The 57671-nt window shown below is 60.3% G+C and carries 48 protein-coding genes, 1 tRNA gene and 1 riboswitch (2 of these 50 cut by a window edge); of the genes, 28 read left to right on the plus strand and 21 right to left on the minus strand.

The genetic code is table 11. The features are described from left to right. On the minus strand, positions 1-320 hold the 5' portion of the coding sequence (locus tag ACZCWR_RS33870) for a hypothetical protein (RefSeq protein WP_487306445.1). It extends 106 nt beyond the left edge of the window; only the first 320 of its 426 coding nucleotides appear in the window; it begins with the start codon at positions 318-320; its stop codon lies off the left edge, out of view. Between ACZCWR_RS33870 and ACZCWR_RS33875 the strand changes: the two genes are divergently transcribed. The 5 genes from ACZCWR_RS33875 (at position 307) to ACZCWR_RS33895 (ending at position 8303) form a co-directional block, all read left to right on the plus strand. Beyond that, a complete protein-coding gene (locus ACZCWR_RS33875; protein ID WP_487306446.1) occupies positions 307-1278 on the plus strand; it encodes a glycosyl hydrolase in 972 nt (323 codons plus the stop codon). The genes ACZCWR_RS33870 and ACZCWR_RS33875 overlap by 14 nt on opposite strands. 620 nt (positions 1279-1898) lie before the next feature. Then, the gene (locus ACZCWR_RS33880) at positions 1899-2999 is read left to right on the plus strand and encodes a lipopolysaccharide biosynthesis protein (RefSeq protein WP_487306447.1); all 1101 of its coding nucleotides are present in this window, start codon (positions 1899-1901) and stop codon (positions 2997-2999) included. A gap of 394 nt (positions 3000-3393) precedes the next feature. Next, complete coding sequence (locus ACZCWR_RS33885; RefSeq protein WP_487306448.1) at positions 3394-4692, plus strand: MFS transporter; 1299 nt, start codon at positions 3394-3396, stop codon at positions 4690-4692. Between the two features lie 19 nt (positions 4693-4711). Next, positions 4712-7123, plus strand: coding sequence for a TIM-barrel domain-containing protein (locus tag ACZCWR_RS33890; RefSeq protein ID WP_487306449.1), 2412 nt, complete (start codon positions 4712-4714; stop codon positions 7121-7123). Between the two features lie 25 nt (positions 7124-7148). Then, on the plus strand, positions 7149-8303 hold the full coding sequence (locus ACZCWR_RS33895) for a porin (RefSeq protein WP_487306450.1): 1155 nt from the start codon (positions 7149-7151) through the stop codon (positions 8301-8303). An 8-nt stretch (positions 8304-8311) separates the two neighbouring features. Here ACZCWR_RS33895 and ACZCWR_RS33900 read toward each other — a convergent pair whose 3' ends face one another. Both ACZCWR_RS33900 and glpK read right to left on the minus strand, forming a co-directional pair. After that, positions 8312-9868: a glycerol-3-phosphate dehydrogenase/oxidase gene (locus ACZCWR_RS33900; protein ID WP_487306451.1), complete on the minus strand. Its 1557-nt coding sequence runs from the start codon at positions 9866-9868 to the stop codon at positions 8312-8314. A 7-nt stretch (positions 9869-9875) separates the two neighbouring features. After that, positions 9876-11378: a glycerol kinase GlpK gene (gene glpK, locus ACZCWR_RS33905; RefSeq protein ID WP_487306452.1), complete on the minus strand. Its 1503-nt coding sequence runs from the start codon at positions 11376-11378 to the stop codon at positions 9876-9878. Positions 11379-11582: 204 nt separating this feature from the next. Here glpK and ACZCWR_RS33910 point away from each other — a divergent pair, with 204 nt between their 5' ends. Next, positions 11583-12362, plus strand: coding sequence for a DeoR/GlpR family DNA-binding transcription regulator (locus ACZCWR_RS33910; protein ID WP_487306453.1), 780 nt, complete (start codon positions 11583-11585; stop codon positions 12360-12362). Between the two features lie 13 nt (positions 12363-12375). Here ACZCWR_RS33910 and ACZCWR_RS33915 read toward each other — a convergent pair whose 3' ends face one another. Further along, complete coding sequence (locus tag ACZCWR_RS33915; RefSeq protein WP_487306454.1) at positions 12376-13869, minus strand: replication initiation protein; 1494 nt, start codon at positions 13867-13869, stop codon at positions 12376-12378. A 933-nt stretch (positions 13870-14802) separates the two neighbouring features. Between ACZCWR_RS33915 and ACZCWR_RS33920 the strand changes: the two genes are divergently transcribed. Next, on the plus strand, positions 14803-16023 hold the full coding sequence (locus tag ACZCWR_RS33920; RefSeq protein ID WP_487306455.1) for a ParA family protein: 1221 nt from the start codon (positions 14803-14805) through the stop codon (positions 16021-16023). Next, positions 16020-16997: a ParB/RepB/Spo0J family partition protein gene (locus ACZCWR_RS33925; RefSeq protein WP_487306456.1), complete on the plus strand. Its 978-nt coding sequence runs from the start codon at positions 16020-16022 to the stop codon at positions 16995-16997. The genes ACZCWR_RS33920 and ACZCWR_RS33925 overlap by 4 nt, the downstream gene beginning before the upstream one ends. A gap of 1000 nt (positions 16998-17997) precedes the next feature. Here ACZCWR_RS33925 and ACZCWR_RS33930 read toward each other — a convergent pair. From ACZCWR_RS33930 to ACZCWR_RS33940, 3 genes are all read right to left on the minus strand, one after another. Further along, positions 17998-18462 carry a hypothetical protein gene (locus ACZCWR_RS33930; RefSeq protein ID WP_487306457.1) on the minus strand — a complete coding sequence of 155 codons (465 nt, stop codon included), beginning with the start codon at positions 18460-18462 and terminating at the stop codon, positions 17998-18000. 745 nt (positions 18463-19207) lie between these two features. Continuing rightward, on the minus strand, positions 19208-19390 hold the full coding sequence (locus ACZCWR_RS33935) for a CsbD family protein (RefSeq protein WP_487306458.1): 183 nt from the start codon (positions 19388-19390) through the stop codon (positions 19208-19210). Between the two features lie 312 nt (positions 19391-19702). After that, the gene (locus tag ACZCWR_RS33940; protein WP_487306459.1) at positions 19703-22075 is read right to left on the minus strand and encodes a penicillin-binding protein 1A; all 2373 of its coding nucleotides are present in this window, start codon (positions 22073-22075) and stop codon (positions 19703-19705) included. Positions 22076-22332: 257 nt separating this feature from the next. Here ACZCWR_RS33940 and ACZCWR_RS33945 point away from each other — a divergent pair, with 257 nt between their 5' ends. The 3 genes from ACZCWR_RS33945 to ACZCWR_RS33955 all read left to right on the plus strand — a co-directional run bounded on the left by ACZCWR_RS33945 (position 22333) and on the right by ACZCWR_RS33955 (position 25051). Continuing rightward, the gene (locus ACZCWR_RS33945) at positions 22333-22929 is read left to right on the plus strand and encodes a TetR/AcrR family transcriptional regulator (RefSeq protein ID WP_487306460.1); all 597 of its coding nucleotides are present in this window, start codon (positions 22333-22335) and stop codon (positions 22927-22929) included. A gap of 98 nt (positions 22930-23027) precedes the next feature. Further along, a complete protein-coding gene (locus ACZCWR_RS33950; protein WP_487306461.1) occupies positions 23028-24200 on the plus strand; it encodes an NYN domain-containing protein in 1173 nt (390 codons plus the stop codon). After that, positions 24197-25051, plus strand: coding sequence for a class I SAM-dependent methyltransferase (locus tag ACZCWR_RS33955; protein WP_487306462.1), 855 nt, complete (start codon positions 24197-24199; stop codon positions 25049-25051). The genes ACZCWR_RS33950 and ACZCWR_RS33955 overlap by 4 nt, the downstream gene beginning before the upstream one ends. Position 25052: 1 nt before the next feature. Here the strand turns inward: ACZCWR_RS33955 and ACZCWR_RS33960 are convergent, their stop codons facing one another. From ACZCWR_RS33960 to ACZCWR_RS33980, 5 genes are read right to left on the minus strand one after another with little or no spacing between them, the layout of a single operon-like run. Then, positions 25053-26363, minus strand: coding sequence for a 2-hydroxycarboxylate transporter family protein (locus tag ACZCWR_RS33960; RefSeq protein WP_487306463.1), 1311 nt, complete (start codon positions 26361-26363; stop codon positions 25053-25055). Next, positions 26360-27715 (minus strand): short-chain fatty acid transporter, encoded by a 1356-nt coding sequence (locus ACZCWR_RS33965; protein ID WP_487306464.1) that lies wholly within the window; start codon positions 27713-27715, stop codon positions 26360-26362. Before ACZCWR_RS33965 ends, ACZCWR_RS33960 begins: the two co-directional genes overlap by 4 nt. A 27-nt stretch (positions 27716-27742) precedes the next feature. Continuing rightward, positions 27743-28543 (minus strand): amidohydrolase family protein, encoded by an 801-nt coding sequence (locus ACZCWR_RS33970; RefSeq protein ID WP_487306465.1) that lies wholly within the window; start codon positions 28541-28543, stop codon positions 27743-27745. 27 nt (positions 28544-28570) lie between these two features. Next, positions 28571-29761, minus strand: a complete 1191-nt coding sequence (locus ACZCWR_RS33975; RefSeq protein ID WP_487306466.1) for a CaiB/BaiF CoA transferase family protein — start codon at positions 29759-29761, stop codon at positions 28571-28573. 13 nt (positions 29762-29774) lie between these two features. After that, positions 29775-30668: an HpcH/HpaI aldolase/citrate lyase family protein gene (locus tag ACZCWR_RS33980; protein WP_487306467.1), complete on the minus strand. Its 894-nt coding sequence runs from the start codon at positions 30666-30668 to the stop codon at positions 29775-29777. 105 nt (positions 30669-30773) lie between these two features. Here ACZCWR_RS33980 and ACZCWR_RS33985 point away from each other — a divergent pair, with 105 nt between their 5' ends. The 4 genes from ACZCWR_RS33985 to ACZCWR_RS34000 all read left to right on the plus strand — a co-directional run bounded on the left by ACZCWR_RS33985 (position 30774) and on the right by ACZCWR_RS34000 (position 33822). Then, positions 30774-31697 carry a LysR family transcriptional regulator gene (locus tag ACZCWR_RS33985; protein WP_487306468.1) on the plus strand — a complete coding sequence of 308 codons (924 nt, stop codon included), beginning with the start codon at positions 30774-30776 and terminating at the stop codon, positions 31695-31697. A 21-nt stretch (positions 31698-31718) separates the two neighbouring features. Then, positions 31719-31803, plus strand: a tRNA-Leu gene (locus tag ACZCWR_RS33990). 197 nt (positions 31804-32000) lie between these two features. Beyond that, positions 32001-33335, plus strand: a complete 1335-nt coding sequence (argG, locus tag ACZCWR_RS33995; protein ID WP_487306469.1) for an argininosuccinate synthase — start codon at positions 32001-32003, stop codon at positions 33333-33335. A gap of 136 nt (positions 33336-33471) precedes the next feature. Then, positions 33472-33822 carry a hypothetical protein gene (locus ACZCWR_RS34000; RefSeq protein WP_487306470.1) on the plus strand — a complete coding sequence of 117 codons (351 nt, stop codon included), beginning with the start codon at positions 33472-33474 and terminating at the stop codon, positions 33820-33822. Positions 33823-33859: 37 nt separating this feature from the next. On the opposite strand, the gene ACZCWR_RS34005 is transcribed toward ACZCWR_RS34000, so the two are convergent. The 6 genes from ACZCWR_RS34005 to ACZCWR_RS34030 form a co-directional block, all read right to left on the minus strand. Then, positions 33860-34357: a 6,7-dimethyl-8-ribityllumazine synthase gene (locus ACZCWR_RS34005; protein ID WP_487306471.1), complete on the minus strand. Its 498-nt coding sequence runs from the start codon at positions 34355-34357 to the stop codon at positions 33860-33862. A 105-nt stretch (positions 34358-34462) separates the two neighbouring features. Continuing rightward, positions 34463-34626: riboswitch (FMN riboswitch) on the minus strand. Positions 34627-34735: 109 nt separating this feature from the next. Next, complete coding sequence (locus ACZCWR_RS34010) at positions 34736-35512, minus strand: hypothetical protein (RefSeq protein ID WP_487306472.1); 777 nt, start codon at positions 35510-35512, stop codon at positions 34736-34738. Positions 35513-35600: 88 nt separating this feature from the next. Then, positions 35601-36344: a FadR/GntR family transcriptional regulator gene (locus ACZCWR_RS34015; RefSeq protein WP_487306473.1), complete on the minus strand. Its 744-nt coding sequence runs from the start codon at positions 36342-36344 to the stop codon at positions 35601-35603. A gap of 43 nt (positions 36345-36387) precedes the next feature. Then, positions 36388-37194, minus strand: coding sequence for an ATP-binding cassette domain-containing protein (locus ACZCWR_RS34020; protein WP_487306474.1), 807 nt, complete (start codon positions 37192-37194; stop codon positions 36388-36390). Further along, positions 37191-38201, minus strand: a complete 1011-nt coding sequence (locus ACZCWR_RS34025; protein WP_487306475.1) for an ABC transporter permease — start codon at positions 38199-38201, stop codon at positions 37191-37193. The genes ACZCWR_RS34020 and ACZCWR_RS34025 overlap by 4 nt, the downstream gene beginning before the upstream one ends. A gap of 7 nt (positions 38202-38208) precedes the next feature. After that, positions 38209-39321, minus strand: coding sequence for a substrate-binding domain-containing protein (locus ACZCWR_RS34030; RefSeq protein ID WP_487306476.1), 1113 nt, complete (start codon positions 39319-39321; stop codon positions 38209-38211). A gap of 311 nt (positions 39322-39632) precedes the next feature. On the opposite strand from ACZCWR_RS34030, the gene ACZCWR_RS34035 reads away from it, so the two are divergent. Then, positions 39633-41375, plus strand: coding sequence for an IlvD/Edd family dehydratase (locus ACZCWR_RS34035; protein ID WP_487306477.1), 1743 nt, complete (start codon positions 39633-39635; stop codon positions 41373-41375). A gap of 15 nt (positions 41376-41390) precedes the next feature. On the opposite strand, the gene ACZCWR_RS34040 is transcribed toward ACZCWR_RS34035, so the two are convergent. Then, positions 41391-41882: an Lrp/AsnC family transcriptional regulator gene (locus ACZCWR_RS34040; RefSeq protein WP_487306478.1), complete on the minus strand. Its 492-nt coding sequence runs from the start codon at positions 41880-41882 to the stop codon at positions 41391-41393. A gap of 165 nt (positions 41883-42047) precedes the next feature. Between ACZCWR_RS34040 and ACZCWR_RS34045 the strand changes: the two genes are divergently transcribed. The 6 genes from ACZCWR_RS34045 (at position 42048) to ACZCWR_RS34070 (ending at position 48136) form a co-directional block, all read left to right on the plus strand. Beyond that, on the plus strand, positions 42048-43064 hold the full coding sequence (locus ACZCWR_RS34045) for a 1-aminocyclopropane-1-carboxylate deaminase (protein ID WP_487306479.1): 1017 nt from the start codon (positions 42048-42050) through the stop codon (positions 43062-43064). A 250-nt stretch (positions 43065-43314) separates the two neighbouring features. After that, entirely contained in the window at positions 43315-44064 is a 750-nt protein-coding gene (locus ACZCWR_RS34050; protein ID WP_487306480.1) for a hypothetical protein, read from the plus strand. Next, positions 43955-45529, plus strand: a complete 1575-nt coding sequence (locus tag ACZCWR_RS34055; protein WP_487306818.1) for a PAS domain-containing sensor histidine kinase — start codon at positions 43955-43957, stop codon at positions 45527-45529. Before ACZCWR_RS34050 ends, ACZCWR_RS34055 begins: the two co-directional genes overlap by 110 nt. Before the next feature lie 72 nt (positions 45530-45601). After that, positions 45602-46891, plus strand: coding sequence for a chloride channel protein (locus ACZCWR_RS34060; RefSeq protein ID WP_487306481.1), 1290 nt, complete (start codon positions 45602-45604; stop codon positions 46889-46891). 181 nt (positions 46892-47072) lie between these two features. Further along, entirely contained in the window at positions 47073-47408 is a 336-nt protein-coding gene (locus tag ACZCWR_RS34065) for a DUF4148 domain-containing protein (protein WP_487306482.1), read from the plus strand. A 95-nt stretch (positions 47409-47503) separates the two neighbouring features. Next, positions 47504-48136: a LysE family translocator gene (locus ACZCWR_RS34070; RefSeq protein WP_487306483.1), complete on the plus strand. Its 633-nt coding sequence runs from the start codon at positions 47504-47506 to the stop codon at positions 48134-48136. A gap of 6 nt (positions 48137-48142) precedes the next feature. On the opposite strand, the gene ACZCWR_RS34075 is transcribed toward ACZCWR_RS34070, so the two are convergent. Beyond that, the gene (locus tag ACZCWR_RS34075) at positions 48143-49036 is read right to left on the minus strand and encodes an NAD-dependent epimerase/dehydratase family protein (RefSeq protein WP_487306484.1); all 894 of its coding nucleotides are present in this window, start codon (positions 49034-49036) and stop codon (positions 48143-48145) included. Positions 49037-49289: 253 nt separating this feature from the next. On the opposite strand from ACZCWR_RS34075, the gene ACZCWR_RS34080 reads away from it, so the two are divergent. Genes ACZCWR_RS34080 through ACZCWR_RS34090 form a run of 3 tightly spaced genes read left to right on the plus strand, consistent with a single transcriptional unit; the run spans position 49290 to position 52724 of the window. Next, positions 49290-50240: an ABC transporter permease gene (locus ACZCWR_RS34080; RefSeq protein WP_487306485.1), complete on the plus strand. Its 951-nt coding sequence runs from the start codon at positions 49290-49292 to the stop codon at positions 50238-50240. A gap of 40 nt (positions 50241-50280) precedes the next feature. After that, positions 50281-51204, plus strand: a complete 924-nt coding sequence (locus ACZCWR_RS34085) for a sugar-binding protein (protein WP_487306819.1) — start codon at positions 50281-50283, stop codon at positions 51202-51204. Next, positions 51201-52724, plus strand: coding sequence for a sugar ABC transporter ATP-binding protein (locus ACZCWR_RS34090; RefSeq protein WP_487306486.1), 1524 nt, complete (start codon positions 51201-51203; stop codon positions 52722-52724). The genes ACZCWR_RS34085 and ACZCWR_RS34090 overlap by 4 nt, the downstream gene beginning before the upstream one ends. Positions 52725-53543: 819 nt before the next feature. Here the strand turns inward: ACZCWR_RS34090 and ACZCWR_RS34095 are convergent. After that, on the minus strand, positions 53544-54257 hold the full coding sequence (locus ACZCWR_RS34095; RefSeq protein ID WP_487306487.1) for a Crp/Fnr family transcriptional regulator: 714 nt from the start codon (positions 54255-54257) through the stop codon (positions 53544-53546). A gap of 327 nt (positions 54258-54584) precedes the next feature. On the opposite strand from ACZCWR_RS34095, the gene ACZCWR_RS34100 reads away from it, so the two are divergent. The 3 genes in view from ACZCWR_RS34100 to mtnA are tightly spaced (at most 31 nt apart) and all read left to right on the plus strand, a layout consistent with a single transcriptional unit that may run on beyond the window. Then, positions 54585-55304 carry a GntR family transcriptional regulator gene (locus ACZCWR_RS34100; RefSeq protein WP_487306488.1) on the plus strand — a complete coding sequence of 240 codons (720 nt, stop codon included), beginning with the start codon at positions 54585-54587 and terminating at the stop codon, positions 55302-55304. A gap of 31 nt (positions 55305-55335) precedes the next feature. After that, positions 55336-56604 carry an S-methyl-5-thioribose kinase gene (gene mtnK / locus ACZCWR_RS34105; RefSeq protein WP_487306489.1) on the plus strand — a complete coding sequence of 423 codons (1269 nt, stop codon included), beginning with the start codon at positions 55336-55338 and terminating at the stop codon, positions 56602-56604. Then, on the plus strand, positions 56601-57671 hold the 5' portion of the coding sequence (gene mtnA, locus ACZCWR_RS34110; RefSeq protein WP_487306490.1) for an S-methyl-5-thioribose-1-phosphate isomerase. 9 nt of this gene lie beyond the right edge of the window; the window shows 1071 of its 1080 coding nt (coding positions 1-1071); the start codon lies at positions 56601-56603; the stop codon falls past the right edge of the window. Before mtnK ends, mtnA begins: the two co-directional genes overlap by 4 nt.

Here is a 57671-nt window from a genome sequence, read left to right on the forward strand (position 1 = left end):
ATCTTTTCCGATGTCCGATGCCACGCGCGCCGGACTGCTTGCGCGCTCGCGATGGGCGTGTTGCTTGCCGCGTGCGGGGGCGGCGGTGGCGGCGGCAGCGGCTCGACCGCCGACGCGAACACGGCGCGCGCGGGCACGGCGGCCACCACCACGAGCAGCAGCGCAAGCGATGCGAGCGCAGCAAGTGCGGCAAGCGCAGCGAGTGCGGCAGGCGCGGCGGCTGCGCCGACCAGTTCCGATTTGTCGAGCCCGAGTGCGAATCTCGGCACGACATCGACCGGTTCGACGACGAGCGGCAGCACGAATGTGTCATCGGGCACGGGCTCGTCCGTGAGCGGCGGCGCGCCGGCATCGACGGCCAAGTTTTTCTACGGCGCGAACGGGCACAACAACGAAGGCGGCGCCTACGACATCTCGAGCCCGGCTCTGCAGCTTCAGCAATTGCAGGATCTTGGCATCAAGGTGTATCGCAACGAGGTCTATAACCTGGCGAGCGCGAACAAACTCGCTGGTATCGCACGGACGATGGCCGCAGGCGGCGTGACGATCTATCCGGTCATGCTCAAGGGCATCAGCGACATCAACACGGAAACGGATGGCTATAACGCAGGCTTCACGCTCGGCCAGCAAACCGCGACCGCCTACCGCTATGCCTATTACGAGGTGTCGAACGAACTGGCGGGCTCGGTCATCAACACTAATGTCGATGGCGTTTCTCCGCAGCAATACGACAACGCCAAATTCCAGCTCGCACGCGGTGTGATTCGCGGCATGATCGCGGGCGTGAAATCGGTGGACTCGAACGCGACCATCGTGATGGGCGGCAACACGTGGCTGCACTACGGCTTCCTGCAGATGCTCGCCAACGGCACGCAGCCCGACGGCAGCGCGGGTTATCCGGCCGTGAGTTGGGACATTACCGCGTGGCATTGGTATTCGAACATGAATAACATCACGAATGCGTGCGGCGGCACCGGCTGTCATGACGTGCTCGCGGAATTGCAGAAATTCGGCAAGCCTATTTGGATCAATGAATTCGGCGTGCGGCCGACTTACGGATCGGATCAGCAGATCGCCACGTATTTGACAGGCACGCTGATGATGGCGCAGTTCGTGAGCGTGGCCAGTAAATATGACGTCGAGTCCATTCAAATCTACGAACTCTATGACGATCCGGCAGGCGGCGAAGGTCCGTACGGCCTTTTGAAGAACGATGGCGTGACCACTAAACCGGCCTACGATTCATTCAAACAGTTCGTTGCGATCAATCCACGGTAATTTATACTTCCTTCATAAAAATTAGGAATTCATTCCTCGTTTCTGCAGACTAAAGAAAAGTCTTTTCGCAGCCAGAAAAAGTGGCAATCTTTGCTGCACGGCCGTCAACGATCAAGCGAATTTTCCTGTTACGTACGTTTACAATCATACTTAAAGCCGTTAATCTTCATTCCGCTGTCCCGGTTATCGGAAAGCCTTCCCTGAAGTTGCGATTTCGTGAGTTTAGATCGGCAATTTCTACGAACTCTTTCATCCCGCATTAATTACCGAAAGATAGCGGACCTTCGAGCCGATCTCGCGATTACTCAACAAGGTCACACGCGAGCAAACGCAATCGTTTGCTCTCCGCCATCCAGAACGCTTGCTTGATTTTCTGTGCGTCTGGGCGGTTTCGGCGATCAACCCATCTGGCAGTTTGTGCCGCGCTAGGCAGAATCGAGCGCCGCGAACAAGCCGAACAAGACAGGTTGATGCGGAGTGCTCAAGACTTTTTGGTGTGTGAAGCCTCGGACGAACGATGCGCTTCAACCGGTCAGGAGCATGACATTCGCTGAAACACCCAGGCCTTGAGCCGGAAATTTTTCAAGCGTTGCGTTCGACCTTTAGTAATGCTAACTGCCATGAAGAATCGTACTCAAATCGCTGCCCTCCTCTCCACGATCTCCGCGCGCAAAGTCACCGCGCTTGGCACCGCCCTGCTCACAAGCGTGATGCTCGCCGCTTGCGGCGGCGGCACCGAGAACGCCCTCGAAGCCACCGCCAAGAGCGCCAGCGCGGACAACTTGCCGGAATCCACCGCGAAGGCAGCGACGAACGGTTCGATCTTCTACGGCATGAACACCCATGTCAGCAACGGCGGCGCATACGATCAGGTGACGCCCGGCACCATGCTGAACCAGTTGAAAGACCTGGGCGTGAAAATCGTTCGTAACGATGTGTACAGCCAGTCGTCCGCGAACATGGTGGCGAAGAGCGCGGCGACGTTCGCGGCGGGCGGCGTGCAGATGTATCCGGTCATCATGGTCGGCAACAACTACGGCAGCGAGCAGGACGCCTATAACGCGGGTTACTCGCTCGGTCAGATCGTGGCGAAGTCGTACAACTATCAATACTTCGAAGTGGGCAACGAACTGGAAGCCGCCGCACTCGCGGGCAACTTCGACGGCGTGTACAACCAGCACTACAACAATCAGCCGTTCACGGTGGCGCGCGGCGCGATTCGCGGCATGATCGCGGGCGTGAAGTCGGTGAATTCGTCGGCGAAGATCATCGTGGGTGGCACGTGGCTGCACTACGCGTTCTTCCAGATGCTCGCCAGCGGCACGCAGCCGGACGGCAGCACGGGTCATCCGGCGGTGAACTGGGATATCACCTCGTGGCACTGGTACTCGAACGAAGGCAACATCACCAACGCGTGCGGCGGCACGGGCTGTCACGATGTGCTCGGCGTGCTCCAGGCCATGGGCAAGCCGATCTGGATCAACGAATACGGCGTGCGTCCCGACTTCGGCAACAACAACCAGATCGCGTCCTACATGACCGGCACCACGATGATGATGCAGTACTACAACGTCGCGGCGAAGTACAACGTTCAATCGATCCAGCAGTTCGAGCTGTATGACGACAGCGAAGGCAACTATGGCCTGATGGCATCCGACGGCAAATCGCTGAAGGCAGCTTTCTACGCGGTCAAGGCCTTCATCCTGAATCACCCGAAGTAAGCATTCGAGTTTCAAGCGGATCGCGTAAGCGCGATCGTTGACTGACAGCAGCAAAAAGCCCGGGCGCATGACAACATGCGCCCGGGCTTTTTTGCGTTCGCGAAAGCGCAAGCGTTGCGCGGATGCACTCGAAAACGAACATGTGCGCGCGTCAAAGGAAAAGAATTGTCGCGGCGCGCGGATGTGGCATGAAGCGGTTTGCTGCCAAAACCTTGAGGAATCCACTATTTAAGTCTGCTTTGCGAAATTCGTTCGCTTTGGCCTAAAGGTTTTCCCTAGTCCGTCATTCCGGCTTCGCAGCAGCATCATCTTCGCTTAGTCATCCGAATGTTCGCATCCGAACATCTCGAAATATCGGATCGACTCGACGAAACCAACAACACGGAGCTCCATCTTGAGAACAGTCGTCGGCTTGCGCTGGTGGATCATCGCGCTCGTCTGCGCCGGGACGATCGTCAATTACCTGTCGCGCAATGCGCTCGGCGTGATGGCGTCGGAACTGAAGACGCTCATGAACATGAGCACGCAGCAATATTCGTATGTGGTCGGCGCGTTTCAGGTCGGCTACACGATCATGCAGCCGGTATGCGGACTGATCGTCGATGTCATTGGCTTGCGGCTCGGCTTCGCGCTGTTCGCTTGCTTATGGTCAGCTACCGGTGTCGCGCACGCATTCGCAGGCGGCTGGATGTCGCTCGCCGCGTTGCGCGGTTTCATGGGCTTGTTCGAGGCCGCCGCCATTCCTGCAGGCCTCAAGGCCGTCGCCGAATGGTTTCCCAATCGCGAGAAATCGGTCGCGGTCGGATACTTCAACGCGGGCACATCGCTCGGTTCGCTGTTCGCGCCGCCGCTCGTCGTGTTTCTTTCGCTGCGCTACGGCTGGCAAAGCGCGTTCGCCGTGACGGGCGCGCTCGGCTTCGTCTGGGCCGCGCTTTGGTACGCACTGTATCGGCCGCCGGCGGGGCATCCGCGTCTTGGCGAGAAGGAACGCGCGTTGATCGCGGACGGCCAGACGCCCGTCCATGGCAACGCGCACGAAAAGCGGCGCATCCGCGAAGTGCTCGGAACGCGGCGCTTCTGGGCCATCGCGCAGGCGCGCTTTTTCGCGGAACCGGCGTGGCAGACGTTCAGCTTCTGGATTCCGCTCTATCTCGCCACCGAACGCCACATGGATCTCAAGCAGATCGCGCTGTTCGCGTGGCTGCCGTTTCTTGCGGCCGATCTCGGCGGGTTGTTCGGCGGCTATCTTTCGCCTTTCTTGATGAAGCGTCTGCGCATGCCGCTCGTGGCGTCGCGCATCGTGGGCGTGGTGCTCGGCGCGTTCATGATGATCGGCCCGGCGTGCATCGGGCTGGTGGCATCGCCCTATGAAGCGATCGCGTTGTTCTGCGTCGGTGGCTTCGCGCATCAGATGATCTCGGCGCTCGTCAACACGCTCGCCGCCGATGTATTCGCGCCCGGCGAAGTGGGCACCGCTGCGGGCTTCGCGGGCATGGCCGCGTGGATCGGCGGACTCGGGTTTTCGCTCATGGTCGGCGCACTCGCGGATTCGGTCGGTTACGGGCCGCTGTTCGGCGCGCTCGGCGCGTTCGATCTGATCGGCGCGGCGCTGCTCGTGATCCTCATGCGCGGCGTGCGCACGGAAACATTCGCGGATCGCGGGGAGCCCCGCACCAGCAACGCGATGCAATAGTCAGTCACCGGTGAACATCATGGCAACTTTGAATCATCCCCCGATTTTCTCCGTCGCGAGCATCGAGCATGGGCACGTCACGCTCGAATCGCACGAAGGCTGCAAGATTCACCTCTTTTCGGTCGCGGACGACATCATCCGCGTGCTCGTGCTGCCGCAAGGCGAAGTGCTCGGACCGCGCACATGGGCAATCGCGCCGGGCGAGGAAGACGTTCCGCTCACCGGCCGCGACCGGATGGACACGAGCGGTTTCAACGCGAGCGGTGGCCGTCTGGTCTACGACGACCGCGAACTCATGATAGAAACGCCCTGCCTGCGCATGACGATCACGCTCAACGGCGGCTTCATCGCGTGGGATATTTTGCGCGGCAAGCTGTGGCATCGCGTGATGAACGACCGCAAGACGCAGGCGTACAACTTCGGCTGGTGGGACGAGCGCGTCTATCACTATATCGAGCGCAAGCCGGGCGAGATGTACGTGGGACTGGGCGAACGGGCGGGCGCGCTCGACCGCGCGAACGCGAGCTTCGAAATGCGCAATGTCGATGCAATGGGCTACAGCGCGCGCACGACCGACCCTTTGTACAAGCACATTCCGTTCTATGTGACGTGGCAGCCGGAGACATCGACGGGCTTCGGGCTGTTCTACGACACGCTGTCCGACTGCCGCTTCGACATGGGTCGCGAACTGGACAATTATCACGGGCACTATCGTCACTTCGTCGCGGAGCATGGCGATCTCGACTATTACTTCATCGCGTCGCCGGATACGCCGCTCAACGCCGTGCGCCGCTTCACATGGCTCACGGGCCGTCCCGCGTGGATGCCCAAGTGGGGACTCGGCTATTCCGGCTCGACCATGAGCTACACGGATGCCCCGAACGCGCAGCATCGCATGAACGAATTCATCGACCGATGCCGCGAGCACGACGTTCTGTGCGACTCGTTCCATCTGTCATCGGGCTATACGTCGATCGGCAACAAGCGTTACGTGTTCAACTGGAATCGCGAGAAGTTTCCGGATATCGACGGCTTCGTGCGCGGCTTTCTGGATGAAGGCGTGCGCCTGTGTCCGAACATCAAGCCGTGTTTGCTGCGCGATCATCCCGAGTTCGATGACGTCGCCCGCGCGCGCCTGCTGATCGAGGCGCGCGACGGTCAGCCCGCGTGGGTGCAGTTCTGGGACGAAGTGGGCGCGTATCTCGACTTCACGAATCCCGACACCATCGACTGGTGGAAGGCGCGCATCAAGGAAAGGCTGTTGCGGCATGGCATTGCATCGACCTGGAACGACAACAACGAGTTCGAAATCTGGACCGACGATGCCATCGCGCAAGGCTTCGGCCAGCCGTTTTCCGCACGCGAAGCGAAGGTCCTGCAAACGCAACTGATGATGCGCGCCTCACGCGATGCACAACGCGAACATGCGCCGGATACGCGGCCGTTTCTCGTCTCGCGCGCGGGTGGCGTCGGCATGCATCGCTATGTGCAGACGTGGTCGGGCGACAACTTCACCTCGTGGGAGACGCTGCGCTTCAACCTGAAGATGGGTCTGGGTCTGGCGATGTCGGGCGTATCGAACAGCGGCCACGATATCGGCGGTTTCGCCGGTCCCGCGCCCGGTCCGGAACTGCTTGCGCGCTGGGTGGCGTTCGGTATATTTCTGCCGCGCTTTTCCATTCATTCGTGGAACGACGACGGCACCGTCAACGAACCGTGGATGTATCCCGAGACCACGCGCGTCATCGCCGATCTGATCAAGCTGCGCTACCGGTTCATTCCGTATCTGTATGAATTGCTGTGGCAGTCGCACGAGGCTTACGAGCCGGTGCTGCGCCCGATGTTCGCCGAATTTCCGAACGATCCGCGCTGCCTGCACGACGGCGACGACATGATGCTCGGCGCGGCCTTGCTGGTCGCGCCCGTGGTCGAGCCGGGTCAGAGCGAGCGCACGGTGTATCTGCCGATGGGCGCGCGGTGGGCATCGTACTGGACGGGCGAAGTGTTCGAAGGCGGCCAGACGATCACCCTGCCCGCGCCGTGCGACCGGCCTGTGATGCTGATTCGCGAAGGGCACGTCATGCCGTTGAACATCGCGGAGCAGCACTTCGCGAAACCGGCGGATGAACGCGCGTTCATCGCGCTGCCGCGTGCGGAGGAAGGCAATGCGCTGGGCGATTGCATCGAGGACGATGGCGAAACGAACGCGTGGCGCGATGGCGCGCAGGGACGCTGGCGGGTCGTCATCGGAAGCGATGCGCGAAGTCTGCGGATCGCGATTGCGCGCGTGGGGCGAATGCCGCATGCGCAGGAGGAAGTGCGCGTGAGCGTGCCGGCATCGGAACGGCGCGATGTCACGTGCATGGTAGGTGAATTGACCGGTGACCGCGTAGAAGGCGGATGGCGCCATCTCACCGTGCGGTTGCCTTGAAACATAGCAAGGAAAAAGGTCTGTAATGAAGTCGTTGAAAGTCTCTCTGCCGCTCGCGGCATCTTTGGTGTGCTGCGCGGCGCACGCGCAAAGCAGCGTCACGTTGTATGGCGTGGTGGACAATGCGTTCGCCTATGTCAACAACCAGCGCGGCGCGTCGAACGTTTATATGAGTCAGGGCAATTTGCAGGCGAGCAAGTTCGGCCTGCTGGGCGCGGAAGATCTCGGCGGCGGCACGCGTGCGATCTTTCGTCTGGAAAGCGGTTTCAACTCGTCGACGGGCGCGCAGTCCAGCACGGGTTTTCTGTTCAACCGTCAGGCGTATGTCGGTCTGAGCGATGACCGTTACGGCACGCTCACGCTCGGGCGTCAGTACACGCCCTACTTCAGCATGGTCGGCGCGCTCGGGCCGACCAGCGCGCTCACGGGTGCGACGGGCGCGCATCCCGGCGATGTCGATGCGCTCGACACAACGCTGCGTCTGAATAATTCGGTTACCTATCTATCGCCGACGATCGCGGGTCTCGCGTTCAGCGCGCAGTATGGGTTGGGCGGCGTGCCGGGCAGCATCGCCAATGGCAGTCAGTTCAGCGCGGCGGTGCGTTATGACTATCAGCCGGTTTCCATCGCGGCCGGCTATCTCAAGCTGAAGGAGACGGCGACCAGTCCGGCGATCGGCAGTTTCGCAATCAATTCGCCAGTGAACAACGGCTATGCGAGCGCGCGCAGTGCGCAGTTGATCGCGGCCGCGGCGCGTTATACGGCGCGTGACTGGATGCTCGGCCTCAACTATTCGAACGTGCAGTACGCGCCGGGCACGGGTTCGCTGTTCACGGACGAAGCGGTGTTCAACAACTACGGCGCGATTGCTTCGTATCGCTTCACGCCCGCGTTTGCGGTCGCGGCAGGATACAGCTACACGCGCGCGAGCAAGGCCAACGGCATCGACGATCCGGCGCAGTATCACCAGATTTCGCTGGAGCAGACTTACGCGATGTCCGCGCGCACGACGTTCTACGCGCTTCAGGCCTATCAGCGTGCGCGTGGCAAGTCGCTGATCGCGTCGAATGGCGTTTCCATTGCGGATGCGGTAGCCGTGGTGGGCGACTCGCAAAACGCATCGCCGTCTTCCGGTTCGTCTCAGTTCGTGGCGATGATCGGCATGCGTCACGCGTTCTGAGATTTTACTTAGGATAACGTCCAGTTCCGCGCGAAGGCATCGAAACGCTCTGTCTGATCGGTTTGCCATTGCGCGGACTTGCCCAACTCCTCCGCCATGATGCGCGCGACTTCGGGCGCGGCGCGGCGCGCGGCGGCGGCATCGAGGAACAGCGCGCGGTTGCGTCGCGCGAGCACGTCTTCGATCGTGCGCGCCAGTTCTGAGCGGACGGCGAAACGCGTTTGCGCTTCGGTCAGTCCGCTCGCCGCGACAAGCACGCGCGATGCGCCGGGCAATTTTGCGATGAGCGATGCATCGGTGCCGTAGACGCCGCCGTTTGGCTCGCCTGTCGAACCGTGCAAGGGCAGATTGTGTGTGCGGCTCGGCGCAGCAGGCAGCAGGCCGTTTTTCACGGCGAGATCCATGACTTGCTGCGCCATCAGGCGATACGTGGTCCACTTTCCACCGGTGACGGTAATCATCCCGGACGCGCCCGATTCGATCGTGTGCTCGCGCGAGAGCGCAGCGGTCGATGCCGCGCCATCCGACTTGACGAGCGGACGCAGGCCGGCCCACACGCTCAGAACATCGTCACGCGTGGGTTTGTCGGTTAGATAATCCGCCGCCGTCGTCAAGATGAAGTTCACTTCGTCGTCGCTGGCGCGCGGGTCGAGCGGCAGGTCGCGGCGCGGCGTGTCCGTGGTGCCGACGATCGTCTGACCGTGCCACGGCACGATGAACAGCACGCGGCCATCTTTGGTCTTGGGCACCAGAATGGCGTGTTCGCTTTTTAGAAAGCGGCCGGCCAAGGTCAGGTGCACGCCCTGACTCGGCGCGACGATGGGGCGTGCGGTGGAGTCGGCCATCGCGCGGATTTCATCGACCCACACGCCTGTTGCATTGACGACGCAGCGCGCCGTGAGCGAAATCCGGTCGCCGGTTTCGACATCCTCCACATCCAAACGGTGATGTCCCGCCTCTTTCACGACGCCGATCCCACGCACCGTCGCGTTATTCAGCGCCACGCCGTCGAGGTCGAACAGCGTGCGCATCAAGGTAATGGCGAGACGCGCATCGTCAAACTGGCCGTCGAAGTAGAGCGTGCCGCCGCGCAAGGGCTTGCCGTGGAGTTTAGGCGCGAGCATCGGCGAAAGTGCGCGCGTTTCGGTGAGTCCAAGCCCGCGGCTTGCCTCCAGATTCAGCGAGCCTGCGAGCCAGTCGTAGACCTTCAGACCGATGCCATAAAGCGCCTTGTCCGTCGCCTGATACGCCGGCACGACGAACCCGAGCGTGCTCACAAGATGGGCTGCATTGCGCGCCAAGAGCCCGCGCTCACGCAGCGCCTCGCGCACGAGCGGAATATTGCCCTGCGCGAGATAACGCACGCCGCCATGCACGAGCTTGGTCGCCTTGCTCGACGTGCCTTTGGCAAAATCGCGCGCTTCCAGCAGCAAGGTGCGATAGCCGCGCGAGGCGGCATCGACGGCGGTGCCGAGACCGCTTGCGCCGCCGCCGATCACGATGACATCCCACAGCGTGGTTTGATCCAGTTCGCGCAGTAAGGTGGCGCGGTCAAGGGTATGCATATCGTTTTTAGCTTGTTTGGTCGCAAGTGCGGGCATGGTCGATCGCGCGACGCCAGCGTTCGAGGTGCGCGTCGCGTTCATCGGATGACATCGCCGGTTCGAATCGATGCATCGTTTCATGCCGATGCGGCAGTTCATCCACGCTCGGCCAAAAGCCGCAACCGAGACCGGCGAGACACGCCGCGCCGAGCGCGGTCGTTTCCGTGATGCGCGGGCGCGCGACCGGCCGGCCGAGCAGATCGGCCTGAATCTGCATGAGCAAGTCGCTGCGCGATGCGCCACCGTCCACGCGCAGCTCGCTCACGGCGATGCCCGAATCGGCTTCCATGGCATCGAGCATATCGACCGTCTGAAGCGCGATGGCTTCCAGCGCCGCGCGCGCGATATGCGCGCGCCCGGTGCCGCGCGTCATGCCGGACAGCGTGCCGCGCGCGTGCGGGTCCCAATACGGCGCGCCCAGCCCCGCGAAACCCGGCACGAGCACCACGCCTTCGGTGCTGGTGCATTGCGCGGCGAGCGCCTCGACATCCGCCGCTTTTTCGATGATGCCCAGCCCGTCGCGCAGCCATTGAACGATCGCGCCGCCCATGAACACCGAGCCTTCGAGCGCGTAGGTGCGGTGGTCGTCGATCTGCCAGCCGAGCGTCGTCAGCAGCCGATGCGTGGAGACGACCGGTTCGCCGCCCGTGTTCATGAGCAGGAACAGGCCGGTGCCATACGTGTTCTTGACGCCTCCCGGCGCGATGCAGCCCTGCCCGAACGCCGCCGCTTGCTGATCGCCCGCGATGCCGGTGATCGGAATGGATGCGCCGAAAACGCCCGCATCCGTCGATGCAATCGGCCCGCTCGACGCCACGACTTCCGGCAGCACCGCGCGCGGAATGTCGAACAGCGCGAGCAGTTCGTCATCCCACGCGCAGGCGCGGATATCGAACAGCGAGGTGCGCGACGCGTTCGATATATCGGTGACGTGCCGCGTCCCGCCGGTCAGTTGCCACACGAGCCAGGTATCGACGGTGCCAAAGGCGAGTTCGCCACGACGCGCGCGCTCGCGCAGGCCCGGCACGCTGTCGAGCAGCCACGCGAGCTTGGTAGCGGAAAAGTATGGATCGATCCGCAAACCCGTTTTTCGTTCGATGAGCGCGCCCGCCCCCGCCTCTTCCAGCCGTGCGCAATGTGGCGCAGTGCGGCGGTCCTGCCAGACGATCGCGGGGCCAACCGGCGCGCGCGTCTTGCGGTCCCACAACAACGTGGTCTCCCGCTGATTCGCGATGCCGATTGCCGCGATGTCCGCCGCCGTCGCGCCAGCTTCGCGCATGGCATCGCGCGCCACTGCATACTGCGACTCCCAGATTGCTCGCGGATCGTGCTCGACCCATCCCGGCTGCGGAAAGTGCTGGGGGAACTCGCGCTGCGCACGGCCGACGGCGTCGCCCGCACGGTTGAACACGATCGCGCGCGAACTCGTCGTTCCCTGATCGAGGGCGAGAATGAAGCGAGGTGGACTCATCGGAAACGTTCGAAAATGTTCGGAAATGAATTTTTTAATTCGATTTCGAACATCTTAGCACTGTGTGAATCAGGGAGAAAGTGCGCGTTCGCTCAATGAAATTGCCTGCTTTCAAGCAATATTAGGTGCTTGCGAGCGGTAAGGCTTGTCCGTACACTGAATCATCGAGTCCACCCGATTTTTCACTTTTTTGCGATTTCGAGCATGACCAAAGCAATCGACATTGCGCTGAATGGCCGGCAGCAGGCACTTTTGGAGCGCGTGGGACGAAACGGCTTCGCGACGATCGAGGATCTGGCGGATCAATTCCAGGTCACGCAGCAGACCATTCGCCGCGACGTCAACTGGCTCGCCGATCAAAACCTGCTACGCCGCTATCACGGTGGCGCGAGCGCGCTGACAAGTTCGGAAAACGCCGCCTATACCGCGCGTCAGCAAATGTTCTTGCAGGAAAAGCAGTGCATTGCGCGGCGAGTCGCGGAGGACATCCCCGATCACGCGACGCTGTTCATCAATCTGGGCACGACCACCGAAGAAGTGGCGCGCGCGCTGCGTCAACACAAAGGGTTACGGGTCATCACGAACAATCTGAACGTCGCTCAAATTCTCGCCGATGATTCGGATGCCGAAATTCTCGTGACCGGCGGCAAGGTGCGCGCGCGCGACCGAGGCGTGGTGGGCGAGCAAGCCGTCGATTTCATTCGTATGTTCAAGGTGGATTTCGGCATCATCGGCATTTCGGGGATCGAGGCGGACGGCACGCTGCGGGATTTCGACATCGGCGAAGTGCGCGTGGCGCAGGCGATCATCGAACAGTCGCGCACGGTGTTTCTCGTGGCGGACCGTTCCAAGTTCGGACGCGCGGCGCTTGTGCGACTCGGTCATCTCGAACAGATCGACACCCTCTACACCGATGCCCCGCCGCCCGAGTGGATGAGCGAGGCGCTCGCGGCCGCCAGCGTGACGGTTCGCGTGGCGACCTAAGCCAAGCCGAGATTCAACGCGCCTTGCGGGCCGCCTTGCGCAATTCGGCGGCAACGAAGGATGCGAACGTGCCGGCGATACTCGGCCACGTCATGATGTTGGTCTCATCGACATCGGCGACCTTCAACCCCTGACGTTCGATGGCGCGCTGCCCGATCGTGCTCGATGCAATGAACCGGCGCACCAGTTCCGCCTGCGTTTTCTTTTCCGCGGCGGCGTAGAAGTCACGCGCGGCTTTCACTTCGTCCTGGCGACGCTGTTCGGCCGCGGCTTCCGCGGCGGCGAGGCTCGCGGCCACCGCGCCGGTACGCGCTTGCTGCTCGCCCTTTTTCGACGCCGCCTGTTCGATGCGTTCTGTCTGCAACAGCGAGATTTGACGGTCCGCATCGGCCACGCGGTAGTTCTCGGCCAGCGCCTTCATGAGATAGCTCGATGCACGCCGAATGTCGTCGCCCTTCACGATCCGCCAGCGAACATAGTCGATGGCCTGTTCGATGCGGGAATCCGTCCATGTGTTGCGATTCTCGCGGATCTGCGCGAACTGTTTGTCGGACAGCCCGAACTCCTTGAACAGTGTCAGATAAAGCGACGCAGACGCGAGCATGTCCACATCCGCCGCCGCCGCCGCTTCCTTGCGCTTGAGCTTGAAGCGAATCTGATCTTTCTTGCGCGAGCCCGGCGTGCCGGCGCGCGTTTCGTATGCGATCTCGATGTCCGAGAGTTCGTTGATATGCCGGATGGCCGGTTCGAGATAGTCGCGCTTGAAGTATTTGAACTCCGCGAAATTGGCCCACGACTTGCCAGGCAGGCTTCGAATCAGGTCGAGCGAGATCCAGTCCGTCCGCTCGTGCGGGACTTCGGGCAGCACATGATCGTAGATGGCGCGCGCGTAGATGAGCTTGAAGCGCGAGGTGACGAGCAGGCTCGTCCAGTACGAGTTTTCAGGGTCTTTGATAAGACGCTGCAACTCGAGCGGCACGCGAAAACGGATGCGCCCGCTTCTCACGCTCACTCGTCCGATTAGTTCGAGCCAGTCGCCTTCGTCATCGTTGACGGAGATTGCTTCTGCACCGATGTCGTCGCTGTCGTCATCCTCGTCGGCTTCGGTCGGATCGGCGCGGTCTTCGAGGAGGCGGCCTTTGGCATCGACGGAAACCACGGGGCCGCTCGTCACTTCGAGCATGGCCGACTTCACGCTGCGCACGACACTCGAGAAGTGTTTTTTGTTATGGCTCTCGTAGCGCATGAGCCATTTGAAGAAATTCAGCGAGACTTCGTAGGTTTCCGTGATCTCCGGATCCTGAGCGACGATGAAATAGGCAGCGTCCACGAAACGGCGAGCCGACAACCCAAGTCCGATGATTCGCGCGAAGACGCTGTTCTTCTGATAGCCGATGTCTTTCGATGACACCACCGTATCGATGGGCGTTCGGATTGGCGCGTTTTCGACGAACAGATCGAGCGCGTATTGAAGCGGCGTCACTCGCCGTTCGACACTGCTGGCCATGGGTTATTCGCGGTTTCTAGAATATCGCCGCACTTTAGCATACGAAGGTGAGATGGTGTTCTGTTTCTCTCACCTTCTCCCCTTTGTAACTCGTCGGCGGACAGTAACTCTCACCCTGGTGACAACGAGTCTCACCTTTGAGCCCAGTCGAATCGGCTGGAAGACCCCGCAGCAAAGGGGTTCGTCAGTCGAATTACACTCGCTCTCACCTATTGCACGCCGATGCCAGCGTCTCTCACCTTTTGCCCCGTCATTCTCCCTTTCCGGACAGTAACTCTCACCTCGAGTAAACAACGGCTCTCACCTTCGCCTCACCAACTCTCACCTTTTGTGTCTAAGTAATTGATTTATCGAAAAAAAGTCTAGGTCTGTTGGTTAGTTTGTAGGCTTTATGTTTCAAAGTAAACCACTAACCCCGCACTTTGGCGGATTGCGCGAAGGGAAAAATCTTAAAGGTGAGAGGGAGTGTCCGCTTCGGCAGTTTTTCGCCGTGAGTGTCGAAATGGCAATGCGGAAGAAACGCCTTCGAAGAGGTCGCCGAATGGCAAAGGTGAGAACGAATGTCGGAAAGCAGGGTTGTGAGGCGCGTCACGACGGGTTTAGCCGCGTTTTATGATTTTCGATGCGTGTGACTGCTACGGGGACAAGCGTGGATCGGGGTTTACGTACATTTGAAGCGACACAGACTCTCACCTTTCCGCAACCGCATTCGGTGGAGAAACGACCGGTCAAAGCGCAAGGTGAGAATTTTTGGCAGAGCGAAAGTGCGATCCGTCAGTTACAGCAAGGTGCATTTACTGCGCTATGCACCAAAAAAGTGTAAAAAAATCAAAGAAGTGACGGAAAGCCTTCGGCTGAACGGCTACGCAGAAGTAATGCCGGACAATTTCCGGTATTCTACGTTTAACCTTAATAAACGGAAAAAACTTCGAAATGGCAAATATGAGTCAACCGATGCCAATCGACAGAACTGTGACGTTAGCGCAAATCAGCGATTTTGCGGATGTCGTCACGGACTATGCGACGGAACTACGAGATCAGATTCTCGCGCCGCGCCCTCGAAAGAGCGCGCCGATGTTCACGACTGGAGAAATCGCCGAACTTTGCGGGCTGACACGTCAGCAGGTTCACTACCTTGTCTCCAAGAGCGATGGCGTGCTCCCGGAGGGGCAGTCTACTGGAACCGGAAGAAGCCGAAGCCGGATGTTTACCCTGGCCGAAACACGCACATGGGTTCAGCGCGTTTCCGAGGTTTTTCAAACCCCACTCGTGGAAGGTCCAAGCGATGGCTTTGAGGGCAAGGTGATCATCACGTCGCAACTCAAAGGCGGCTCCGCGAAGACGACCACGACAATGTGCCTCGCGCAGGGCTTGACGCTCCGCGGACGCAAAGTGCTGGTAATCGATCTCGATCCTCAGGCATCGCTCTCGGAATTGTGCGGGCTGTACGCGGAGAAAGAAATTTTCCCTGAAGACACTGTCCTCCCGTTTATCTACGATCAAAAAGTCGAAGGCGGTCTGCTCGGAAAGGTACAAACGACGTATTGGGATGGCCTCGACATTATTCCGGCGCATACCGAGTTAGTGGGTGCCGAATACCATCTGCCCGCCATGCAGATGAAACTGCCCGGGTTCAAATTTTGGACAGTCTTGAGGGATGGGCTCGCGCCGCTGCGCAAGCATTACGATTACATCATCCTGGACACGTCGCCATCCCTCTCGTATCTGAATTTGAACGCCTTGATGGCGGCAGATGCGATGGTCATGCCGATGGTCCCCGAGAATCTCGATTTCTTCAGTTCGCTTTCGTTCTGGCGACTTTTCTCGGATGTGGCGAAGTCGTTCATTCGATATGAAGCAGATAAAAAGTACGACTTTGTGTCCGTGCTGCTGACCAGGGTCAACTACGGACCGACGGCTTCGACGCCCGTCGTGCGCACGTGGGCACAGGGTGCGTATCGGCAATGGCTCGATCCGTTTGAGGTTCCTGCAAGTTCAGTGATGAGTTCCGGTGCGCTGGCGTTTACCACGGTATTCGACATCGCTAGTACGCACAGTCAGGCCAAGTCACTGGCTCGCGTTCGACAACCTTTGGTCGACTACTGTCGCTGGGTGGATGATCAATTCGTCAAGCAATGGAGACCTGCGCAATGAGTAACATCCGGGAACAGCTTCTTGCCAAGACGGCGGGGATCAAGGCGACCGATGCGCGCAAGCCTGATGCAACGCGTCGTGCGAATCGCACAGAGACAGCGCCGGGCATGGCTGGCGCATTGGCTGCGGCTCAACTGCGCGTTCAGGAACTTGAATCTACCGGTACGTCTTCTCAGCTAGCGGTAGGCGAAATTTCCCCGAATCCGTGGCAACCGCGCCGTGTTTTCAACGAAGCAAAATTAACGGAGTTAGCAGAGTCAATTCGTGAAGTCGGATTGATGCAGCCGATCGTTGTTCGGCGTTCCGAGCCGGGTTACCAGATTGTGGCGGGAGAGAGACGGTGGCGCGCTCACAAGATGTTGGGCGCTGACGCGGTGCGGGCGGTCGTGATCGACTGCACGGATCAGGACATGGCAGTGTTGGCGCTCGTCGAAAACGTCAGTCGCGATGACCTGTCCGACTATGAAATATCAGTATCGATTCGGCGTTCGGAACGCGAATTTCCCGACCGAAAACGGATGGCAGAAGCGCTGGGTATGTCGCGCGCCGGACTCTATCGTTACTTCTCTTATGAAAGCCTTCCTGATTTCGTTCGCAAAACACTCGATTTGCAACCAAGTCTTATTGGCGGACATGCCGCTCAGGACGTCGTAGCTACGCTGAAAAAGCACGGAGACGAGGGACTGAAGGCTGCAGCTGAGCTATGGCCCGAAGTGACGAAAGGCGACCTTCCGCAAGGAAAGTACGCAGCGGCGATTGCTGCGCTTGCAACTAAGCGCGGCTCGGGTGGCGAAGGCGGCAACGCTCGGAGTATCGAAAAATTTTTTGCCGGACGAGAGCAGGCCGGGAATATCACCAAAGACATCGGAAGCTTCACGGTGAAGATCAAGACGGCAATGCTGACCGAAGAACAGGAACGAGAGATACGAACGGTAATTGGAAGATTGTTTTCGACTCAGCCGAAAGGGCATTGAGATTTGAAAGTGTTAAAAGCCCGCGACGCGGGCTTTTTTTTGTCCGTGTCTCCAATGGAGACACGGACAAAAAGGCTTACTTCAGTTACACCTCAGGCGGTCCTGTACAAATTCTTGCGGTAATGGGCGACACGCACGGTTCGGAAACGTTGCTTTCGCGAACGGCGGCATCTCGGCTGCGGTTGCATATGGTGTCTCCAGTGGAGACACAGCGACGAAGCCACGTTCGGGTCGACGTGAGGTGGCGCCCCGCGCGAAACAACGCAGCCACGTTGCTGTCTAGACCAAACTCTGAATCCCCGTAATCGCGGAGTACCGTCTCTCGGGAGTGGTTGCATGGCGCGTCTCCAATGGAGACACGCCACGCAAAACAGACTGCGAGGTCCTCTGACATCAACTTTAATGGCGCATGTTGTCCGGAAGACATTCAGCAAACGCGGTAGGCTTCGCACTCCGTAAGCGATTTGGGAATGGCCGCAGTGCTTGCTGAAATGCCATTGCACCGTGAGTACGAGGAAGATCGTGGTCTCCTCAGGAGTAGATGTCTGCGCTCCCTTATCAGCCCTTCAACCTGGTTGAATATGACGCAAAATCTTGTATGGCACGGAGTTGAACGTCGACATGTTGAGCCGGTAAAGCGCGACTTGAAATGTTTAGCGGGAGCCACGCAGAAACAGCTCGCCCACGCCGTAGCCGCTTACTCGACGCTAATGCAACATCCATAGCACGACGCATCTTCTCCACACGCCAACGGTCCCGGCAGCCCGTGAAACAATCAAAAGACAAGAAAGCAGTTTATTTGACGTTTCAATTCAACCGCTTACGATGACTTTCTCATCATGTTTCACGAAACTCCTGGTGTGAACGCTGGGATGTCTCGGATATCACTGCCTAATCGGTGTTTGAGACGAGTCGCCGTCGGCCCCAGGCGAACACGTATCAAACGAGATAAAAAGCATAACGGTCGACACGGCACCAGCTATTCGTTCCTCTTACACCATCACGCTCGCCGCTTCTGATATTGCCGAAACGGACGACCAGCCTTGAACTGTTCAAGACGCTCCCCGGCCTCGGTCAGTGCTGCCAAAGTCGCGCGCCGAAGTTGTAGGTCATAGAGAGACACGATCCCAGCGAACCCTTCAAACTCGCCATCCGGAAGTCGCCACAAGCCCGAATCACGCCCCGCGTCGAACACTTCGGCCATCGCTTGATCTGCTGCCAGAAGGTCCTCGTCGGAAAAGTCTCCCTGCCCGGCGTCGGAAAGAAATTTGGTGAGAAGCATGGCTTCGGTTACATGCTGTGCGGGCCCGATGTCAGTCACGCCGACGCGCAGCGCTGCGAGTGATAGGTGAACTTGAAGTGCGAGCTCGTCCGCAACGGCGCGAGGAATGGGGAGCAACTGAGACTTGCTCAAATGCGCGCGCGTCGCCTGAGTCGTATGTTTAAAGGGAATAGGGCGTGACATGCTCGAGTCGATGGTTGATCTGTTCGCGTTAACGATCAACCTGCTCGAAATCTTGAGCCGCGTTGCTATCTTGGCTCATGAAACGTTGGATTGCGGCGACAGTGGTCAACTTGTCGCGCAGGAAGACGGTGGACGGATCGCTTCCACCCCAACGACCACTCTGCACGCGTTCCGCTGCGCTTACCAGCGCCCGCGCAAATCGTACGAGCTTAAAACGAGAGGTGGCGAAACGGACCCGCCCTATGGAACGCAGAAATTTTGCGGTAGCTCTGTCAGTACAACGCTTAGGCGCATACGAACTGAACACTGCGAGCCGGGAAGCCCCCTGCTTGCCAATGCAAACATCAACGCTCGCCGAAGTCATCCTGCGCGTCTTACGTAAAAACAAGAAATCTGGCTTTGCCGCGCAAGGTCATCGGTCAGTCGAGCGGCCGAGGCTCGGATTGGTCTGCGCTTGCAAACTCAAACTGACGAGGTGCTGCAGTGAAAAGTGAACGTGACTTCGTCCACTGGGTTGCGTGCCGACGCTCCGGCGTATGCGCAACACATACAAGCGATGCCGGCAAGCCCGGCATTTCATACACAACGAACAAATTTGCGGACGTTCGAGCCCACTGCTAAAAAGCGACGCGATGCACCACCGGACTAAAACCACTGTTTTGTAATATCTACCAATCCCAATGATAAGAATGTATAAAAGACAAAAGCGCCATATTGGCGCTTTTGTCTTTATGGGTGAGAACAATTACCGCTGGTTGTCCTTTTTCACTTCTTCCTTCGCATCGCCCCACTGCTTACGGGCTTCGCCAGCGCCTTGCTGGACTTGTCCCTTCACTTGCTGGGCCGTGTCGCCGGTGGCCTTGCCAACGACCTCATTGGCCTTGCCCTTCACCTTTTCGGCGGTACCCTTAACTTGATCCTTGTTCATGGTGATCCTCCCGTTCGGTTGCGTGGGACGGCTGTCCCAACGGAAGGTGTAGGAGCAAAACACGGGCCTAGCCATCCGAACTCGCCGATCAAATGGCGAAAGACAAGAAAGCGCAAATTCAGTTATCGCGAACCGCAGAAGAAGCGAATGACTAGTAAACGCTTACTGAGAATTTTTTTTCAAGGTAGCCGCGTCCCGTCTTCATTAGGTGATCCTCGATCGAGATTGAGCATCCTGTCCCAAAAAGTCATCAAGATTCCCAATTTAATTCGGCATCCGAATAAAAAACCGCCGCCATCCCCAAAACCCAAATCACGGCTCTGATGCCGCCAGCGCAGCGGAAGCCCCCGATGGCGCCAAAAGAATCGGCGGCATCGTCGTGAACACGGGCGGTTGAGGCGGCACGTCCTCCGTAACCTCCGCCGCCGGTTCCACACGCGCGCGCTTGGGATGCACAGGCTTCTGCATCACCGTTTGCTTTGCCGCGCTGGGCTTTGGTGCCTTGGAGAATGTCTCCGCCACCCATGCTTTGAAGTGCGCAAACCACGCCTGCCACGTTCCCGGCTCCTCGTGCGTGTCGAACCGCGCACGTGCATCGATCAGATGCGCACGCAACGAACGCTGCACGAAGTCGCCCACCATCGGCAGCGCGCTGTGCGCCCCTTGTCCCCAGTAGTCGCTGCGCAGCGTGACGCGGCTGTCGTTGAAGCCCACCCACGCGCCCGCCACCAGTTGCGGATGCATGAGGATGAACCAACCGTCCGCATTGTCCTGCGTCGTGCCCGTCTTGCCCGCGACATCGCCGCGTATGCCAAACCGCGTGCGGATCGCCGTGCCGGTGCCGCGATTGATGACATCGCGCATCACATCCACTAGCTTGCGCGTGGCGCCGACCGACAGCGCCCGCTCAGGCTGACTCTCAAACTGCGCGAGCACATCGCCGTCCTTGTTCTCGATCCGCGTGACCAGCAGCGGCTCCAGATAACTTCCATCATTGGCGATGGTGCCGTAAGCCGACACCATCTCCTTGAGCGTGACAGGGCTCGTGCCGAGCGCAAGCGACGGCACCGCATCGAGATGACTCTCACGCACGCCCATCTCACGCGCCAGACGGGCCACGCGCGCGGGTCCGACCGTCTGCATCAATTGCGCGGTGATGCGGTTCTTCGAATACGCGAGGCCGTCGCGCAGGCTGACCGCGCGGCCGCTGGGCGGCGAATCGTCGGTGGGACGCCAGACCTCTTCACCTTTGATCGGAATCTCTACCGCCTGATCGATGAACGTGTCCGATGGCTGCGCGCCATGCTCGAAAGCCGCGCCATAAACAAACGGCTTGAAGGTCGAGCCAGGTTGACGGCGCGCCTGCTGAACGTGATCGAACGGGTCCTGCATGAAATCGCGGCTGCCGACCCATGCCTTGATCTGCCCGTTGCGCGGATCGAGCGCGACGAAGCCTGCCTGCACGCGCGTCTTGCTTTCGCACAAGGTCTGCATGAAAACGCGATCCGCGGCGAGTTGCTTCAGTGCATCGGCATCGTTCGCGCCGTGCTGACGCGCCGTGCGATATTCGTTCGTCTCGCGCATGAACGTATGCGTGAGATCGGGATTGGCCGATGCACACCCGCCGCGCCCGCCCCATGCCGCGCTCGCAATCGACTGCATCTGATTGCCCTGTAACGTAAGCGCTTGCGTGGCCATCGACTGAAGCCGCGAATCGATGGTCGTGCGCACCACGAGACCATCGGAATAGATGTTGAAGTCGTTATCGTCCGCCCATGCAATCAGCCACTTGCGCAACTGCTGCGCAAAATGCGGCGCGCGTCCCGGTTCATCTTCCTGCCGCTCGAAGTCGATGCGCAAGGGCCGCTTCTGCAACGCGTCGAGTTTCGCGGGCGCGAGATGCCCGAACTTCACCATCTGCCCGAGCACGATATTGCGCCGGTCCAGCGCGCGCTCGGGATTGATCACCGGGTTGTAATAGCTGTTTCCCTTCAACATGCCGATGAGCGTCGCGCTTTCCAGCACATCCAGTTCGCCCGCCGACTTATCGAAGTACGTTCGCGCAGCCATTTCAATGCCGTACGCGTTATATAGAAACGGCACCGTATTTAGATAAGTTTCGAGGATCTCGTTCTTCGAATAGAGCGCTTCGATCTTGAACGCGGTGATCGCTTCACGCAGCTTGCGCGTGAGCGTTTGCGAGCGGCCAATTTCTTCCGGATAAAGATTGCGCGCGAGTTGCTGCGTGAGCGTGGAACCGCCTTGCCGCTGCCCTGAAAACGTATGCAGCGCCGCCGACGCCGTGCGTTTCCAATCGATGCCGTGATGCTCGTAAAAACGCCGGTCCTCGGTTGCGATGAGCGCATCGATGACCTGTGGCGAAATCTGCCTGAGGCTCACCCATTCGCGGTGCGTCGGCCGGAATTCGGCGAGCAATTTGCCATCGGCCGAATAGATTTGCGCAGGCTGATCGACCTTTGCACGACGAATGTCGCGGATGCCGGGCGTGAAAGGAATCAGCAGCAACACATACAGCACGAAGAGCGCGGGCAGCACCAGAAGCGTGCGCCGTCTCGCGTGGGGACGCAGCCATGCGGCGACGCGGGCGGTCAGTTTCTCGGCAAAAGCCTTGTATTCGGACGCATTCACAGCGAAACGGCGAGGCCTGATCGGGAAAGCCTGCATCGTAGCGCATGTTTTTAACGAGCCTTTATTTTCGATGCCTTTTGCACGATCGATCGCGCCCGAACCCAAGACAAAAACATGGCGCTTTTTATTGCGGCCATAACGAATATGCCGGCAACAAAAATAAAAACAAGTTAATAATAATTCGGATCGCGAATTAAGCGCGGCGGCCTGCTCAGCCTGGCTACAACCGGTATACTCGGATCAAACATTATTCGTCTCCGGCACAAAGCCGGGGCATCCAATTCCGAGAGATCATGAAGGTATCTAAAGAACAGGCTGGGCAGAATCGCGATGCGCTGCTCGATGCGGCCTCGCGCATGTATCGCGAATTCGGTTTCGATGGTGTCGGTGTGGCGCAGATCGCGCGTGAAGCAGGCCTCACGCACGGCAGCCTGTACGGCCACTTCGAGTCGAAAGATCATTTCTCCGCCGAGGCGTGCGATCAGGCGTTCGAAGGCGCGCTCGACCTCGTTCGGGTTATCGAGCCCGGCGACGAGCGCGCCCTTGCCGCGTTCTTCAAACACTACCTTTCCGAGCGTCATCGCGATACACCGGCTACCGGCTGTCCCATCGCCGCGCTCGCGGCCGATGCCGCACGCAAGGAAGGCCCCGTCGCACAGTCCATGACGCAGGGCATCGAGGCGTTCGTGAAGCTGTTCGCGGAACGCTTCGCCGACACGTCTGCGAACGCCGCTGCAAGCCGCGAGCGCGCCATGAGCACGCTTGCCATGCTGGTGGGCGGCGTCGTGCTCGCGCGTGCGTGTGCATCGACGAATGCGCGGGCATCGAAGCAAATGCTCAACGCGGCGTTGAACAGCATTGCGAAGCAGGCAAACGGCGAAGTCGTCTGACGCATCACCACAGCGCACGACATCGCGTGACATCCCGCGCTCACGCGACCGGATATGATGGCGCATACTTAAATGTGCCGTCTTATCTGGAGAAGTGAATGCCCGCAATACAGGACAGCGTCAACATGGCGCTCTTTTGCGACTTCGAGAATGTCGCCCTCGGCGTTCGCGAAACGAAGTTCGAGAAGTTCGATATTCGTCCCGTGCTCGAACGGTTGCTGCTGAAGGGAAGCATCGTCGTCAAGAAAGCCTATTGCGACTGGGATCGTTATAAGAGCTTCAAGGCCGCGATGCACGAAGCGAGCTTCGAGATGATCGAGATTCCGCACGTGCGCCAGTCCGGCAAGAACTCGGCGGATATTCGCCTTGTCGTGGATGCGCTCGATCTCTGCTATACCAAGTCGCATGTGGATACGTTCGTCATCATCAGTGGCGACTCTGATTTTTCTCCACTTGTTTCCAAGCTGCGCGAGAACGCCAAGAAAGTGATTGGCGTGGGCGTGAAGCACTCGACCTCCGATCTGCTGGTTGCCAATTGCGACGAATTCATCTTCTACGATGATCTCGTGCGCGAGTTGCAGCGCGAAACCGCGCGTCGCGAAGTGCGCGAGACCAAGCGCGCGCCGAACGGCGACAAGCAGCCGAAGCAAGACGCGGAAGCGCGCGATGGACGGGAAGGGCGCAAGTCGAACGCCATCGCGATTGCGGTCGAGACGTTCGAAGCGCTTGTCGAAGAACGCGGCGAGAGCGGCAAGATCTTTGCATCGGTGTTGAAGAGCGCGATCAAGCGTCGCAAGCCGGGTTTCAGCGAGGCGCATTACGGTTTTCGCGCGTTCGGCAATTTGCTCGATGAAGCGCAGTCGCGCGGTTTGCTCGGCGTGGGCCGCGATGATAAAAACGGCGCGTTCGTGTTCCGCGTGGGTTCGTCGATGACGACGGAAACCGTGGTGGATGAACGCCGCCGTGAATCCGCGCCGGAGCCGGTCATCACGCTGCCGCAAGAAGCTCAAACGCACGAAGCCGTGGAAGTCGAAACGGAAGCCGAAGCCAAGCCTGCGAAGGCGAAAACCCCGCGCCGTGGCGGACGCAAAACCGCTGCAAAGAAAGCACCGGTGGAAGTGCCGCAAACATCGCTTGAATTTGCGTTGCCTGCAGAGATGCCGCAAGAGACGCAGCCGCCAGTCGAAGCAAAACCCCCACGCCCCGCGCGCAAATCCACATCGCGTTCGCCGCGTGCTCGCAAGACCGCAGCAAAAACCGAAGCGCAATGATCAACACGCCGTCGCCCGAAAGCACCGCCGCGCGCGTCGCGCTATGGCGTGCGCTGCATGCCGAAGTCGATGCACCGCCGCTCGTGCTCGATGACCGCATCGGCCTGCAACTGCTCGCGCCGGGCGATGACTGGCCGCATCGCGGCGACATGGACCCGCAATTTACGCGGCCATTTCGCGCGTCCATCGTGGCGCGTGCGCGGTATATCGAAGACATCGTGATCGAGCAGATGAGCGCGGGCATCGCGCAATATGTGATTCTCGGTGCAGGCTTGGATAGCTTCGCGCAACGCAGGGCGGATATCGGATCGCGGTTGACCGTGTTCGAAGTCGATCAACCCGCGCCGCAGGAATGGAAGCGTCAGCGTTTGATCGAGCTGGGTTTCGGCGTGCCGGACTGGCTGCGCTTCGTGCCGGTGGATTTCGAAGCGGGCGAGCGGTGGCTCGACAAGCTGATCGAACGCGGTTTCGATCGCAGCCGCCCGGCGATCGTCGTATCGACCGGCGTCAGCATGTATCTCACGCGTGATGCGAACGCAGCGGCGCTGCGCGAAGTCGCGGGACTTGCCGCCGGATCGATGCTCGTCATGACCTTTCTGTTGCCGGTGGACATGGCCGATGCCGAAGTGCGTCCCGGACTCGAAATGGCGGAGAAGGGCGCACGCGCGAGCGGCACGCCGTTTCTCAGCTTCTTCACGCCGGAACAGATTCAATCGATGGCGCTGAACGAAGGCTTCAAATCCGTGCAGCACGTATCAGCAGACGACCTCACGCAACGCTATTTCTCAGCCAGAACCGATGGCCTGCGCCCGCCGCGCAACGCCGAAGAACTGCTGATCGCGACGACCTGAACTAAGAGCGCAGCCACGCGAACGCCGCGAGCGCGATCATCACCGTGATCGCACCGCCGATGCGCGTGGCAATCTGCGCGAACGGCATCAATTCCATGCGATTCGCGGCGGTGAGAATGGCCACGTCGCCGGTGCCGCCCAATCCGCTGTGCGTCGCGTTGACGATGGCCGCTTCGACCGGATACATGCCCGTCCAACGCGCGACGAAAAAGCCCGTGACCACGAGCGTGAGCACCGTCGAAACAGCCGTCACGATATTGACCCAGTGAAACGCGATGACGATCTCGCCCCACGGCGTCATCGCCACGCTGATGGCGAACATGAGCGGATACGTGACGGCGGTAGAGAAGAAGCCATACATGAAGCGCGCGCCTCCACGCACGCGCGGCGACACCACCTGAAAGAACTGCGCCGCGACGACGAGCACGAGCATCACGACCGGCGCAGGCCAGCCGAAAAACTGATTACTTAGTACGCCGAGCAGATACAAAGCGATTGCCGTTGCGCCTGCCGCCGCGACCGAACTAACATCGAATTCGAACGAAGTTTCTTTCGTGTGTGCAACGTCATCGTTCGTGTTGTCGATAGTGAGCCGCCCGTTGCCAGTCAGCGCCGGACGCCGCGTGCCGAGCGTGTTGAGCAGCCCCGCGCAGCAGATCGCCGCGATATTGCCGAGCATCACGGCGGACAGCACTTGCGCGAACAACGGCCCTTGCTCGACGCCGAGAATCTGCGCATAACCCGCCGACAGCGGCAACGCGCCTTCGCCGACACCGCCCGCCATGATCGGCACCACCACGAGAAACAGCGCGTGCTTCGCGTCCATTCCAAGCGCCGTGCCAACCGCCGTTCCAACGATGGCCGCCGCGACCGACCCGCTCGCCACCGGAATGAAGATACGCACGAAGCCCTTGACCAGCGTCTGCCGGTCCATGCTCAACACGCTTCCGACAATGATCGCCGCGATGAACAGATACAGAAAGTTCGATTGCTTCGTGAACGCGGTCACGGCCTTGGTGATCGGCTCCGGCATGATCTTGTAGTAGATCAGCATCGACGGAATGAAGGCCGCGAAAATCGAGGTCGCGCCGATGTGGCGTATCCACGGAATGCGCTTCGCCAGTTCCGCGCACGTGAAGCCGCCCACCGTGACGAGCGCGATGCCGGTCGGCAAGTCGCTTGCGAGCTTGCCATGCAGCGTCATCGCGGCGAGCACGGCGATCAGCACCACATAGACCGGCAACGGCAACGCGCCGATGCGCACATCGAACACGCGCCACCAGCGTTCCTTGAAACCCGCGTCCATCTTCATGGCACGAGCAGCAGAAGAGAAACGCCGTACACCACGAGGCCGAGCGCGCACGTCATCACCGTGAAGCCGAGCACGCGTTGCACGCCGACGCCTGCCATGGCGACCACCGGCGCGGCCCAGAACGGTTGCATCATGTTGGAGACTTGTTCGCCCATCGCGACGGCCATCGTCGTTGCAGGCACGGACGCATGCAGCGCGACCGCTGCGGGAACCACGAACGGACCTTGCACGGCCCAATGTCCGCCACCGCTCGGAATGAAGAACGTGACGATCAACGAGCACACGTAACTCCAGAACGGCAGCGTGTGCGCATTCGAGATCGTGATGAAGAAATGCGCGATGACATCCGGCAATCCGGTTGCATCCATCGTGCCCATGATGCCGCCGTAGAGCGGGTATTGAAGCATCATCGAGCCGGTTTGCTTCGCGGCGTTCTTGACGGCATCCGCGTAGGCGAGCGGATAGCCATGCAGAATCACGCCTGCGATGAACATCACGAAGATCACCGCGTTGACGCCCGTGAACGCCACATGCTGAGACTGCGCGATGATGACCAGCGCAATCCCCGTCACGCCGATGAACGCCGAGCCGATCCACGAATGCTCGATCCAGCGCGCGAAACTCAGCTTGCCTTCGGGCCTTTTGCGGATGGGTTCGTCGGGATGCTTCGCGGTATCGAGCACAACGGCATCGCGATCGTCCGGCTTGAGCCACGCCAGCACGAAAGGCATGGCGACGAGCATCACCAGCGTCGGCACGAGATTGAAGCGCGTGAACACGGTCTCGCTGAAAGGCAGCACCGCGCCCGTTAGCTTCTGCACGACGTTCATCGAACTGCCCGGCGTCGATTGCGCCAGCGCGATGGAACTCGAAATGCCGCTCGCCCACACGACCCAGCCCGAAAACCCCGCCGCGACGATCCACGCGAAATCCACGCGCATGCGCTTGGCGACTTCACGCGCCAGCAGGGCCGCGACGACCAGCCCCATGCCCCAGTTGAAGAACGATGTCAGCGCGACCAGCACAAAGGTCAACGCCGCCGCCTGCGCGGGCGTGCGCGCGATGGAAACGATCGCGCGCAAGAACCGTTGCACGGGCGGCGCATGCGCGAACGCATGACCGGTGACGAGCACCAGCGTGATCTGAAACGCGAACGTGAAGATGTCGAAAAAGCCCTTGTACCAGCCCGCGATCATGCGCGGCAACGTCGCGTGCGGGCCGAAGATCGCGGCGAGCACGGCGACAATCGCGGTAATCAGAATTGCCAGCACGAAAGGGTCGGGAATCGTGCGCTCGAACAGACGAATGGTGGCTTCGGTGAAATGCGTCTTGCGCGCGTCGGTGGTTTTCATGGGTGTCTCCTTCCTGAAGGCGCGTTTTTATTCTTGCGTCGTGAAGCCGTAGAGCGCGGCGGGGTTCGTAACCAGAATGCGCTTGAATGTCGCCTCGTCGTGGCGGGTCCAGTCGGCGAGCAGGTCGAGCAGCATCGCGTCGTCGGGCTTGTGCGTTTCGGTGACGTGCGGCCAGTCGCCGCCCCAGACGAGCCGCTCGGGCACGGCATCGACCCATGCCTGGGCCATCGGCTTGATGTCGGCGTAGCGTTCGTCGAGACCTTGCGCCGAATCCAGATACGGGCCGGACAGCTTGATCCACGCGCGATTCGCATCGACGAGACCGCGCACGATGCCGAACGCCTCGTGCTTCGTGTCGATGCTCACCGGCAAGCGCGCGCGATGATCGAAAACCATCGTGGCGGGCAGGCGCGCGAGCATCGCCCGATGTTCGACGATCTGATCCGCCGACCAGTGCAGTTGCACATGCCAACCGAGTTCGGCCACGCGCGCGGCGAGTGGTTCGACCATCTCGAAGCCGACCGCAGCGTTCTTAGCTGTATAAAGCGTGAAGCGGATTCCGCGAATACCACCTTCGTGCAGCGCGGAAAGTTCGGCATCCGTAACATCGGGATGAAGCACCGCGATGCCGCGCGCATTGTCGATACCAAGCTGACGAATCGCATCGACGGTCACGGCGTTATCGGTGCCGTACACGCGCGGCGTCACGATCACCACGCGCTCCGTGCCGATGCGCGCCTGCACGCGACGGTACGCTGCCACATTAGCCTGATTGTTGTCGTTGAAGATATGAATGTGCGAATCGCACGCATGCGCGGGCGTTTTCATCGTGACGTGTCTCCGTTTTATATGTGCTCAAAGCACAGCACGCTTCGCGCGTAATGCTTCGATGTCCGCATCACTCAAGCCCGCTTCGCGCAGCAACACATCGCTATGCTCACCGAACGCGGGCGCGGCGAACGGCTCGGGCAGCGGCGTCGCGCCGAACCGCACCGGATGCTTGAAGCCGCGATAGCCGCCCACGCCCGGATAATCGAAATGCGCCACCATGTCTTCGGCCTGCACTTGCGGATCGTCGAACATATCTTCGATGCTGCGTGCCGCCGCGCAAGGCACGGCATCGCCGAACAGCGCTTCCCACTCCAGCGCGCTTTTCTTCGCGAGCGCCGCGTGAAGTTGCGGCACGATCTCATCGCGATGAATCGCGCGTTTGCGCACGCTGTCGTAGCGTTCGTCGGTGGCGAGCGCATCGAGCCCGGTGAGTTCGCACAAGGACTTCCAGAAATGCGGCGTGTTCGCGGACAAATACAGATACCCTTCGCGCGTCGGATGAATGCCGGTGATGCCGCCCGAACGCATGTCGCGGCCAACGTCCTTGGGTTCGTCGTCGGCCCAGATGAGACGCGCCGACTGCATGGTGAGCGCGCTGCGCAACAGCGACACGCCGACATACTGCCCTTCGCCCGACTTCTCGCGCGCGAACAACGCCGACGCCACGCCCGACGCCACCAGCGCCGCCGCGTAGTAATCGACGACGGAACCGTAAAGCACTTCCGGCGTGCCATCTTTCGGGCCTTGCAGCGTGCACATGCCGGTCATGGTTTGCAGAACCTGGTCGTAACCGGCCTTGTCCTTGTTCGGGCCGTTTTCGCCGTAGCCCGTCACCGCGCAATAAATCAATCGAGGATTGACCACGCGCAATTGCTCATACGCGATACCCAGACGCGCCGGCACGCTCGGCCGGAAGTTGTGCACGAGCACGTCCGCCTGTTTGACGAGCGTGAGCAGCACATCGAGCGCTTCCGCTTGCTTCAGATCGAGCACCAGCCCGCGCTTGCCGCGATTCACGCCGAGAAACGCGCGGCTTTCCGCTTCGAGTGTCGAAGGATATTTGCGCAGATTGTCGCCGGTAGGCGGCTCGATCTTGATGACTTCCGCGCCCTGATCCGCGAGCAGCGTGCATCCGTAAGGCCCGGCGATATACGCGCTCAGATCGAGCACGCGCACGCCTGCCAGCGGACCGCCGCGTTCAGCCTGATGTTCCATGATTTCGTTCCCTTTAGATTCCGAGCGAGGCGCGCTGCGTGTCCGACAGCAGACCGAGCCGCGCTGCATCCCGCACCAGCACGCGCGCGCGTTCGATGAACGGCGGATCGATCATTTTCCCGTCCACGACATACGCGCCGATGCCTTGCCGATCCGCCTCGCGCGCCGCTTCCACCACGCGCACCGCATGCGCGATGTCGTCATCGGACGGACGGAACACGTCGTTGGCAATCGCGATCTGGCTCGGGTGAATGCAGCTTTTGCCGATGAAGCCGAACGCGCGCGACATCTGCGCTTCTGCGCGAAAGCCGTCCGTGTCCTTGATGTCGGCGAACGCGGTATCGAACGCGAACACGCTCGCTTCGCCAGCGGCCACGCGCATGGCGAACATCGCGTGTTCGATGGCCGCCTTCTCCCGCCGCGCGATGCCAAGCGGCTCGAACAGATCGCCGAGCCCAAGCTGCAATCCAGCAACACGAGGATGCGCGCCCGCCAGTTCTGCCGCCCTTCGCAACGCGCGCGGCGATTCGATATTCAGCAGCAGCCCGATGGGCGCGCTCACGCCGTTCGCGCGTTCGGCGGCTTCCAGCGCGTGGACAGCGGCGCGCACATCGTCGGGATGCTCCGGCTTCGGCAGATTGACGAGCGACACGCCGTTGCACGCGACGGCTTTGAGATCGGCGGCGAAGTGCGGCGTGGCGAGCGCATTGACGCGCACGATCAGCGTTTTATCGCTGGCGCGGGCGGCATCGGTGGCGAGAAAGGACTGGAGTTCGGCGCGTGCCGCGTCCTTGCGCTCGGGCGCGACGGCATCTTCCAGGTCGAAGGAAAGGGCGTCGGCGGCGCTCGCGAGGGCCTTCGCGAACAACTCCGGCCGCGACGCGGGAACGAAGAGCTTGCTTCTCATATGTCTCCTTCGTGTGAGGCTTTTTCTGTTGCCAACCAGTCTACGGACGCCGACGTTTTAGATAAACTATTCACGCCTATCTTCAAACGTAAGCTCGTCTATCTAATGGAACTCGCCTTTCTCGGCAATCTGCTGCTCGTCGTAGATACCGGTTCGATGGCCGAAGCCGCGCGGCGCGTCGGCGTGACGCCTGCGGCCATCGCCCAGCAAATGCAGGCGATGGAGCGCGAACTCGGCATCACGCTGTTCGTGCGCGCCGGGCGCACCGTGACGCCGACGGAAGCGGGGCATCGCGTGATCGAGCGGGCGCGCGGGCTGGTCGCGGATTTCAACGATCTCAAGGCGCACGCGCTGGAAGGGGAGGCGGCGGGCGAACTGCGCATCGGCAGCATCACGACGGCGTTGCTGAGTCTCTTGCCCGATGTGCTCGCCAATTTCGCGCGCGCCTTTCCGCGTGCGAAGGTGCGGATTCGCGCGGGCACGTCCATGGAGCTTTACGACACGCTGCAACGCGGCGATATCGATGTCGCCATTTCCCTGCATCCGGCTTTCGCGCTGCCGAAGGCGTATGACTGGCATTTGCTGCGGGAAGAACCGCTCGTCGTGCTCGCGCCCGCGCATCTCGCGCATGAAGACCCGCATGAACTGCTGCGGCGCGAACCGTTCATCCGCTATGACCGGTCGCTTGGCGGCGGCAAGCAGGCCGATCAATATTTGCGCGCGCAGCGAATCGTGCCGAACGAGCTTTTCGAACTCAACGCGCTCATGCCGATCGCGATGATGGTGGATCGCGGACTCGGCGTATCGCTGGTGCCGGATATCGTCTCGCCGATGACCGCCGCGCTCGCGACGGTGCATATTCCGCTGCCGGTGCCGGTCGAACCGCGCCGCTTCGGCGTGGTGTGGCAACGCGCCTCGCCGCGCGCACGGCTCATCCACGGACTCCTGCGATGCGCCGACGAAGCGGTTGCCGCAAGCGCCGCAGGCTTCGACGGAATTCGTCCCGCCTCTTCAAAAACCGCCGTCTAGCCGATACAATGGCGGCCCCCTGCCCAGGTGGCGGAATTGGTAGACGCACTATCTTGAGGGGGTAGCGCTTAACGGCGTGCGGGTTCGAGTCCCGCCCTGGGCACCACGGTTTTCTCCGCAGTCAGCTTGTCAATACTTGCCCGTTCGCCATCGAGCCATTGTTTGCACTCAGGGCACGAGGTCTTCACGCCGTCCATGGCCGAATCTGGCGAACTTGTCATCCGGCCGGGCATGGCTGATACTCGACAGTCGCATTTCGAAATCCTGCATCGTTTCCCCTTTGTCGATTTGACGGTACTGCTCATGAGCACAATTCTCGAAAGTCTGCCGACCGGCCAAAAGGTCGGAATCGCGTTCTCCGGCGGTCTCGACACCAGCGCCGCGCTCCACTGGATGCGCAAGAAAGGCGCGGTGCCCTACGCCTACACGGCCAATCTCGGCCAGCCCGACGAGGAGGACTACGATTCCATCCCGCGCCGGGCCACGGAATATGGCGCCGAAGGCGCGCGCCTGATCGACTGCCGCGCGCAGCTCGTGTCGGAAGGCATCGCGGCATTGCAGGGCGGTGCGTTCCACGTCTCGACGGCGGGCAATACGTACTTCAACACCACGCCGCTCGGCCGCGCGGTGACCGGCACCATGCTCGTCTCCGCCATGAAGGAAGACGGCGTGAACATCTGGGGCGATGGCAGCACGTACAAGGGCAACGACATCGAGCGTTTCTATCGTTACGGTCTGCTCGTCAATCCCGATCTGAAGATCTACAAGCCGTGGCTGGACCAGTTGTTCATCGACGAACTCGGCGGTCGGGCGGAGATGTCGGAATTCATGCGCCAGGCGGGCTTCGCCTACAAGATGTCGGCGGAAAAGGCGTATTCGACGGATTCGAACCTGCTCGGCGCGACGCACGAAGCCAAGGATCTGGAAAGTCTGGAATCGGGCATTCGTATCGTGAACCCGATCATGGGCGTGGCGTTCTGGCGCGACGACGTGAAGGTGGACCGCGAAGAAGTGACCGTGCGTTTCGAGGAAGGCCAGCCGGTCGCGCTCAACGGCCGCACGTTCCCGAACGCGGTCGAACTCATGCTGGAGGCGAACCGCATCGGCGGGCGTCATGGTCTGGGCATGAGCGATCAGATCGAGAACCGCATCATCGAGGCGAAAAGCCGGGGCATTTATGAAGCGCCGGGCATGGCGCTGTTGTTCATCGCGTATGAACGGCTCGTGACGGGCATTCATAACGAGGACACCATCGAGCAATATCGCGAGAATGGGCGTCGTCTGGGGCGTTTGTTGTATCAGGGCCGCTGGTTCGATCCGCAGGCCATCATGCTGCGCGAAACCGCGCAGCGCTGGGTGGCGCGCGCGATTACCGGCGAAGTCACGCTGGAACTGCGTCGCGGCAACGATTACTCGCTGCTCAGCACGAAGTCGGCGAACCTGACGTATCAGCCGGAACGTCTGTCGATGGAAAAAGTGCAATCGACTTTCTCGCCGCGCGATCGCATCGGTCAACTGACCATGCGCAATCTCGACATCACGGATACGCGCGACAAGCTGCGTATTTATTCGCAGGTCGGGTTGCTGACGCCGGGCGAATCGTCGGCGTTGCCGCAGTTGAAGGGCGATAAGGAATAAGTCTTTCCGCGCTTCGAAGAACGGTCATCTTGCGATGGCCGTTTTTTTTGATGCAAACGCGCAAACGTTTGCGTGTGAGGGATGCGGCACGCGGAATGCTACAATTAACGCAATGGAAACTCAGCAGGAGGAAGCCGTGAAACTCGCATCGATTACGGGCATGAAGCTGAAGACCCTGTTCCACGAGCACGCACCGGCGGGAAGCCCGCGACACGAGCCGCCGCGCATCACCGATGTCGTGGACGACAGCTATTCGGAGGCGATCAATTTTCAATTCGAGGCGAGCGGATGCACGCATCGCGGTCTCGTGACGTATGACGCCTTGCGCGAAACCGTTGCCGAAGAAGAAGCGGAAGCGGCATTGACCGAGCAGGAGCCCGCGATGGCGTTGTTCATCCGCCATGCGGGGGAAATCGGCGAATCGGCGGCGGCAAAGCTCGAAGCGGAAGGCATCGAGCCGGTCGTGCTCGCCGATGGCGATCTGTAAGCAAACGCGGCCGCAATGGCCGCGTGCGTCACTGTAATTAAGCGACCGGCAACGCGCTCAGCTTGCGAACCGTGTCCGCACAGGCCTGCGCCGCTTCCGCGCCCTTCACCAGAAAGTGTTCCTTGAAGAAACCGACATGCTCTTCGCCGTGGAAATGATGCGGCGTGAGCACAGCCGAAAAAACCGGCGTGTTGGTTTCGAGTTGCACCTGCATCAATCCGCTGATGACGGCTTGCGCCACGAACTCGTGCCGATAAATCCCGCCATCGACCACCAGCCCCGCCGCGACGATGCCCGCATAACGCCCGCTCAGCGCAAGACGCTTGGCGTGCAGCGGAATTTCATACGCGCCCGGCACTTCATAAAGATCGATATCCTCGCGCGCATAGCCGAGCTTCTGCATGGATTCGAGGAACGAGATCCTGCAGCGATCGACGATTTCTCGATGCCAGCAAGCCTGCACGAATGCAATGCGTGGACGGGGTGAACCTGCGGCGGAAACCGCCTGTGCTTCTTGCGAATTGGAAATGTTCATGGACTTCAGCCTGTTTTGTGTGAACAGGGCGAGGGACAGCCGCTCACGCCAGCGCACGCTTCGCGATAGCAAAGACGTGAGCCAACATGGAAAACGTACGAGCCGTCCTGTTCTCTTTCATCCGGACTATACCGTCGGCCCCGGAATCCAACCGGGTCTGCTGACCTCGCCGCAATAAAACGCGGCGAGCGCTCGCGGGCTACGTTTTCATCGAAAGATGAAGGACGATTACCGCCGGTGGGGAGTCGCACCCCGCCCCGAGAACATGTTCTTAAACAAAATCATAAGAACGGGTCGTAAGGTATCACGATCCTGCGAAATGCGCGCATTCGACAAAATTCGCCTTACTGATACGGCGGGTATTTGTCCTTTTTAAGCTTATTGGCCCGACATGAAGAACGCGGCATCGCGCTGCGTGGTCACGCCGAAAACCGTGAGCTGGTTGTTGACCGTGGTTGCTTCGACCGGCAGCGAACGGCCGTTCAGCGAGCACATCGAACCGGTGAACGCCAGCGTGCCGTCCAGAATATGCTTGCCCGATGCGCGCGGCTTGAAGCTGCCGTTGAACGTGCACAGACCCTGCGTGCCGTTCGCCGTGCCGTCCGTGCCGATGGTGATCGACGACACCGGTGTGTTGCCCGCCGCGGTGGTCCACGTGTGCGCGACATCGGCGATAGCGATCGGCGTGTCATACGCCGCGTTGTAGTTGCCGTTGAAGCTGGTGGGGTTCGTGTCGGGCAGGATCAGCAGGCTGGTGGTCGCGGAGAGCGTGCTCTTCGTGGCGAAGGTGCCGGACAGCGTGCCGCCGCGAAGGGCGCCGGAGGACGTAAAGCCGGTCGTCGTCGAGTCGGTGAACGCGCCAGCGGACGCGGTCATGATGCCTTCGATCAGCCAGACGAGCGAGCCGCCGCGCGTGAAGATCGTGAAATACTGACCGTTTTCCAGCACGACCGTTTGTGCGGACTCCGACAGCATGTTCGAACTGACCGAGCCGAACCAGATGCCTTCGGGAATCGCCGTGGACACGTTCTGCGTGCAGGTTTTCTGCAAAGTGCTGAGGTCGGAGGAACAGGTCTTGTCGCTGCTGCCACCACCGCCGCAAGCGGCGAACACGACGGGCAAGGCGAGCAGCATCAACTTCGAAAGCAGTTTCATGAGGCGTCTTCGTTATCGGTGAATGACGATGGCCGCCGCGTTCGCAAGCGTGCCGACAACGGGATAACGGAAGATCGCGCGGAAAACTTTAGTCCGCCGTGGGCCGCTCCGGCGCGAGCGCCGAGCCGCCGAGAATGGATTTGGCATCCGCCCGCGCGTGATCGAGCTGCACGACGCTCGCCTGACGCGCGGCCAGCGCATCGCGGTGCGCGATAGCCGTGAAAATCGCCTTATGACGCGGCAGCGACAGCGCATGCGTGTTCGGATGGCGGCTCGTCAGCTTAATGGATTCCGACAGCGCCAACGAAAGCATATTGCCGATGTACGCCAGCATGTCGTTGTGCGTCGCCGCCATGATCGCGCGATGAAACTCCAGGTCCGGTTCGAGCAGCGCGTCGGCGGTCGGCGCTTCCTCCATGCGCGCGTAAGCCGCGCCGATCCGCGCGATATCCTCGTCGCTCGCGGAGATGGCCGCCAGCGCCGCGGCCGCCGGCTCGATGATCTGCCGCACCGTCATCAGCGATTGAAAGAACGCGCCTTCGGGCAGATTGTTCACGGTCCACACGAGCACGTCCGGGTCGAGCATGTGCCATTCGTCGCGCGCGCGCACCACGCTGCCTACGCGCGGTTTCGATACGACAAGCCCTTTCGCGACCAGCACGCGCGTCGCTTCGCGCAGCACGGGGCGGCTCACGCCATAGGTTTCGCAGAGCGTCGGCTCGGCGGGCAGACGCTGGCCCGGCGCAAACACGCCGCCAACGATCTGCCGTCCAAGTTCCTGCACGATGCGTCCGTGCATGCTCTTGCGTTCGGTCGGGTTGCGGTAATCCATGTCGGTCAGGCCAGGTCACCGCGACGGGCGTTTCGAGGAAAAATCAGCGGGCAGTGGCTTCGCGCATCGCCCGGTATTCGCGCCGCACGATATCCATCAGTTCGGCGACCGAAGTATTTGCGCTGCGCTGTTCGTAAGTCTTGCGGCCACGCTGCATGAGGATGATGCGGTCTGCAATATCCAGCGTCTGCGCGTAGTTGTGCATGATCATGATGATCGACAGCCCGCCTTTCTCCTTCAGCCGCATGATCAGATCGATGATGAGCGCCGCTTCACGCGCGCCCATCGCGGCGAGCGGTTCGTCCAGCAGCAGAATGCGCGCGTTCGAATTCACCGCGCGCGCCACGGCAATGGCCTGCCGCTGTCCGCCCGACAAACGCTCCACCGGAAGATCGACCGAAGGCACATGCACGCCGATATCGTCGAGACATTGCGCGGCGCGCTCGCGCATGGTCTTGTGATCGACCAGCCGAAACGGCCCGCGCCGCACGATCTCGCGGTTCAGAAACATGTTGTGATAGATCGACAGCGAATTCGCCAGCGCCAGATCCTGATACACGCATTCGATGCCCAGCGACCGCGCATGATCCACCGACCGCAGCAATGTTTCCTCGCCGTGTACGTGCAGCTTGCCTTCGGTCTGCTGATGAAACCCCGTGAGTATCTTGACGAGCGTGGACTTGCCCGCGCCGTTGTCGCCGAGCACGCCGAGAATCTCGCCCTCGCCGAGCGTGAACGATACGCCGTCCAGCGCCGTCACCGCGCCGAAGCGCTTGACGATGTTGTCGCCACGCAGCGCGAGTTTCGCATCGGTGTCGGCGGCGAGGGTTGTTTGCGGTTCCGCCATCATCGCGCTCCCTTGCGCCGAATACGCCCGACGTGGATATTGAAGATCATCGCGGCGAGAATCGCGGCTCCGAGAATGATATTGAACGTGAACGCGTTGATGCCGATGAGCGTGAAGCCATCGTTCAGAATGCCGAGCACCGCCGCGCCGATCAGCCCGCCCACGATGGTGCCCGAGCCGCCCGTGAGCGGCGTCCCGCCGATCACCGCCGCCGCCACCGCGAGGAACATGATCTGATTGCCGCCCGCTTGCGGATCGATCGACGTAATGCGAAAGCCTTCGAGAATGCCGGTCAGCCCCGCCATCACCGCGGCCAGCACGAAGTTGCCGAGCCGAAGCCGGTTCACGCGAATGCCCGCCTCGCTCGCGCCGAGCGAATTCGCGCCCGCCGCCTGCGTGTGCAAGCCCCAGCGCGTGTGCCGCAACAGCACATGCATCACGAAGGCGAGGCCGAACGTCCAGATGATCTCGCTGTAACCCCACGCGCCCATCACGTTGGCGAATTCAGGCGAGCCGGGCGCGGCGACCGGCGTGCCGCGCGAAAGCGTCAACGTGATGCCGTTGATGAGGAACAACGTCCCCAGCGTCGTCACGAACGAGGGCAGGCGCAGGAACACCGTCACCGCGCCGTTCACGAAGCCGATGATCGCCGCCGCCACCAGACCCGCGATGACCGCGAGCCACATGGGCGCGCCTGCATCGTTGGCGAACACCATCATGAACGGCGCGAAGGCGAACACCATGCCCGCCGACAGATCGATGTCGCCACCGATCATCAGCATGATTTCGCCGAACGCGATGATCGCCACCGGCGCAATGAACTGCGACAGATTGACGAGACTCGCATTCGACAACAGAAAGTCGTGATTGACGATCTGAAAGTAGGCGGCCAACAGCACCGCCACGAGCAGGATGCGCAACTCCGCCGCCCAGTGCGACAGCAGCACGCCACGCTCACGCGCGCGTGGCGTGGGCGTTTGCGTCTTGCTGGGTTCGTTGACCGTGTTCATCGCGCGGTCACGACTTGATCGCGCCGTTCATCGGCACGATCTGCGGCTTGGTTGTCTTGCCTTCGTAACGCGTCGAGGTGTTGAGATACGGCTCCACTGTCGACTTGGTGACGAACTTCAGACCCGTGTTGATGTTCGCCGGTCCGACAAGCCCGCCGGAAGCGAGGAACGTGAACGCTTCCACCACCGTATAAAAGCCCTGCACGTACGGCTGCTGATCGATGGTGAAATCGAGGAAGCCTTCGTGAATGAGCTGAATGGTGGTCGGCAACAGATCGAAGCCGCCGCCATGCACGCCCTTCGATACGAGGTTCGATTCCTTCATCACTTGCGCGACGCCTTGCGTGCTGCCTGCATCGACGGCGAACATGCCTTTCAGGTCCTGATGGCCGAGATAGAACGACTTGATCTTCGACAGTTCCTCGTTGACGGTGGCACCCGTCGCCACGGTCTGAATGTCGATCTTCTTGCCGGACTTCTTGATGGCATCGCTCGCACCGTCCAGACGCGGCTGAATGTTCAACTGCCCCGGCGTCGCGATGAACAGCGCCACCATGCCGCTGTCGATCATGCCCGCGATGCGCTCGCCCATCTGATAGCCCGACTGATACAAGTCCTGGCCGATATACGCGAGACGCGGACTGGTCTTGCCGCGCGGGGCATCCGCGTTATAGGCGAACACCGGAATGCCGGCATCGAGCGCGGCCTGAATGGGCTTGTCGAAGGCGGTGGGATCGACGATCGGCACGGCAATGGCATCTGCCTTGCCGGCAATCGCGGAGTTCACCGCGCGCACCATTTCACCTGCGTCCGACGTGGCCGAACCCGTCCACTGATAATCCATGCCGAGCAACGCGCAGGCATCCTGAATGCCGTATTGCGTGGGCACAAAGAAAGGATTCGTCGTCACGTGATTGACGAACACGATCTTCCATTTCTTGTGATTCGGGAACGGTGCTTCGGCGGCCTGCGCCGTCGAAATCAATCCGCCCGCACCGCTCACGCCGCCTAGCAGCGAGAGCGCCGCGCCCAATCCCGCGCCTTGCATCAGGCTGCGACGGCCTGAGCTGATCGAAGTGTTCTGCTGGTCTTTCGCGTCGTCATCCCGGTTCTGCGCCATGTCTTCCTCCGTTCTTGTCTTTCGTTGGTCGAGTGTGTGACTCGTCGATCGCGTTCAGATAATGGGTGCTACCTGTTGATTCGATTGCAGCGGCTTTCACTTGAAAGGCGTGAGCGGCGCGGCGTTTTTTAAGCGGTGAAAACACTGGTTTCCCACACTTCGGTTTTTATTATTTGCGCGCCCGAAAATTGAATAGCCAAACTATATGCATGCCTTTTGCCGCTTTCGATTAGCGTTTTCCCGGTGGATGACAGGCAAATAGTCATGCTATTTATGGACCTTTCTAAACATCTCAAAGACTGGAAAAGACGATGACAACGCCCAAACGCACGCTCCGCTCGGCTGCGTGGTTCGGCACCGCCGACAAGAACGGCTTCATGTATCGAAGCTGGATGAAGAATCAGGGCATTCCCGATCACGAGTTCGAAGGCAAGCCGATCATCGGAATCTGTAATACGTGGTCCGAACTAACGCCGTGCAATTCGCACTTTCGCAAGATCGCGGAACATGTGAAGCGTGGCGTGTATGAAGCGGGCGGATTTCCGGTGGAGTTTCCGGTGTTCTCCAACGGCGAATCGAACCTGCGGCCCACAGCCATGTTCACGCGCAATCTCGCGAGCATGGATGTGGAGGAAGCCATTCGCGGCAATCCCGTCGATGCCGTGGTGCTGCTCACGGGCTGCGACAAGACCACGCCCGCCTTGCTGATGGGCGCGGCAAGCTGCGATGTGCCCGCCATCGTCGTGACCGGTGGCCCGATGCTCAACGGCAAGCACCACGGGCGCGACATCGGCTCGGGCACGGTCGTGTGGCAACTCAGCGAGCAAGTGAAGGCGGGCAAGATTTCGATTCACGAATTCATGTCGGCGGAAGCGGGCATGTCGCGTTCGGTCGGCACGTGCAACACGATGGGCACCGCATCCACCATGGCGTGCATGGCCGAAGCACTTGGGGTTTCGCTGCCGCATAACGCGGCCATTCCGGCGGTGGATTCGAGGCGCTATGTGCTGGCGCATCTGTCGGGCATGCGCATCGTGGAGATGGCGCTGGAGGATTTGCGCTTGTCGAAACTGCTTACGCGTGAAGCCTTCGAAAATGCGATTCGCGCGAATGCGGCTATCGGTGGATCGACCAATGCGGCAATTCATCTGAAGGCGATAGCGGGGCGCATCGGCGTGGATTTGCAACTCGATGACTGGACGCGCATCGGGCGCGGCACACCCACGCTGGTCGATCTGCAACCGTCAGGGCGCTTTCTCATGGAAGAGTTTTATTACGCGGGCGGTTTGCCTGCGGTGCTGCGTCGTCTCGGTGAAGCGGGCTTGCTTCCTCATCCCGATGCGCTTACCGCGAACGGCCACACGATCTGGGACAACGTGAAGGAAGCGCCGCTTTATAACGACGAAGTGATTCGCCCGCTCGACAAGCCTTTGGTCAAGGACGGCGGATTGTGCGTGCTGCGCGGCAATCTCGCGCCGAACGGCGCGGTGCTGAAACCCTCGGCGGCGACGGCATCGTTGCTCGTGCATCGCGGACAAGCGGTCGTGTTCGAGAACTTCGATGACTACAAGAAGCGCATAGCCGATCCCGAACTCGATGTCACGAAAGACTCCGTGCTCGTGATGAAAAATTGCGGCCCGAAGGGTTATCCCGGCATGGCGGAAGTGGGCAACATGGGCTTGCCGCCGAAGCTGCTCGAACAAGGCGTGACGGACATGGTGCGTGTGTCGGATGCACGCATGAGCGGCACCGCTTATGGAACGGTAGTGCTGCACGTGGCGCCCGAAGCACGCGCGGGCGGGCCGCTTGCAATTGTTCAGGAGGGCGATTGGATCGAACTGGATTGCGAACGCGGTGTATTGCGTATCGATATCAGCGATGAAGAAATCCGCACGCGGCTCGATGCATGGAAAGCCGCGCAAACCGAGATTCCGGAGGATCGCAGCGGCTATCGCAAGCTGTATGTCGAGCATGTGCTGCAAGCCGATGAAGGCTGCGATTTCGACTTTCTGGTCGGCTGCCGTGGCGCGGATGTGCCGCGTCATTCGCATTGAACCTCATCGTCGAAGTCACACCGGAAACGCCGTCGTCGAAAGAATCTCACGCAACACGATGAACGTGCGTATCTGTCTCACGCCGGGAAGATAAAGCAGCTTCTCGGCGTGCAGCTTGTTGAAACTGTCGCTGTCACGCGTGCGAATCAGCATGAAGAAATCGAACTCGCCCGTGACCACGTGACACTCCATGCAGCCGGGCACTTTTTGCGCGGCCTTCTCGAATGCGGTGAACGATTCCGGCGTCGAGCGATCCAGCACGACGCCGATCAGCACGAGCATGCCCGCATCGAGCGCTTTGGGGTCGAGCAGCGCTACGGTTGCGCGGATCAAACCTGCTTCGCGTAAGCGCTCGACGCGTCGCAGACAGGCGGGCGCGCTCAGGCTGACCTTGGCGGCAAGCGCGACATTGGAGATGGATGCATCGCGCTGAAGCTGGCGAAGAATGGCGCGGTCCGTGCGGTCGGTTTGCATCGCCGGTGTGGCAACGCGTGTGGTTTTTTTCATTGCGTAAAAGTACTCTTGGACAAAATAAATCGGGGTAAGTCGAAGAAATTGCTTATTCAGATTAGGTCTGGACGATTAATTTCGCAACCCTGTCTCGCGCGTTCCTCATTACGATGTTTCTCATCCGCCACGCAATGCAACTCAAACCGACGAGGACGCCGAACCATGAACCTGCAACGTTTTCCCCGCTATCCGCTGACTTTCGGGCCGTCGCCCATCGTGCCGCTCAAGCGTCTTTCCACGCATCTCGGCGGCAAGGTCGAACTCTTCGCCAAGCGCGAGGACTGCAACAGCGGGCTGGCCTTCGGCGGCAACAAGACGCGCAAGCTCGAATACCTTATTCCCGAAGCAATTGCGCAGGGCTGCGATACGTTAGTTTCCATCGGCGGCATTCAGTCGAATCAGACGCGGCAGGTCGCGGCAGTGGCCGCGCATCTCGGCATGAAGTGCGTGCTGGTGCAGGAAAACTGGGTCAATTACTCCGATGAAACCTACGACCGCGTAGGCAATATTCAACTCTCGCGGATGATGGGCGCGGATGTACGTCTGGTGCCGGACGGCTTCGATATCGGCATCCGCAAAAGCTGGCAGGAAGCGATGGACAGCGTGCGCGCTTCGGGCGGCAAGCCATTTCCCGTGCCAGCGGGGTGTTCCGAGCATCCGCTGGGCGGGTTGGGCTTTGTGGGCTTCGCGGAGGAAGTGCGTCAGCAGGAAGCGGAACTCGGCTTCAAGTTCGACTACATCGTCGTGTGTTCGGTGACGGGCAGCACGCAGGCGGGCATGGTCGTGGGCTTTGCAGCGGATGGGCGTGCGCGGCGCGTGATCGGTATCGATGCATCGGCGAAGCCTGAGCAGACGCATGAGCAGATCACGCGAATCGCAAAGCATACGGCGGAACTGGTGGAACTGGGGCAGGACATCACGCGCAATGACGTGATTCTCGATACGCGTTTCGGTGGCCCTGAATATGGTTTGCCGAGCGAAAGCACGCTGGATGCAATTCGTCTTTGCGCGCGTTTGGAAGGCGTGTTGACGGACCCGGTCTACGAGGGCAAGTCAATGGACGGCATGATTCAGATGGTGCGCAACGGCGAGTTTCCAGAAGGATCGAAAGTGCTTTATGCGCATTTGGGCGGTGCGCCTGCGTTGAGTGCATATAACGCGATCTTTGCCAACGGTTGATTTTTATTTGGCTCTTAAAATCGGGCAGTCACGCGACTGCCCGTTTTTTATTCGCTCGGCTAAACGCGAATTACTCTCGCCTTGACATTTGCGTGGTTGACAGACTCTCTCATCTTTAAGATATTGATTGCCCGATCGCTTGACGGCGTTATCGCTTTCAATGCATCCGGCAAGAGCGATATTGCGCACATACGTGACGCTTGAAAGGCGCTAAGCAAGCTCAAGACAATCCTTAGCAAAGTCGCCCACCATGAATTCGGTCATTGAAGCGGAAGTCGTGCAGAATCGCGAACTCGAATCCATTCCTTTTCCCTGCTGCATCGTTCGCGCCGATGGTTCGGTCGTTCACGCGAACAGCATGGGTTTTGCGCTATTGCAGCGAGGCGAAAGCACGCTCGGCGCAAGCCTTCATCCCGACGATGCCTATGCGCTCGCAACATCGTTATGGTCCGCGCGCGAAGCATTCGAACTCGACTGCCGTTTAAGAACCGATGAAGGCCGTTTCCACTGGTTCCAGTTGCGCGCGACGCCCGATCACGCAGCGCACTGGCTCTGCTGCTTCATCGATATCGATGCCCGCAAATCGCGCGAAGCGCATCTGCATCATGAACTCAAGATTCGCGACGACATGCTCAACGCGAGCGTCGATTGCATCAAGGTGATTGCACCCGATGGCGCGCTCACGCACATGAACCGCACGGGTTGCGACGCGCTCGGCGTGCAAACGGATTCCGGCTTCGGCATGGCGTGGCTCGCACTGCTGCCGGAAGCGGTGCAGCCAGCGGGCCTGATCGCACTGAAAAGCGCGCAGCGAGGCGAGAACGCGCGCCGACGGCAGCAGCCAGTTGCCGGGCGAAGCGCCGCGCTATTGGGACAACGTGCTCACGCCGCTGAAAGACGCCGATGGTCACGTCAGCGCCATTCTGTGCGTATCGCGCGATATCACTTCGCAACGCGAAGCGGAACTGCGCCTTCGCCTTGCCATTCGCGCAACGGATGACGCCATCTGGGACTGGGATCTTCTGCACGACCGCATGTGCTGGAACGAAGCCATCCAGCGATGCCACGGTTACGCACCGGGAGAAATTGGTACGGACTCCGCATGGTGGTTCGAGCGTATTCATCCCGATGACCGCGCACGCGTGCGTGCATCGCTCGATGCGGCCCGCGCCGCGCGCGAATGCAAGTACGCGATGGAGTACCGCTTCCGTCGCGCCGATGGCCGCTATGCCGATATTTGCGACCGTGGCTATCTGAGCCGCGGACCGCAGGGCGATGTGATTCGCATCGTCGGCACCATGCTGGATCAGACCGACCGCAAGGCGATCGAACGCAATCTGAAGGAATTGAACCGCACGCTCGAAACGCGCGCCAACGAGCGCACCGAAGAACTCGAACGGCTCTGGAACACGTCCACGGATGTGCTGCTCGTGATGGGTTTCGATGGCATCGTGCGGCGCGCGAGTCCTGCCGTGCTGGATGTGCTCGGTTATGCGCCGGACGATATTCTCGGTCATCACGTCAGCGAATACGTGATGGACGAAGACAACGCGCTCATCGAGCGCACATTGCTTTCGCCGCATGGCGATGCACCACGCGCGGTCGAGATTCGTCACCGGCATCGTGATGGCTCGTGCCGATGGATCGCGTGGGCGGGTGCATCGAGCGGTGCGGAAATTCATGCGACGGGCCGCGATGTGACCGCCGACCGGCGCGTGCAGGAATCGCTCAGGAGAGCGGAAGAAGCGCTCGCGCAGGCGCAGAAGATGGAAGCAATCGGGCGGCTGACCGGCAATGTCGCGCACGATTTCAACAACGTCCTGCACGTCATTCAAACGTCGGCGGAATTGCTGCGCCGGCCTGAACTCGATGCACGACGGCAGGCGCGCTGTATCGAAGCCATCGCCAATGCGGCGGGACGCGGTGCATCGCTCACGCGCCAGTTGCTTGCGTTCGGTCGGCGTTCGTCGCTCGCGCCGGTGCAATTCGATGTCGGCGCGAATCTGCGCGCGTTACGCGACATGATGGTGACGCTCGTGGGCCAGCGCGTGAGCATCGACATTAGCGAAGATGCGCCGTGTCTCGTTCACGCCGACTCGAATCAGTTCGATACGGCCATCGTCAATATCGTGATCAATGCGTGCGATGCCATGAACCGTGAAGGCCCACTCAGCATTCACGTGCGCCCATGCAGCGAGATGCCCACGCGCGATTTCCCGCAACCCGTACAGGGCAATTTCGTCGCGGTGTCGGTCACGGATAGCGGCGCGGGCATTCCCGCAGACAAGATCGAATCGATCTTCGAGCCGTTCTTCACGACCAAACCGCCGGGTCATGGCACGGGCTTGGGCTTGTCGCAAGTTTATGGTTTCGTCCGGCAATCGGGCGGCGATGTCGCAGTCCAGAGCGTGCTCGGCGAAGGCTCCACGTTCACGATCTACCTGCCACGCGTGGACGCGGCCTAAAGCGCTTGCGCACGTTTGAAATGGGAAACGCATTCCCGCTTTATCCTTGAGCTTTCCCTCAAGGGCCGAACGATGAAAGCGACGCGTTATTTCACCGTGACGATACTCGTCGGCGTGGGCGCGGGTCTCGGCGGCATGCTGCTCGCGCTGTTGCTGCATGAAGTCCAGCATCTTGCGTTCGGCTATAGCGTCGATGAAGTCATCAGCCACGAGAGCTTTCTGGCGGGCATCTCGGCGGCATCGCCGCTCAGGCGCTTTATCGTGCTGACGCTGTGCGGTGTGATCGCGGGATGCGGATGGTGGCTCTTGTATCGCCACGGCAAGCCGCTCAAGAGCATCGCGAAGGCACTCGAATCCGACGATCCGCGCATGCCCGTGTTGAGCACGATCCTGCATGCGGTCCTGCAGATCGTCACCGTCGCAACGGGTTCGCCGCTCGGCCGCGAAGTCGCGCCGCGCGAAATCGGCGCGCTGTGGGCCGGATGGCTCGCACACGGCGCGGGACTGTCACCGGCGCAAGTGCGCGTGATGGTCGCGTGCGGCGCGGGCGCGGGGCTCGCTGCCGTGTATAACGTGCCGTTCGGCGGCGCGGTCTTCGTGCTGGAAGTGCTGCTCGTCACGTTCGATGCCGGTCTTATCGCCACCGCGCTCGTCACTTCGACGATTGCAGCGCTAGTGGCGCGCACGGCGCTCGGCAACGTGACTCAATACATCTTGCCGCCGATGACGGTAGATACACAGCTCATCGTGTGGGCCATCGTCACCAGTCCCTTGTTCGGCGCGGCGGCGTGGCTATTCGTGCGCCTCACCGTGGCGGCGCGTTCGAAAGCGCCACGCGACCAACGTCTGCCACTTTTCGCGCTGCTCGATTTCATGATGATCGGCGCGCTCGTCATCTTCTATCCGCAACTGGCGGGCAATGGCCGCACGCCTGCCGGACTCGCTTTCGGCGATGAACTCACCTTCGCGCTCGCGGGCGTGCTGCTGGTGCTGCGCGTGTTGATCGTGGTGACGTCGCTGCGGGCGGGCGCGCAGGGTGGCTTGCTCACGCCAGGTCTGACGAATGGCGCGCTGCTCGCCGTGGTGCTCGGCAGCGCATGGAACGGCTTCTGGCCGGGCACGCCGCTCGGCGCGTTCGCGGTCGTGGGCGCGGGCGCGTTTCTGAGCGCATCCATGCGCATGCCCTTGACCGCGCTCGTCCTGATGAGCGAATTCACGCGCTTCGATCACGCGTTCATGGTGCCGTCGGCGCTGGCCGTCGCGGGATCGACGGCGGTATTCAGGCTGATCGAAACCTTCGCGCAACGCCGCGAACAGGCCCGCGACGCGACCGACACCACGGAGCCCGCGCAACCCGCCTAGACGTTTTGTATCCCACTGTATCTGCCGTGAAACGGGAAACACGCGCATGCATTTCAGTGGGGCGCGGCAAACAAGCCAGATACACGGCGGCGTTCAAATATCGACACGCAAGCACGAAACGAAGCCTGCGATGCACCGAACCCTGAACCCAAGCCGAACTCATTGTCATCTGGAGAACATCATGAAAGCCATCAAGTTCCTCGCTGTTGCCGCACTCGTCGCCGCACCCGCACTGTCGTTCGCTCAATCCACGCAGGGCCTCACGCGCGCACAAGTCCGCGCCGAACTGATCCAGCTCGAACAGGCAGGCTACAACCCGTCCACCGACGAAACGCAATATCCGACGAATATTCAGGCCGCCGAAGCACGTATCCATGCGGGCGATGCAACCGCCGCGACTTCGAGCGCATACGGCGGCATGAGCAGCGGCGCGGCGCACGCGGGAACGCGCATGTCGGCATCGGCCTCGAACACGGATGACGTTCCCGGCTTCGGCCCGGTCTTCAAGAACCCCTGACTGTACCGATGCAGCGTGCCACCGCTGTCCATGGCGGCATGCTGCACGATGCGGGACAATCGGCTTCTTCGCGCTCAACCGATGGAGTCGGCCCGATGCCTCAATCCACGCAACTACTCGCTTTCGCACTCGTTTCGCTCGGCATGGCGCTCACGCCCGGGCCGAACATGGTCTACCTCATCTCGCGCTCGATCTGTCAGGGTCGCGGCGCGGGACTCATTTCCCTGGGCGGCGTGGCGCTGGGCTTCGTGTTCTATATGTTCAGCGCGGCGTTCGGTATCACGGCACTGCTGATCGCGGTGCCGTACGCGTATGACACGCTGCGCTTTGGCGGCGCGCTGTATTTGCTGTGGCTCGCATGGCAAGCCGTGAAGCCTGGCGGACGCTCGCCGTTTCAGGTGCGCGATCTGCCCGTGGACAGCCCGCGCAGACTTTTTACCATGGGCTTCATCACCAATCTGCTGAATCCGAAGATTGCGGTGTTGTATCTCTCGCTCTTGCCGCAGTTCATCGACCCGCAACACGGCAGCGTGCTCGGACAATCGCTCGTGCTCGGTTCGGTGCAGATTGCACTAAGCATTTCGATCAACTGCCTCGTTGCGATGTCGGCGGGCAGCATCGCCGTGTTTCTGGCGAATAAGCCCGCGTGGCTGCTCGTTCAGCGCTGGCTGATGGGCACCGTGCTCGCGGGCCTCGCCGTCAGAATGGCAACCGAGGCGCGTCGATAAAACGCCTTATTTAGCGACTTGTTCGCGCCATTTGAACGCCTGCTGCCATCCGAGCAGGCGTTTCAGTTTCTCATTGCTTAACAAGGTTTCGAACTCGCCCAATTGCTTCTTGACCGGCACGCCCGGATAAAAGCGCTTGAGCAATTCGGCGCTCGGCAAGTCGGACGATACATCGTCGGCGGCCACGTTCATCACCTGAAAACCCAGTCCATCCTTTTCGATGCCCAGGCGCGCGGCCGTCGCGAGATCGCGTCCATCGATATAACTCCACGCGATGCGCTTGCGTAATGCAGGGTCTTTCAGCCACGTCGGAAATTTCTGGTAGTCCGCCGGATCGAGCACGTTACCGATTCGAAAGCAATAAATATCCGCACCGGTGCGCGCATGAAACGCCTTGGCCGTCACTTCGTTGATGACCTTCGACGTTGCATAGCTATCCATAGGATCGACGGGATACTCTTCGTCCAGCGGAAAATACGCCGGATCACGATGCCGGTGCGCGAACACCACGCCATACGTCGTCTCGCTCGACGCCACGATCACCTTCTTGATACCGAGTTTAGAAGCCGCATCGAGAATGTTGTACGTGCCCATCACGTTGATGCGAAACACCTCGTTATCGGTGGTCACGAGAATGCGCGGAATGGCCGCGAAATGCACGATTGCGTCGATGGGTTTCGGCTCGATGTCGTCATCGAACTCTTTCGGCGTGGTGGTGGAGGCGAGCGCGTTGAAGACCTGACCCGCATCCGTGATATCGGTAATGAGCGTGCGCGCGGTGCCCTTCGCCATCGGCACGCGGTCGATGTTCAACACTTCGTAGCCGTGCGCCACCAGATCCTCGACCACCCATTTGCCGGCAAGGCCGCTGCCGCCCGTCACCATCACTCGTTTCGTCATGCTGTGGCTCCTTGTGAGTTTGTCCGCGTATCCGTGATTCCCATGCTAGCCCCGCATGCCGCGTGATTTCTGTGACGTGCGTCATAGCGGCGTGCGCGTTCGTCTACGGGTCAACCCCGATGCCGGACTATGACGCGCGTCACAGATTTCGCTTTGCATGCGCTCCTATGATCCATTTCAGCCTGCACAAGAGGAACGATCGGTGAGCGTCCTGACTACAAAAAATGCGTCCGGTAAAGCGTCATCGCGAGGCATGGACTTTTTGCGCGCCTGCCTGCGCATCCGCGAACTGAACGTGCTGTCGGTGTTGTTGCTGGTCGGCCTGATGATCAGCTTGTTCTCGCCGTACTTCCTCACCACCAACAATCTGATGGGCGTGTTCCGCTCGTTCTCGCTGGTCGCGCTCATGTCGATCGGGATGATGCTCGTCATCATTACGGGCGGCATTGATCTGTCCGTGGGCTCGGTGATGGGGCTGTCTTCGCTCGTCACTGCGTTGGCGTTCTCGCATGGCCTGCCGGCATTCGTCGCGGTCTTGTGCGGGTTGGCGGTAGGCGTGATCGTCGGCGCGTTCAACGGGCTGATGATTACATGGATACAACTGCCGCCTTTCATTGCGACACTCGGCACGCTCTCCATCGGGCGCGGTCTGATGTATATCATCACCAAGGGCGTGCCCGTCACGCCCGATGTTTCGGATGCCTTCACGTTTCTCGGTCAGGGCTATATCGGCTTCGTGCCGTTCCCCGTCGTCATCCTGCTTGCGATGACCGTGGTGTTCTCCATCATCATGCGCCATACGCGCTTCGGCCGTCACGTCTATGCGACCGGTGGCAACGAAGTGGCCGCGCGGCTTTCGGGCGTGCGCACGGCGCGCGTGAAATTCACGGTGTACGTCCTGTCCGGCTTCATCGCGTCGATGGCAGGCGTGATCGCGTTTTCGCGCTTCGTGTCGGCGGAGCCCGCATCGGGCTTCGGCGCGGAACTCGATGTGATCGCGGCGGCGGCCATCGGCGGCGCGAGTCTGTCGGGCGGCGCGGGCAGCGTGGAAGGCGCGATCATCGGCGCGGCGCTCGCGGGGATCATCACCAATGGCGTGGTGCTGCTGAACATCGATACGTATGCGCAGCAGGCCATAACCGGCTGCGTGATTCTGATCGCGGTGAGCATCGATATCTGGCGCGTGCGCCGCAAGGGCCGTTGATTCCAATAAAGGAGACGAAAGCATGAACCCCACGTTGAAGATGATCGCGGGCGCGACGCTCGCGCTATGCGCCACGTTGAGCGGCGTTGCGCACGCCAAGGACGCAAAGGACATTTCCGTCGCGGTGATTCCAAAAGTCGCCGTGCCGTTCTTCGATGACTGCAACAAGGGCGCGCAGACCGCCGCGGACAAAGCGGGCGTCAAGTATCAATGGGTCGTGCCGCAGAACACGCAAGGCTCGACGCAGGTGCAGATCATCGAAGACCTTATTTCAAGGCATGTGGATGGCATTGCTATATCCGTGAACGAACCGAAGTCCGTCGAAAGTGTGATGAAGCGCGCGGAAAAGAGCGGCGTGAAAGTGCTGACCTACGATTCGGATTCGCCCAATAGCGGCCGCTCGATGTATATCGGCACGAACAACGAACAGGCCGGCGCGACGATGGCCGAGACCATGGGCAAGGCACTCAATGGCAAGGGCGAAGTGGCGATCGTCACGGGCCAATTGGGCGCGGTGAATCTGAACGAGCGCATTGCCGGCATCAAGAAGGGGCTGGCGAAGTATCCGGGTATCAAGATCGTCGAGACGCAAGGCACGGACGACGATCTCGCGCGCGGCGTGTCGGTGGTCGAAACCACGTTGCGGGCGCATCCGAATCTCAATGGCATCTTCGGCGTGAGTCAGGTGGGTGGGCCGGCTGTGGCGAAGGTGCTCAACACGAAGGAATTCGGCGCGATGAAGGGCAAGCTCGAAGTGCTCGCGTTCGATGATCTTCCCGACACGCTCAAGGGCCTGAAGGAAGGCTATATACAGGGCATCATGGTGCAGCGGCCGGTGACGATGGGTTCGCTCGCGGTTCAACATCTGGTCGCACAAATTCAGGGTTCCGAAGCACAATCGAAGGATATCGATACCGGTGTCACTGTCGTGACCAAGGACAACATGGGCAGTTATACGAAATGACGCGTTCGGATGAACACGTCAGGCCGTTTCTGGAGATGCGCGGCATCTCCAGAACGTTTCCTGGCGTGAAGGCGCTGGATCGTGTGGACCTCGAAATATATCGAGGCGAAGTGCTCGCGCTCGCTGGGGAAAACGGTGCGGGTAAGAGCACGCTCATGAAGATTTTGACGGGCGTGTATGCGCCCGACCCCGGCGGCGCGATCTTTATCGAAGGGCAGGAAGTCACGATTGCGGACAGCAATCATGCGCGTGCGCTGGGCGTGAATATCATTTATCAGGAATTGGCGGTCGTCGAAAATCTCACAGTTGGCGAGAATATCTTTCTCGCTAAAGAACCGCGCAACCGGCTGGGTTTCATCGATCGCACACGCATGTATCGCGAGGCACGTGAGGTTTTGCGCACCATCGACATGGATATCGATCCGGCCACGCGCGTGAGCGAATTGAGCGTCGGCCAGCAGCAGATGATCGAGATTGCGAAGGCGCTGTCCGCGCAATCGAAAGCCATCATCATGGACGAGCCGACTGCATCGCTCAGTCATCATGAAACGAGCGTGCTGATGGGACTGGTCAAGCGCTTGCGTGAACGCGGCATGGCGGTGGTGTATATCTCGCATAGGCTTGAAGAAATCTTCGAACTGGCGGACCGCGTAACCGTGCTACGCGATGGCCGCACGGTAAGCACCACGCCGATTGCACAGGTCACGCGCGATTCACTCGTGCGGCAGATGGTGGACCGCGAACTCAGCGAGCTATATGGCGAGCCGCAATCGCATGCGAGCACTTCGGCCGTGCTCGACGTGCAAGGGCTTTCGCTTAAACCGAGGAAGGCAGCGGAGGCGCGCATCCGCGATATCAGCTTCACGTTGCATCGTGGTGAAGTGCTGGGTATTGCGGGGCTGGTCGGCTCGGGCCGCACCGAGATCATGGAGATGATTTTCGGCATGCGGCCATGCACGGGTCAGATTTTCGTGGATGGCGAACCGGTGACGATACGCAATCCGCACGATGCAATTCGCGCGGGGATTGGCTTCGTCACCGAAGATCGGAAGGCGCAGGGGCTTGTGCTCGGCATGAGCGTGCGCGAGAACTTCAGCCTCACGCATCTTGCGCGCTATTCGCCGTTTCAGTTCGTGCAGCATGCGCGTGAGCGTTCGAGTTGTCAGGAATATGTGCGCATGCTTGGCATCAAGACGCCGGGCGTCGAACAGAAGGTCATCAATTTGAGTGGCGGTAATCAGCAGAAGATCGTTATCGCTAAATGGGTGGCGCGCAATCCCAAGGTGCTGATCGTCGATGAACCGACGCGCGGGATTGATATCGGCGCGAAGGCCGAGGTGCATGCGTTGATTGTGCGGCTGGCGGCGCAGGGCATTGGGGTGATTGTGATTTCATCGGATTTGCTGGAGGTGCTTGCGGTGAGTGACCGCATTCTTACTGTGAGGGAAGGGCGGATCAGTGGAGAGTTGAGCCGCGTGGAGGCTTCTCAGGAGAGGGTTATGGCGCTTGCCACGGGGTGATTTTTTTGTTGTTCTTTCGTGCAAAGGGCTGCTGTTGTTTGTGCTTTTTATTCAGTAGCCGCCTCCCCGGCGGGGGGGTAACTTTCTTTGCTGCTGCAAAGAAAGTCACCAAAGAAAGCAGCTTTTTACCCCATGCACGCTGGCTGGAGAGGGTTGGTCTGGATTAACTCATGCAGTGGCCGCAATAGGACTTTCCTCGGTGGTTACGTGCATTGGCAACCTGGCGATTTCGCGCTCGAATTCTTTAGCGTTAGTGGACCGCAGTCATTCATTCGGCCATGCGCTGCGCGCGCCGAGAACATAAGAACGGAATCCCGCAGCGTATGAGCGCCCAGCTTGCTCATACGTCTCCGCTATGTCGTTATTCGGCCCTACCTTGGTAAGTGCTTCTGGGGCAAAGCGCACACACCAACGCAAGTCACCTTTTAGTCGGAGCACTAACCAAGGTAGGGCCGAATAGCAATCTTGCGGGGAAGCGTGATGTGGCTGGGCGCTGATACGCTGCGGGATTCCGTTCTTAGGCTCTCGGCGCGCGCAGCGCATGGCCGAAAGAATGAATGCGGTCCACTTAGCTTTGACTATTCGAGCGCGCAATCGCGAGGTTGCCTAAGCGGCAAGTTATGCGTGGCAAGTCCTATTGCGGCCACTGCATCGTTAATTCAGACCACACTTTCCAGCCAGCGTGCTTGGGGGTAAAAGCTGCTTTCTTTGGTGACTTTCTTTGCAGCAGCAAAGAAAGTTACCCCCCCGCCGGGGAGGCGGCTACTGCAATAAAAGCACAAAAACCAGCAGCCCCTTGCACGACATAAGAGCGCCCCCCTAAAGCGCAGCGACGACCACCTGCTGCGGCCCAATAAACCGCGCCACAAACGCCGGCGTCAAAACAATCTTCCGCTCCCGCAAATCCACCAGCCCCTCAGCCTTGAGATCACTGAAATGCCGATTCACCGATTCCCGCGACGTCCCGATAAACTCAGCAAGCTTGTCCTGCGCGATCGGCAGATCGATCAGAATCGCATCCCCATGATCCGCGTAATCGTAAGCCGCCCCCACTTGCCCCGAGAACATCACGAGGATATTCGTGAGCCGCTTGCGCACATCATGCAGCGAGAGGTTTTCGATCAACTGCTGCGCTTCCTGCCAGCGCAAATAGTGATTCCGCAACACGAACTGATTGATGACGTCATAGCGTGCAAGCAAGTCTTTGAAGTCCTGCTTGCGGATATAGCACACCATGCTCGGTGCCAATGTCTGCGCGTGATGCGAATAGTTGGCCTGATTGAGCACATCGCCATCGCCGAAAATCATGCCCGCCTTGACGAACGCCAGCGTGATTTCCTGTCCATCCTCGGTCAGCCGATAAAGCCGCACGCTGCCGCTTTTGAGCAGATAGACATGATCGCTCGATTCATCCGGACGATAAACAATAGAGTTCTTGCGCAGCGTTCGATGATCGCTGAAGGCGGGCATGACCTCGTCGAGGCAATGGCGCTGAATGAGAGAGAGCAGTTCGCTCTTGCCGACAAACCACATGGCCGTCTCCTTAAGGTTGGCTTGCGTTTGGCTCTCGTATTTCAGCGTTCGATAATGTGTCCACGCGAAGGAGCCTTAGCCTCGGACGCGCTCATTCTACACATCGATTTCGTCAGGGCGCACGGTTCACGCGTGACTTTAACTACCCACGCAAAGTCGTGATTTAGTGCAGTGCGATGCGTTAAGCCATAAGCCGCAGCGCGTGATTTTGCTGCACCCGCGCACGTCAAAGCGCATTCCTTATGACCATAACGAATACGGGAAACTACCTAAAAAAACATCAGACGTCTGATGTATATTTGACGCCATGCCACCCGCGAGAGCATCATGCGTCTAAGCGTCGAGCGTTCGATGAGCGACAAGATTCAGGACTCGCTCCTCACCATGATCCGTGAGCGCAAGCTCAAGCCGGGTGATCAGATTCCCACGGAAATCGAGCTATGTGAGCTACTTGGAGTAGGGCGTTCGAGCTTGCGCGAAGCCGTGGCGCAAATGATTTCACACGGGCTTCTCGAACGCGTGCAAGGACGTGGCACCTTCATCAGACAACTATCGCTCAAGCTGCAAGGCGGGCTGGATGATCTGATGTCCGTGACCGACATGATCAAGAGCGTGGGCGCGGTGCCCTCCACCAGTCGCATTCAGATGGAGACCATCGCGGCGTCGGAGAGCCTGGCTGAAAAGCTTGGGCTCAAACCGGGCGATGCGTGCGTGCGCATCGAGCGCGTGCGCCGCGCGGACGACGCCATTGCCGCGTATTGCATCGACACGATTCCGAAGACCTTGTTCGATGCAGTGGAAGGTGATCTGGGCGAGTCGCTGTTCGGCATGTTCGCGCGCACGGGCCGCCGCCTGTCGCACACGCATACGTCGATACAACCGACTATCCTCACGCCGCGCGACTTGCCCGAACTGGGCGATGGCTTCGGCTTGTTTCTTCTGCTGGACGAAGTAGATTTCGATCAGGGCGGCGAGCCGCTTTGCTATAGCAACGACTACTACAACACGAGCATCTTCAAGTTCGATCTGGTGCGCAAGCGTCGTTGATGCGCACTGGAACACATCGGAGGAGACACCGATGGAGTTCGAAGCATTCACCGCGTCCGCGCTCGCCGATTATCTCGGCGGCATTCCGGAAGTGCGCGCGCGTTTGGGCAATCCCGACGATCTGGAGATCGCCGAAGTGGGCGACGGCAATCTCAATTTCGTGTACTTCGTGACGAACGCGCGCGAACGTGAGCGCAGCGTCGTGGTCAAGCAGGCGCCGCCGTTTTTAAGGCTCGTCGGTAAGAACTGGCCGCTGTCGTGCGAACGCATGGATCACGAAGTCGCGGCGTTGCGGCGCTTCGGCGCGCTGTGTCCGCAGCATGTGCCGAAGGTGTTTTATGCCGATGAAAGGCGTTTTCTCGTCGTCATGCAGCATCTCGCGTCGCATCGCATCTTGCGGCAGGGCTTGATGGATGGCGTCGCGTATCCGTTGATGTCTGAGCATCTTTCCACTTATCTCGCGCATACGCTGTTCTATGGATCGGATCTGTTTCTCGCGGCCGATATCAAGAAGCAGGCGGTTGGAAACTCAGTCAATGCGGAGTTGTGCAGGATTACCGAAGATCTTGTTTTCACGTTTCCTTTCGAGGACCATTCGTCGAACGTGTATAGCGCGGCGTTGCCAACGTCCGCACTCGAAAGGCTCAGAACGAACGAAGCCTTGCGCGTGGCCGCCGCCGACATGAAATGGGCCTTTATGAATCACGCCGAGACCTTGCTGCATGGGGATTTGCATACCGGCTCGATCATGGTGAACGAGCACGAAACCTATGTGATCGATCCGGAGTTCGCATTCTATGGGCCGATGGGTTTCGATATCGGCGCGCTCATCGCCAATCTATTGCTTGCGTATTTCTCACGCGATTATCACGGCAAGCTCGACGGCGGTGATCCCGTTGCGTATCAGGACTGGCTGCTCGAACAGGCCGTGCGTATCTGGAACGGCTTCAGCACGAAGTTTCTTTCGCTGTGGCGCGATCATGAAAACCGCAGCGGACGCCGCTTTTTCGGCAACGCGGATGCGCGTCTGGCCGAAGCGCAGCGCGCGCATTTCATGCGTCGTCTGCTTGCCGATACGCTCGGCTTCGCGGGCTGCAAGATGATCCGGCGCATCGTCGGCATGGCGAAAGTCGCGGAAATCACGCGTATTCCCGATGCCGAATTGCGCGCGCGCATCGAGGTGCGTTGTCTGCGTTGTGCCGAAGCGTTGCTCGTGCAGCGCGCCAGCTTGACCGAGATCGAACAAGTCACGATGCTCGCACGCGATACGCAGGCCCACAGCCAAATGGAGCGCCAATGAATCCGCAGCCCGTGTTTCCGACGCTTGCGCCGACTATCGAATGGAGCGACGACAAGCTGCTGCTGCTCGATCAAACGCGCCTGCCGCATGAGATCGTGGTGGAGCATGTCGCGGATGCGGCGACGGTCTGGCGTGCGATTCACGAGTTGCGCGTGCGCGGTGCGCCTGCCATTGGCGTGGCAGCGGGCTACGGCTTATGCGTCGCGATGCAGGATGCGCGCGATTTGCCCATCGCGCAGTTTCGTTCGGAACTGGAAAAACGCGCGGCGTGGCTCGATACGGCGCGGCCCACTGCGGTGAATTTGAGTTGGGGCTTGAAGCGCATGTTGCGTCGCGCGCGCGAATGCAATGCGCAGGATTCCGCTGCTTTATACGACGCGCTCGTCGATGAAGCGAAGCGCATCCACGAAGAAGATATTGCGCTCTGCGAAGGAATCGGCATATATGGAAAGCCGCTGATTCGCGAGGGTTGCGGTGTGCTCACGCATTGCAATGCAGGCGCGCTCGCGACGACCGGGCTCGGCACCGCGACCGCGCCGATCTATGCGGCGCATCGCGCGGGCATCGCGTTCAAGGTGTATGCGGACGAAACGCGGCCGCTTCTGCAAGGCGCACGGCTCACGGCCTTCGAACTGCAACAGGCCGGTGTAGATGTCACGCTCATCATGGATGGCGCGGCAGCTTCGATCATGTCGCAAGGGTTGATCGATATAGTGATCGTCGGCACGGATCGTGTGGCGGCGAATGGCGACTTCGCAAACAAGATCGGCACGCTTGGCGTGGCCATCGCGGCACAGTATTACGGCATACCGTTTTATGTTGCGTGTCCGTCTTCCACGCTGGATTTTCATACGCCGATGGGCGAGCGAATCGAGATCGAGGAGCGGCGCGAAGAAGAGGTCACGCATCTGGCAGGGCAACGTATCGCGCCGGAAGGCGTGAAGGCCCGCAATCCCGCATTCGATGTCACGCCGCATGCATTGGTGACGGGGTTCATCACGGAGCGAGGCATCGTGCATGCGCCGTTCGAACGTTCGCTCAAGAGTTTATTCGCGGTCGAGGGTAAT

Source organism: Caballeronia sp. A2-2 (assembly GCF_057612605.2).

Excerpts from the sequence above, each read along its gene's own strand:
- ACZCWR_RS33880 (WP_487306447.1), top strand. The coding sequence starts at position 1,899 with ATGAAGAATCGTACTCAAATCGCTGCCCTCCTCTCCACGATCTCCGCG.
- ACZCWR_RS33890 (WP_487306449.1), top strand. The coding sequence starts at position 4,712 with ATGGCAACTTTGAATCATCCCCCGATTTTCTCCGTCGCGAGCATCGAG.
- ACZCWR_RS33895 (WP_487306450.1), top strand. The coding sequence starts at position 7,149 with ATGAAGTCGTTGAAAGTCTCTCTGCCGCTCGCGGCATCTTTGGTGTGC.
- ACZCWR_RS33900 (WP_487306451.1), bottom strand. The coding sequence starts at position 9,868 with ATGCATACCCTTGACCGCGCCACCTTACTGCGCGAACTGGATCAAACC.
- glpK (WP_487306452.1), bottom strand. The coding sequence starts at position 11,378 with ATGAGTCCACCTCGCTTCATTCTCGCCCTCGATCAGGGAACGACGAGT.
- ACZCWR_RS33910 (WP_487306453.1), top strand. The coding sequence starts at position 11,583 with ATGACCAAAGCAATCGACATTGCGCTGAATGGCCGGCAGCAGGCACTT.
- ACZCWR_RS33915 (WP_487306454.1), bottom strand. The coding sequence starts at position 13,869 with ATGGCCAGCAGTGTCGAACGGCGAGTGACGCCGCTTCAATACGCGCTC.
- ACZCWR_RS33920 (WP_487306455.1), top strand. The coding sequence starts at position 14,803 with ATGGCAAATATGAGTCAACCGATGCCAATCGACAGAACTGTGACGTTA.
- ACZCWR_RS33925 (WP_487306456.1), top strand. The coding sequence starts at position 16,020 with ATGAGTAACATCCGGGAACAGCTTCTTGCCAAGACGGCGGGGATCAAG.
- ACZCWR_RS33930 (WP_487306457.1), bottom strand. The coding sequence starts at position 18,462 with ATGTCACGCCCTATTCCCTTTAAACATACGACTCAGGCGACGCGCGCG.
- ACZCWR_RS33935 (WP_487306458.1), bottom strand. The coding sequence starts at position 19,390 with ATGAACAAGGATCAAGTTAAGGGTACCGCCGAAAAGGTGAAGGGCAAG.
- ACZCWR_RS33940 (WP_487306459.1), bottom strand. The coding sequence starts at position 22,075 with ATGCAGGCTTTCCCGATCAGGCCTCGCCGTTTCGCTGTGAATGCGTCC.
- ACZCWR_RS33945 (WP_487306460.1), top strand. The coding sequence starts at position 22,333 with ATGAAGGTATCTAAAGAACAGGCTGGGCAGAATCGCGATGCGCTGCTC.
- ACZCWR_RS33950 (WP_487306461.1), top strand. The coding sequence starts at position 23,028 with ATGCCCGCAATACAGGACAGCGTCAACATGGCGCTCTTTTGCGACTTC.
- ACZCWR_RS33955 (WP_487306462.1), top strand. The coding sequence starts at position 24,197 with ATGATCAACACGCCGTCGCCCGAAAGCACCGCCGCGCGCGTCGCGCTA.
- ACZCWR_RS33960 (WP_487306463.1), bottom strand. The coding sequence starts at position 26,363 with ATGAAGATGGACGCGGGTTTCAAGGAACGCTGGTGGCGCGTGTTCGAT.
- ACZCWR_RS33965 (WP_487306464.1), bottom strand. The coding sequence starts at position 27,715 with ATGAAAACCACCGACGCGCGCAAGACGCATTTCACCGAAGCCACCATT.
- ACZCWR_RS33970 (WP_487306465.1), bottom strand. The coding sequence starts at position 28,543 with ATGAAAACGCCCGCGCATGCGTGCGATTCGCACATTCATATCTTCAAC.
- ACZCWR_RS33975 (WP_487306466.1), bottom strand. The coding sequence starts at position 29,761 with ATGGAACATCAGGCTGAACGCGGCGGTCCGCTGGCAGGCGTGCGCGTG.
- ACZCWR_RS33980 (WP_487306467.1), bottom strand. The coding sequence starts at position 30,668 with ATGAGAAGCAAGCTCTTCGTTCCCGCGTCGCGGCCGGAGTTGTTCGCG.
- ACZCWR_RS33985 (WP_487306468.1), top strand. The coding sequence starts at position 30,774 with ATGGAACTCGCCTTTCTCGGCAATCTGCTGCTCGTCGTAGATACCGGT.
- argG (WP_487306469.1), top strand. The coding sequence starts at position 32,001 with ATGAGCACAATTCTCGAAAGTCTGCCGACCGGCCAAAAGGTCGGAATC.
- ACZCWR_RS34005 (WP_487306471.1), bottom strand. The coding sequence starts at position 34,357 with ATGAACATTTCCAATTCGCAAGAAGCACAGGCGGTTTCCGCCGCAGGT.
- ACZCWR_RS34010 (WP_487306472.1), bottom strand. The coding sequence starts at position 35,512 with ATGAAACTGCTTTCGAAGTTGATGCTGCTCGCCTTGCCCGTCGTGTTC.
- ACZCWR_RS34015 (WP_487306473.1), bottom strand. The coding sequence starts at position 36,344 with ATGGATTACCGCAACCCGACCGAACGCAAGAGCATGCACGGACGCATC.
- ACZCWR_RS34020 (WP_487306474.1), bottom strand. The coding sequence starts at position 37,194 with ATGATGGCGGAACCGCAAACAACCCTCGCCGCCGACACCGATGCGAAA.
- ACZCWR_RS34025 (WP_487306475.1), bottom strand. The coding sequence starts at position 38,201 with ATGAACACGGTCAACGAACCCAGCAAGACGCAAACGCCCACGCCACGC.
- ACZCWR_RS34030 (WP_487306476.1), bottom strand. The coding sequence starts at position 39,321 with ATGGCGCAGAACCGGGATGACGACGCGAAAGACCAGCAGAACACTTCG.
- ACZCWR_RS34035 (WP_487306477.1), top strand. The coding sequence starts at position 39,633 with ATGACAACGCCCAAACGCACGCTCCGCTCGGCTGCGTGGTTCGGCACC.
- ACZCWR_RS34040 (WP_487306478.1), bottom strand. The coding sequence starts at position 41,882 with ATGAAAAAAACCACACGCGTTGCCACACCGGCGATGCAAACCGACCGC.
- ACZCWR_RS34045 (WP_487306479.1), top strand. The coding sequence starts at position 42,048 with ATGAACCTGCAACGTTTTCCCCGCTATCCGCTGACTTTCGGGCCGTCG.
- ACZCWR_RS34050 (WP_487306480.1), top strand. The coding sequence starts at position 43,315 with ATGAATTCGGTCATTGAAGCGGAAGTCGTGCAGAATCGCGAACTCGAA.
- ACZCWR_RS34060 (WP_487306481.1), top strand. The coding sequence starts at position 45,602 with ATGAAAGCGACGCGTTATTTCACCGTGACGATACTCGTCGGCGTGGGC.
- ACZCWR_RS34065 (WP_487306482.1), top strand. The coding sequence starts at position 47,073 with ATGAAAGCCATCAAGTTCCTCGCTGTTGCCGCACTCGTCGCCGCACCC.
- ACZCWR_RS34070 (WP_487306483.1), top strand. The coding sequence starts at position 47,504 with ATGCCTCAATCCACGCAACTACTCGCTTTCGCACTCGTTTCGCTCGGC.
- ACZCWR_RS34075 (WP_487306484.1), bottom strand. The coding sequence starts at position 49,036 with ATGACGAAACGAGTGATGGTGACGGGCGGCAGCGGCCTTGCCGGCAAA.
- ACZCWR_RS34080 (WP_487306485.1), top strand. The coding sequence starts at position 49,290 with ATGGACTTTTTGCGCGCCTGCCTGCGCATCCGCGAACTGAACGTGCTG.
- ACZCWR_RS34085 (WP_487306819.1), top strand. The coding sequence starts at position 50,281 with ATGATCGCGGGCGCGACGCTCGCGCTATGCGCCACGTTGAGCGGCGTT.
- ACZCWR_RS34090 (WP_487306486.1), top strand. The coding sequence starts at position 51,201 with ATGACGCGTTCGGATGAACACGTCAGGCCGTTTCTGGAGATGCGCGGC.
- ACZCWR_RS34095 (WP_487306487.1), bottom strand. The coding sequence starts at position 54,257 with ATGTGGTTTGTCGGCAAGAGCGAACTGCTCTCTCTCATTCAGCGCCAT.
- ACZCWR_RS34100 (WP_487306488.1), top strand. The coding sequence starts at position 54,585 with ATGCGTCTAAGCGTCGAGCGTTCGATGAGCGACAAGATTCAGGACTCG.
- mtnK (WP_487306489.1), top strand. The coding sequence starts at position 55,336 with ATGGAGTTCGAAGCATTCACCGCGTCCGCGCTCGCCGATTATCTCGGC.